Source organism: Nocardia sp. NPDC004718 (assembly GCF_053601535.1).
This window is the reverse complement of sequence record NZ_JBSGCA010000009.1, coordinates 109,637-166,631: the sequence shown is the minus strand read 5'-3', so window position 1 is coordinate 166,631 and position 56,995 is coordinate 109,637. Positions and strand designations below refer to the sequence as shown.

Annotated in this window: 52 protein-coding genes and 1 tRNA gene (2 of these 53 cut by a window edge); 31 read left to right on the top strand and 22 right to left on the bottom strand. The window is 69.4% G+C overall.

All coding sequences use genetic code 11. From position 1 onward, the window contains the following. A protein-coding gene (locus tag ACWEH3_RS10020; RefSeq protein WP_450015201.1) for an AI-2E family transporter crosses the window boundary here: on the bottom strand, positions 1-249 show its 5' end (the start). The gene continues 891 nt to the left of window position 1, outside the view; the window shows 249 of its 1,140 coding nt (coding positions 1-249); it begins with the start codon at positions 247-249; its stop codon lies off the left edge, out of view. Between the two features lie 156 nt (positions 250-405). On the opposite strand from ACWEH3_RS10020, the gene ACWEH3_RS10015 reads away from it, so the two are divergent. Next, the gene (locus ACWEH3_RS10015; RefSeq protein WP_452358298.1) at positions 406-1,857 is read left to right on the top strand and encodes an SDR family oxidoreductase; all 1,452 of its coding nucleotides are present in this window, start codon (positions 406-408) and stop codon (positions 1,855-1,857) included. 21 nt (positions 1,858-1,878) lie between these two features. Here the strand turns inward: ACWEH3_RS10015 and ACWEH3_RS10010 are convergent, their stop codons facing one another. Further along, complete coding sequence (locus ACWEH3_RS10010; RefSeq protein WP_450015199.1) at positions 1,879-2,934, bottom strand: alpha/beta hydrolase; 1,056 nt, start codon at positions 2,932-2,934, stop codon at positions 1,879-1,881. A 235-nt stretch (positions 2,935-3,169) separates the two neighbouring features. Here ACWEH3_RS10010 and ACWEH3_RS10005 point away from each other — a divergent pair, with 235 nt between their 5' ends. The 3 genes from ACWEH3_RS10005 (at position 3,170) to ACWEH3_RS09995 (ending at position 7,738) form a co-directional block, all read left to right on the top strand. After that, positions 3,170-4,591 carry a condensation domain-containing protein gene (locus ACWEH3_RS10005; RefSeq protein WP_450015198.1) on the top strand — a complete coding sequence of 474 codons (1,422 nt, stop codon included), beginning with the start codon at positions 3,170-3,172 and terminating at the stop codon, positions 4,589-4,591. Then, complete coding sequence (locus ACWEH3_RS10000; RefSeq protein ID WP_450015197.1) at positions 4,588-6,228, top strand: MFS transporter; 1,641 nt, start codon at positions 4,588-4,590, stop codon at positions 6,226-6,228. Before ACWEH3_RS10005 ends, ACWEH3_RS10000 begins: the two co-directional genes overlap by 4 nt. A 223-nt stretch (positions 6,229-6,451) precedes the next feature. After that, positions 6,452-7,738 carry a vWA domain-containing protein gene (locus ACWEH3_RS09995; RefSeq protein ID WP_450015196.1) on the top strand — a complete coding sequence of 429 codons (1,287 nt, stop codon included), beginning with the start codon at positions 6,452-6,454 and terminating at the stop codon, positions 7,736-7,738. A gap of 85 nt (positions 7,739-7,823) precedes the next feature. Here the strand turns inward: ACWEH3_RS09995 and ACWEH3_RS09990 are convergent, their stop codons facing one another. Then, positions 7,824-8,099, bottom strand: a complete 276-nt coding sequence (locus ACWEH3_RS09990) for a hypothetical protein (RefSeq protein WP_355072692.1) — start codon at positions 8,097-8,099, stop codon at positions 7,824-7,826. Positions 8,100-8,415: 316 nt separating this feature from the next. Here ACWEH3_RS09990 and ACWEH3_RS09985 point away from each other — a divergent pair, with 316 nt between their 5' ends. From ACWEH3_RS09985 to ACWEH3_RS09970, 4 genes are all read left to right on the top strand, one after another. Beyond that, complete coding sequence (locus tag ACWEH3_RS09985) at positions 8,416-8,709, top strand: hypothetical protein (RefSeq protein WP_195077704.1); 294 nt, start codon at positions 8,416-8,418, stop codon at positions 8,707-8,709. Positions 8,710-8,854: 145 nt separating this feature from the next. After that, the gene (locus ACWEH3_RS09980) at positions 8,855-10,276 is read left to right on the top strand and encodes a DUF1254 domain-containing protein (protein ID WP_450015195.1); all 1,422 of its coding nucleotides are present in this window, start codon (positions 8,855-8,857) and stop codon (positions 10,274-10,276) included. A 179-nt stretch (positions 10,277-10,455) separates the two neighbouring features. After that, a complete protein-coding gene (locus ACWEH3_RS09975; RefSeq protein ID WP_450015270.1) occupies positions 10,456-11,685 on the top strand; it encodes a cytochrome P450 in 1,230 nt (409 codons plus the stop codon). 8 nt (positions 11,686-11,693) lie between these two features. Then, entirely contained in the window at positions 11,694-12,419 is a 726-nt protein-coding gene (locus ACWEH3_RS09970; protein ID WP_355072698.1) for a TetR/AcrR family transcriptional regulator, read from the top strand. 7 nt (positions 12,420-12,426) lie between these two features. Here ACWEH3_RS09970 and ACWEH3_RS09965 read toward each other — a convergent pair whose 3' ends face one another. Further along, positions 12,427-14,439: a TerD family protein gene (locus ACWEH3_RS09965; RefSeq protein ID WP_450015194.1), complete on the bottom strand. Its 2,013-nt coding sequence runs from the start codon at positions 14,437-14,439 to the stop codon at positions 12,427-12,429. 85 nt (positions 14,440-14,524) lie between these two features. On the opposite strand from ACWEH3_RS09965, the gene ACWEH3_RS09960 reads away from it, so the two are divergent. Next, on the top strand, positions 14,525-15,022 hold the full coding sequence (locus ACWEH3_RS09960; RefSeq protein ID WP_450015193.1) for a hypothetical protein: 498 nt from the start codon (positions 14,525-14,527) through the stop codon (positions 15,020-15,022). Between the two features lie 14 nt (positions 15,023-15,036). On the opposite strand, the gene pabB is transcribed toward ACWEH3_RS09960, so the two are convergent. Further along, positions 15,037-17,256 carry an aminodeoxychorismate synthase component I gene (gene pabB / locus ACWEH3_RS09955; RefSeq protein ID WP_450015192.1) on the bottom strand — a complete coding sequence of 740 codons (2,220 nt, stop codon included), beginning with the start codon at positions 17,254-17,256 and terminating at the stop codon, positions 15,037-15,039. Between the two features lie 89 nt (positions 17,257-17,345). On the opposite strand from pabB, the gene ACWEH3_RS09950 reads away from it, so the two are divergent. The 3 genes from ACWEH3_RS09950 (at position 17,346) to ACWEH3_RS09940 (ending at position 20,279) form a co-directional block, all read left to right on the top strand. Then, positions 17,346-18,401, top strand: coding sequence for a phosphotransferase family protein (locus ACWEH3_RS09950; protein ID WP_450015191.1), 1,056 nt, complete (start codon positions 17,346-17,348; stop codon positions 18,399-18,401). A gap of 73 nt (positions 18,402-18,474) precedes the next feature. Continuing rightward, positions 18,475-19,005, top strand: a complete 531-nt coding sequence (locus ACWEH3_RS09945; RefSeq protein WP_450015190.1) for a DinB family protein — start codon at positions 18,475-18,477, stop codon at positions 19,003-19,005. 143 nt (positions 19,006-19,148) lie between these two features. Beyond that, positions 19,149-20,279: an NDMA-dependent alcohol dehydrogenase gene (locus ACWEH3_RS09940; protein WP_450015189.1), complete on the top strand. Its 1,131-nt coding sequence runs from the start codon at positions 19,149-19,151 to the stop codon at positions 20,277-20,279. 88 nt (positions 20,280-20,367) lie between these two features. Here ACWEH3_RS09940 and ACWEH3_RS09935 read toward each other — a convergent pair whose 3' ends face one another. Further along, entirely contained in the window at positions 20,368-21,561 is a 1,194-nt protein-coding gene (locus tag ACWEH3_RS09935) for a serine hydrolase domain-containing protein (protein WP_450015188.1), read from the bottom strand. A 42-nt stretch (positions 21,562-21,603) separates the two neighbouring features. Between ACWEH3_RS09935 and ACWEH3_RS09930 the strand changes: the two genes are divergently transcribed. After that, positions 21,604-22,437 carry a serine hydrolase domain-containing protein gene (locus ACWEH3_RS09930; protein ID WP_450015187.1) on the top strand — a complete coding sequence of 278 codons (834 nt, stop codon included), beginning with the start codon at positions 21,604-21,606 and terminating at the stop codon, positions 22,435-22,437. 95 nt (positions 22,438-22,532) lie between these two features. After that, positions 22,533-23,066 (top strand): DUF3145 domain-containing protein, encoded by a 534-nt coding sequence (locus ACWEH3_RS09925; protein ID WP_450015186.1) that lies wholly within the window; start codon positions 22,533-22,535, stop codon positions 23,064-23,066. A gap of 26 nt (positions 23,067-23,092) precedes the next feature. On the opposite strand, the gene ACWEH3_RS09920 is transcribed toward ACWEH3_RS09925, so the two are convergent. The 5 genes from ACWEH3_RS09920 to ACWEH3_RS09900 all read right to left on the bottom strand — a co-directional run bounded on the left by ACWEH3_RS09920 (position 23,093) and on the right by ACWEH3_RS09900 (position 30,374). Beyond that, positions 23,093-23,623 (bottom strand): VOC family protein, encoded by a 531-nt coding sequence (locus ACWEH3_RS09920; RefSeq protein ID WP_450015185.1) that lies wholly within the window; start codon positions 23,621-23,623, stop codon positions 23,093-23,095. A 68-nt stretch (positions 23,624-23,691) separates the two neighbouring features. After that, a complete protein-coding gene (locus ACWEH3_RS09915; protein ID WP_450015184.1) occupies positions 23,692-24,906 on the bottom strand; it encodes an FAD-dependent monooxygenase in 1,215 nt (404 codons plus the stop codon). A 45-nt stretch (positions 24,907-24,951) separates the two neighbouring features. Next, positions 24,952-28,050 (bottom strand): BTAD domain-containing putative transcriptional regulator, encoded by a 3,099-nt coding sequence (locus ACWEH3_RS09910; protein ID WP_450015183.1) that lies wholly within the window; start codon positions 28,048-28,050, stop codon positions 24,952-24,954. Between the two features lie 81 nt (positions 28,051-28,131). Next, a complete protein-coding gene (locus ACWEH3_RS09905; RefSeq protein ID WP_450015182.1) occupies positions 28,132-28,992 on the bottom strand; it encodes a methyltransferase domain-containing protein in 861 nt (286 codons plus the stop codon). 536 nt (positions 28,993-29,528) lie between these two features. Beyond that, complete coding sequence (locus ACWEH3_RS09900) at positions 29,529-30,374, bottom strand: methyltransferase domain-containing protein (RefSeq protein WP_450015181.1); 846 nt, start codon at positions 30,372-30,374, stop codon at positions 29,529-29,531. 327 nt (positions 30,375-30,701) lie between these two features. Between ACWEH3_RS09900 and ACWEH3_RS09895 the strand changes: the two genes are divergently transcribed. Together ACWEH3_RS09895 and ACWEH3_RS09890 are read left to right on the top strand one after the other, a co-directional pair. Then, positions 30,702-31,367: a class I SAM-dependent methyltransferase gene (locus ACWEH3_RS09895; RefSeq protein ID WP_450015180.1), complete on the top strand. Its 666-nt coding sequence runs from the start codon at positions 30,702-30,704 to the stop codon at positions 31,365-31,367. 10 nt (positions 31,368-31,377) lie between these two features. Beyond that, positions 31,378-32,193 carry a class I SAM-dependent methyltransferase gene (locus tag ACWEH3_RS09890; RefSeq protein ID WP_450015179.1) on the top strand — a complete coding sequence of 272 codons (816 nt, stop codon included), beginning with the start codon at positions 31,378-31,380 and terminating at the stop codon, positions 32,191-32,193. Positions 32,194-32,252: 59 nt separating this feature from the next. Here ACWEH3_RS09890 and ACWEH3_RS09885 read toward each other — a convergent pair whose 3' ends face one another. Further along, a complete protein-coding gene (locus ACWEH3_RS09885; protein ID WP_450015178.1) occupies positions 32,253-32,852 on the bottom strand; it encodes a TetR/AcrR family transcriptional regulator in 600 nt (199 codons plus the stop codon). A 61-nt stretch (positions 32,853-32,913) separates the two neighbouring features. Between ACWEH3_RS09885 and ACWEH3_RS09880 the strand changes: the two genes are divergently transcribed. Beyond that, positions 32,914-34,278, top strand: a complete 1,365-nt coding sequence (locus tag ACWEH3_RS09880) for a flavin monoamine oxidase family protein (RefSeq protein ID WP_450015177.1) — start codon at positions 32,914-32,916, stop codon at positions 34,276-34,278. Between the two features lie 20 nt (positions 34,279-34,298). Here ACWEH3_RS09880 and ACWEH3_RS09875 read toward each other — a convergent pair. The 4 genes from ACWEH3_RS09875 to ACWEH3_RS09860 all read right to left on the bottom strand — a co-directional run bounded on the left by ACWEH3_RS09875 (position 34,299) and on the right by ACWEH3_RS09860 (position 36,039). Beyond that, positions 34,299-34,373: transfer RNA gene (locus tag ACWEH3_RS09875), tRNA-Val, on the bottom strand. A gap of 17 nt (positions 34,374-34,390) precedes the next feature. Next, positions 34,391-34,855, bottom strand: coding sequence for a peroxiredoxin (locus tag ACWEH3_RS09870; RefSeq protein WP_355072739.1), 465 nt, complete (start codon positions 34,853-34,855; stop codon positions 34,391-34,393). 77 nt (positions 34,856-34,932) lie between these two features. Beyond that, positions 34,933-35,355: a DUF3052 domain-containing protein gene (locus ACWEH3_RS09865; protein ID WP_039796889.1), complete on the bottom strand. Its 423-nt coding sequence runs from the start codon at positions 35,353-35,355 to the stop codon at positions 34,933-34,935. Between the two features lie 126 nt (positions 35,356-35,481). After that, complete coding sequence (locus tag ACWEH3_RS09860; RefSeq protein WP_450015176.1) at positions 35,482-36,039, bottom strand: hypothetical protein; 558 nt, start codon at positions 36,037-36,039, stop codon at positions 35,482-35,484. A 214-nt stretch (positions 36,040-36,253) separates the two neighbouring features. Between ACWEH3_RS09860 and aceE the strand changes: the two genes are divergently transcribed. The 8 genes from aceE (at position 36,254) to ACWEH3_RS09820 (ending at position 47,463) form a co-directional block, all read left to right on the top strand. Beyond that, positions 36,254-39,169, top strand: coding sequence for a pyruvate dehydrogenase (acetyl-transferring), homodimeric type (gene aceE, locus ACWEH3_RS09855; protein WP_450015175.1), 2,916 nt, complete (start codon positions 36,254-36,256; stop codon positions 39,167-39,169). A gap of 11 nt (positions 39,170-39,180) precedes the next feature. Further along, positions 39,181-40,515, top strand: a complete 1,335-nt coding sequence (locus ACWEH3_RS09850; protein ID WP_450015174.1) for a PucR family transcriptional regulator — start codon at positions 39,181-39,183, stop codon at positions 40,513-40,515. A gap of 128 nt (positions 40,516-40,643) precedes the next feature. Beyond that, complete coding sequence (locus ACWEH3_RS09845; protein WP_450015173.1) at positions 40,644-41,558, top strand: ACP S-malonyltransferase; 915 nt, start codon at positions 40,644-40,646, stop codon at positions 41,556-41,558. A 122-nt stretch (positions 41,559-41,680) separates the two neighbouring features. Next, a complete protein-coding gene (acpM, locus tag ACWEH3_RS09840) occupies positions 41,681-41,983 on the top strand; it encodes a meromycolate extension acyl carrier protein AcpM (RefSeq protein ID WP_039796877.1) in 303 nt (100 codons plus the stop codon). Positions 41,984-41,993: 10 nt separating this feature from the next. Next, positions 41,994-43,244 carry a KasA/KasB family beta-ketoacyl-ACP synthase gene (locus ACWEH3_RS09835; protein WP_450015172.1) on the top strand — a complete coding sequence of 417 codons (1,251 nt, stop codon included), beginning with the start codon at positions 41,994-41,996 and terminating at the stop codon, positions 43,242-43,244. 121 nt (positions 43,245-43,365) lie between these two features. After that, positions 43,366-44,799: an acyl-CoA carboxylase subunit beta gene (locus ACWEH3_RS09830; RefSeq protein WP_450015171.1), complete on the top strand. Its 1,434-nt coding sequence runs from the start codon at positions 43,366-43,368 to the stop codon at positions 44,797-44,799. 181 nt (positions 44,800-44,980) lie between these two features. Continuing rightward, entirely contained in the window at positions 44,981-45,466 is a 486-nt protein-coding gene (locus ACWEH3_RS09825; protein WP_450015170.1) for a winged helix-turn-helix transcriptional regulator, read from the top strand. A gap of 200 nt (positions 45,467-45,666) precedes the next feature. Then, on the top strand, positions 45,667-47,463 hold the full coding sequence (locus ACWEH3_RS09820; RefSeq protein WP_450015169.1) for an Eco57I restriction-modification methylase domain-containing protein: 1,797 nt from the start codon (positions 45,667-45,669) through the stop codon (positions 47,461-47,463). 26 nt (positions 47,464-47,489) lie between these two features. On the opposite strand, the gene ACWEH3_RS09815 is transcribed toward ACWEH3_RS09820, so the two are convergent. Further along, positions 47,490-48,113, bottom strand: coding sequence for a TetR/AcrR family transcriptional regulator (locus ACWEH3_RS09815; RefSeq protein WP_355072755.1), 624 nt, complete (start codon positions 48,111-48,113; stop codon positions 47,490-47,492). Positions 48,114-48,336: 223 nt separating this feature from the next. Here ACWEH3_RS09815 and ACWEH3_RS09810 point away from each other — a divergent pair, with 223 nt between their 5' ends. Together ACWEH3_RS09810 and ACWEH3_RS09805 are read left to right on the top strand one after the other, a co-directional pair. Beyond that, complete coding sequence (locus ACWEH3_RS09810; protein ID WP_450015168.1) at positions 48,337-49,149, top strand: SDR family NAD(P)-dependent oxidoreductase; 813 nt, start codon at positions 48,337-48,339, stop codon at positions 49,147-49,149. A gap of 104 nt (positions 49,150-49,253) precedes the next feature. Continuing rightward, complete coding sequence (locus tag ACWEH3_RS09805) at positions 49,254-50,252, top strand: GAF domain-containing protein (protein WP_450015167.1); 999 nt, start codon at positions 49,254-49,256, stop codon at positions 50,250-50,252. A 24-nt stretch (positions 50,253-50,276) separates the two neighbouring features. On the opposite strand, the gene ACWEH3_RS09800 is transcribed toward ACWEH3_RS09805, so the two are convergent. The 3 genes from ACWEH3_RS09800 to ACWEH3_RS09790 all read right to left on the bottom strand — a co-directional run bounded on the left by ACWEH3_RS09800 (position 50,277) and on the right by ACWEH3_RS09790 (position 52,144). Next, positions 50,277-50,462: a hypothetical protein gene (locus ACWEH3_RS09800; protein ID WP_039803648.1), complete on the bottom strand. Its 186-nt coding sequence runs from the start codon at positions 50,460-50,462 to the stop codon at positions 50,277-50,279. Between the two features lie 167 nt (positions 50,463-50,629). Further along, positions 50,630-51,145 (bottom strand): gamma carbonic anhydrase family protein, encoded by a 516-nt coding sequence (locus ACWEH3_RS09795; RefSeq protein WP_450015166.1) that lies wholly within the window; start codon positions 51,143-51,145, stop codon positions 50,630-50,632. 51 nt (positions 51,146-51,196) lie between these two features. Next, entirely contained in the window at positions 51,197-52,144 is a 948-nt protein-coding gene (locus tag ACWEH3_RS09790; RefSeq protein ID WP_450015165.1) for a GlxA family transcriptional regulator, read from the bottom strand. Positions 52,145-52,215: 71 nt separating this feature from the next. On the opposite strand from ACWEH3_RS09790, the gene ACWEH3_RS09785 reads away from it, so the two are divergent. Both ACWEH3_RS09785 and ald read left to right on the top strand, forming a co-directional pair. Beyond that, a complete protein-coding gene (locus tag ACWEH3_RS09785; RefSeq protein ID WP_450015164.1) occupies positions 52,216-52,983 on the top strand; it encodes an MBL fold metallo-hydrolase in 768 nt (255 codons plus the stop codon). Positions 52,984-53,113: 130 nt separating this feature from the next. After that, positions 53,114-54,223 carry an alanine dehydrogenase gene (ald, locus tag ACWEH3_RS09780; RefSeq protein ID WP_450015163.1) on the top strand — a complete coding sequence of 370 codons (1,110 nt, stop codon included), beginning with the start codon at positions 53,114-53,116 and terminating at the stop codon, positions 54,221-54,223. On the opposite strand, the gene sigJ is transcribed toward ald, so the two are convergent. Next, complete coding sequence (gene sigJ / locus ACWEH3_RS09775) at positions 54,224-55,174, bottom strand: RNA polymerase sigma factor SigJ (protein WP_450015162.1); 951 nt, start codon at positions 55,172-55,174, stop codon at positions 54,224-54,226. 137 nt (positions 55,175-55,311) lie between these two features. Here sigJ and ACWEH3_RS09770 point away from each other — a divergent pair, with 137 nt between their 5' ends. Both ACWEH3_RS09770 and ACWEH3_RS09765 read left to right on the top strand, forming a co-directional pair. After that, positions 55,312-56,229 carry a cobalamin biosynthesis protein gene (locus ACWEH3_RS09770; protein WP_452358297.1) on the top strand — a complete coding sequence of 306 codons (918 nt, stop codon included), beginning with the start codon at positions 55,312-55,314 and terminating at the stop codon, positions 56,227-56,229. Between the two features lie 168 nt (positions 56,230-56,397). Beyond that, on the top strand, positions 56,398-56,796 hold the full coding sequence (locus ACWEH3_RS09765; RefSeq protein WP_450015160.1) for a VOC family protein: 399 nt from the start codon (positions 56,398-56,400) through the stop codon (positions 56,794-56,796). Positions 56,797-56,848: 52 nt separating this feature from the next. On the opposite strand, the gene ACWEH3_RS09760 is transcribed toward ACWEH3_RS09765, so the two are convergent. Then, on the bottom strand, positions 56,849-56,995 hold the final stretch of the coding sequence (locus ACWEH3_RS09760; protein WP_450015159.1) for an SURF1 family cytochrome oxidase biogenesis protein. The gene runs 756 nt beyond the window's last position; only the last 147 of its 903 coding nucleotides appear in the window; its start codon lies off the right edge, out of view; its stop codon occupies positions 56,849-56,851.

Below are 56,995 nucleotides of genomic sequence, written 5' to 3'. Positions count from 1 at the left end.
CGGCAAGCCGCGGGCGGTGAGCCAGCGCACCGGCGGCCACAGCACGGTGGCGATCACGATCGCCAGCGCCACCGGCAGGATCACCACCCACAGCCGGGCGACCACGAAGCCGAGCACCCACGCGCCCGCCGCGATCGCGACGATGCACAGCGCCCACTTGGCCAGCCACAGCAGGCCCACACCGATGACATCACCGCGATCACGCGGTGTGAGTTCGTCCGGTTTGTCGCTTTTGCTGCGTTCGCTCACCGGCCCAGTCTGGCACGCGCCACGAGATCGAGCGGGACTCGTGATCAGGCGACGCGGTCGATTCCGGGTCCTGTGCGCACTGGAGTCGCGGTTTGGCCCCGGCATCCCCGGTCATCACCTGAGCAAGTCATCGGAAGGGTGGTTGCCGTGCGGTGTGTGGTGTTCGGAGCGACCGGCTACATCGGCGGACGACTGGTGCCGGAGTTGCTGCGCGCGGGTCACTCGGTTCGCGTGCTGGCACGCACACCCGGCAAGCTCGCCGAGGCGCCCTGGCGCGACCGCGTCGAGGTGGTGGCGGGCGACGTGACCTCGGCCGCCGACGTGCGCGACGCGCTGGCGGGGCAGGAGGTGCTGTACTACCTGGTCCATTCGCTGACCCGCGCCGACTTCGACACGGTGGACCGGGAGGCCGCCACGCTGGTCGCGGCCGAGGCGGCGCACGCGGGGCTGACCAGGATCGTCTACTTGGGCGGCATCGTCCCGGGTGCGCAGCGGCTGTCGCGGCACCTGGCCTCCCGCACCGAAGTCGGCGAGATCCTGCAGGCGGGCGCGGTACCCGCCCTGGTGCTGCGGGCCGCGGTGATCATCGGTTCCGGCTCGGCCAGTTTCGAAATGCTGCGCTATCTGACCGAGCGTCTGCCGCTGATGGTCACCCCGCGCTGGGTGCGCAACCGGATCCAGCCGATCGCGGTGCGTGACGTGCTGTATTACCTGACGCAGGCGGCGACGCTGCCCGAAGGCGCGGGCGGCGCGTTCGACATCGGCGGCCCGGACGTGCTGACCTACGTGCAGATGATGCGCGCCTACGCCGAAGTGGCCCAGCTGCCGCGACGGCTGATCGTGCCGGTGCCGGTGCTGACGCCGTGGTTGTCGGCGCAGTGGGTGAATCTGGTGACCCCGGTGCCGCGCGCGATCGCCGTTCCGCTCATGGAGTCGCTGATCAACGACGTGGTCTGCCGCGACCACGCGATCGCGGGCCTCATCCCGGACCCACCGGACGGACCGACCGGTTACCGCAGAGCAGTGGCGTTGGCGCTGCAGAAGATTCGCGATCTGGACGTACCGACCAGGTGGTCGGACGCCCATCCGCCGGGCGCGCCGTCGGACCCGCTGCCCACCGACCCGGCGTGGTCGGGCGGGTCGCTGTACCGGGACGTGCGCGAACGCCACACCGATGCCGACCCCGCCACGCTGTGGCGGGTGATCGAGGCTATCGGGGGCGAGCACGGCTGGTATTCCTTCCCGCTGGCCTGGTCGCTGCGCGGTTGGATCGACCGGCTCGCCGGCGGCGTCGGTCTCGGCCGTGGCCGCCGCGATCCACACCGGCTGCACGAAGGGGAGGCGTTGGATTGGTGGCGGGTGGAGCGGATCGAACGACCTCGGACGCTGCGCCTGCGCGCCGAGATGCGGGTACCGGGACGGGCGTGGCTCGAGCTCGCGGTCGAGCCGGACGGTCCGGGCGCCACCTACCGCCAGTGCGCGGTGTTCGAACCGCACGGGCTGGCCGGGCATCTGTACTGGAAATCCATCGCGCCGTTCCACGCGGTTATCTTCGGCGGGATGGCGCGCAATATCACCGGCGCTGCGGAATCTTCCCGCGCCCGGTGACGCGGTCCGTCCGATCCCCGGCTATCCGGTGGCGGGGGACGCCACCGCCGCGGCGATCAGCGGCCACGAGTTGTGCAGGTCCTCTTGCCAGTAGCCCCAGGAGTGCGTGCCGGAGGTGCGGAAGTCGAACGTCGCGGGGATGTTCAATGCACGCAATCGGTCGCTCAGGTCGTGAGCGCACTGGTTGATGATCGCCTCCAGGAAGCCGCCGGTGACGAGCTGGCTGACCAGTTTGTCGCGATTGCCGTCGATGCCGGGCCCGTCGGGCCGGTCGAACGGTCCGGGTGCGCCGGTGCCGGTGGAGACGTAGATGGCAGTGCCGCGCAGTTGATCCGCGTGCAGGTACGGGTCGTTGGCGGCCCATCGGGCATCGGTGGGCGGGCCCCACATGTTGAGGGCGTTGCCGCGCCAGCGGGTGACGACGGCGGCGACCATGGCTTGGCCTTGCGGATCGCTGGTGCGGACGCACCCGCTGTAGGAGCCGACGGCTCGATAGAGCCCGGGGGCGTTGAGGGCGAGCTGGAATACCGAGGTGGCCGCCATGGAGATTCCGGCGACGGCGTTGGCGCCGTTGCCGGCGAAAGTGGCATCGATCAGCGGCGGCAGTTCTCTGGTGAGAAATGTCGTCCAGCGTTGCCTGCCCAGTACCGGGTCGTCCGCCCGCCAATCCGCGAAATAACTTCCCTCGCCGCCCATGGGCACGACGACATTCACTTGTTTGTCCCGGAAGAAATCCTCGATATCGGTCCGATCGGTCCAGTTGCTTCCTTCCGAGCCGCCGCTGGCTCCGTTGAGCAGATACAGCGTCGGCGCGGGTGCCGAAATATCCGGTGCGCGGATGACTTTCACCGGGATCGTGGTGCCCATCGCGGCGGAATGGATCCGCACGTCGGTCAGCCGACCGGTGCCAGGTTCGATGCCGACCACTCGGGCGTCATCCGCGGTCACCGTGTCCGGCGTCTGGGCCGTAGGTTCCGCTGTCGCCGCAGGCCAGGCCGGTGACAGCAGTGTCGCGGCGAGCGCGACGGCGATCGAGGTGATGATCGCGCCTGGCCTGCCTGTCGTTCGTGCCCGCACGCAAGACCTCCGAACCCGCTTCGTGCACCGTAGTCGTGGCGAAAGTAGGGCGCGGCCACGTTGCCCGGCAAGCGCTCGCGAGCATTCTTGGGAAACTCGACGAGCCGCCCGCGTCGCCTGCTGGTGGTGGTCACAAGATTCCGTGCCAACCATGGTCGTCGGATGATCGAAGTCGTTAACTTTCATGGGGGTTCAGCCGAGGATTTCTCCTCGCCGGTACGAATCGAGAACACCTGTGGTCAATTTCGGTTTCATCGACGAATGGCATCCCGCCGCGGGAAAGCTCACCAGCTGGCGCGCGGCGCCGGAATCGCTCGCCGCGGCGCGCCGCGCCCCGTCGCATCCGGCGCCGCCGTCGCATCAGCAGGAGGAATACCTGCGCGCCACGTACCGCAATGCCGATGCGGGCTTCCGCGTTTCGCGGGTGTGCATGCTCGCGTTCACGATTCCCGGCGCCCCGGACCATGCCGCGCTCACGCGCACGATCGACGCTTTCCTGCGCAGGCACGACACGTTCTGGAGCTGGTTCGTCCGCACCCCGGAGGACCGGGTGGAGCGCCGGGTACTCGACCCGGCGGACATCCGGATGGTGCCTATCGAACACGGCGTACACACCGAAAGCGACACCATCCGAGCGCACGTCTTCGCCGAGACGCCCGGCCCGCTGGACTGGGACTGCTTCAGTTTCGGCGTGATCGAGCACGCGGAGTCGTTCACGATGTACGCGGCGGTTGATCACCTGCACACCGACGGTGTGGCACAAGCACTGTCGTGCGTGGACCTGCTGACGCTCTACGGCAGCGAATTGTCCGGCGGCAGCCTGACTCCCGCGCCGGTGACCGGCCACATCGCGTACTGCGCGCGCGAGCGCCGCCACAGCGCCGAGCTGACCGCCGACTCACCGCAGATCTCCGTCTGGCTGGATCTGCTGCGGCGCAACGGCGGTGACGTGCCCGGTTTCCCGGTGGACCTGCGGGTCGACGGAGGCCAGCACGTCCGGGGCGCGCAGGTGACCACCGTCCTCATCGACGAACCGGGTGCGCTGCGCTTCGAGGAGGCCTGCCGGGCGCACGACGGCCGGTTCACCGGCGGACTGTTCGCCGCGGCCGCGCTCGCGGAGATCGAACTGGCGGGTGGCGACTGGTATTTCGGTCTCACGCCGGTGAACACGCGCCGCACCGACGGCGAGGCCGCCTCGGTCGGGTGGTACACGAATTTGATCCCGGTGGCCTTCTCGGTGGGCGCCGGGCAGTCGTTCGCGGAAGTGGTAGCGGCGGCGCAGCAGGCATATGACCAGGGCAAAGATCTGACCGACGTGTCCCTGCACCGGGCACTGCAACTGGCGCCGCCCGAGCTCGGTATCCGAACTCGGCCGGGTTGGAACGCACGCATGCTGTCCTACCTGGACATTCGCAAGATGGCGGGCGTCGAGATGTTCGACAAGATCGACGGCGGCATGTTCGCCAACCGCGGCAGTTCGCGCGAGGTCTACATCTGGATCAACAGGTTCACCGACGTCACCACCCTCAGCCTGCTGTTCCCCGACACCCCGCAGGCGCACGAGGCGATCGGACGCTACGTCACCGCCATGCAGGCGGTCGTGGCCGACGTCGCCGCGAAAGGCGACCGCGCGGTGCGGGTCGGCGCCCTTCCATGAGTACGCGAGCGAGCATCGCCACCGGCACGCCTTCGGTGGTCGTCGGCCCGGCGGAGTGGGCCGCGCTGGGCGCGTGCCTGCTCGCGGTGTTCATGCAGATGTTGGACATGACGATCGTCAACACCGCTCTGCCGAGCATCGCGAGGGACCTGGCGGCGCCCGGTTCGGCGCAAGTGTTCGTCGTGGCGGGCTACAGCCTGGCCTTCGCGGGCACGCTGATGACCGCCGCGCGGGTCGGGGAGTCGATCGGGCGGCGGCGCGTCTTCCTCGGCGCCATGGCGGCGTTCACCATGGCCTCGGTGTGGTGCGGCCTGGCCCACCTGCCCGGCGAGCTGATCGCGGCGCGCGCTGTCCAGGGCCTGTCCGCCGCCGCGATGTCCGCGCAGGTCATCGCCATCATCAGCGCGGTGTTCCCGAAGGGCAAGCAGCCGTTGGCCTTCGGGTTCTACGGCGCGGCCGCCGGTCTGGCGGCCATCGTGGGGCCGTTGCTCGGCGGCGCGGTCATCGCTTCCGATCCGTTCGGCCTGGGCTGGCGCGCGATCTTCCTGCTGAACGTGCCGCTGTGCGTGCTCGGCTTGCTGCTCGCGCACCGGCATCTGCACGTCGGCGGGCCCCCGACCAGGGAACGGCTGGATGTCGCCGGCGCGCTGCTGGCGAGCAGCGGACTGGTCGCCCTGCTGTATCCGCTCGCGGCCGGACGGGAACAACACTGGCCGCCGCGGCTGTTCGGGCTGCTCGGCGCCGGGCTCGGGCTGCTCGTCGTATTCGTCTGGCATCAGCGCAGGCGGCTGCGGGCCGGGGAAAGCCCGCTGCTGCGGATCGATCTCTTCGCGGACCGGGGCTTCGCGGTCGGCTCCGTGCTCACGCTGCTGTTCTTCGGGATCTTCGCCGCGTTCTTGTTCACCGTGTCGGTGATGGCGCAATCCGGGCTGGGATTCACCGCCTTGCGAACCGGAATCCTGGTTCTGCCCTTCGCGATCGGCGGCGCATGTGGCGCGCTGACCTCGCCGATCCTGGTGGCGAGGCTCGGCGGTCGCGGGCTCACCCTCGGCGTGCTGGTGTTCGCGGTCGCCATCGTGGTCATCGCGTCGACCGTCGATCCCGAGGACGCGGCGATCGATCTGGGGCGGCTCGCCGTCCCGGTGTTCGCCGCCGGAGCCGGGATGGGGCTGTTCGCCGCGCCGCTGCCCGCGGCCATGATGGCGGGCGTCGCGGAACGGGCGACCGGTTCGGCGTCCGGAACGGTGCCGACCGTGCAGCAGATCGGCAGTTCGCTGGGCGTGGCGGTACTCGGCGCGCTGTTCTTCCGCCGGGTCGACGCCGACACCGACCTCGGCGTCGGTCACGCGAAAGCCGTTCTGGCGGCATCGCTGACGAACTCCCCGGCGACGACCGCCCAGCGCGACGGTGTCGTCACGTTGTTCGCCGACTGCGCCGAATCGGCGCTGCGTTCACCCACCCCGCACCTCGACGCGCATACCTGTCCCGGCGCGGGGTCCGACCTGGCCGGACAGATCGCCGCCGCGCACACCTTCCTCGCCGCCTGCGTCACTGTGCTGTGGGTGGTCGCGGCGACCGCGCTGGTGCTCGTCGTGCTCAGTCTCGCGCTGCCGTCGCGGAACGGGGAGCCACGGTGACGGCAACCGGCGTGCTCGAGCCGGCATGCGGTGCCGGGCGGGGCGCCCCTGGCCGATCGGCCGCCGATGGCCACGCTGACCGGCACCGGTAACCGCTGACGGCGATATCGAATTCGGCGGCGGGTGAACCGGTATCGCCGCGGCGAACACACCGCATCCGGCCCGGGCCGGCCTTACCCTGATCCCGGTGGCGATTGCGGAGTGACGACGGCTGGGAGTCTCGATGGGCGCGGCATTGGTCAAAGGTCAGAACGGTGTGCTGGACCTGGCTCACGTACTGGTGTCGGTGCGCACCGAGGCGGCGGTCGATGTGTCGGCGCTCCTGGTGACCGAAGCGGGGCGCGTGCGATCCGACGCGGATTTCGTGTTCTTCAACCAGCCCAGCGCGCCCGGTGTCTCGCTGGCGGCGGGAACGCCCGGAGTGCTGTCGGTTTCGCTGGGTGATCTGCCCGCGGACGTCGCCCAGTTGCGTGCGGTGCTCACCCTCGACGATCCGGCGCAGACCTTCGGCCGGTTCGCGCCGCCGGTCGCCACGGTCGCCGACCCCGCGGGAAACGTTCTGTACGAGTACCGCATCGAAGGGTTGAGCAGCGAATCCGTGGTGATCGCGCTCGAGCTGTACCGCCGCCAGGGGGCGTGGAAGGTGCGTGCGGTCGGGCAAGGCTATGCGGGCGGGTTCGCCGCGCTGGTCACCGATCACGGGGTGAGTGTGGACGAGGAACCCGCCGGTGCGAACGTTCCTTCTCCGGATCGGGCCGTGCCGGATCTCGTCCCGGCGGCGGACGTGTTCACCGTTCCCGGCGAGGCGAAGCTGTCCTTCGAAAAGCGCGCGAAACTGGACCTGCGCAAGCGTGAGGTCGCGAAGGTCCTCATCGACAAGGACGCTTTCGGCATCCGTGCCCGCGTCGTGCTGGTCATCGACAAGACCGGCAGCATGCAACGGCAGTACCGCGATCAGGTGGTGCACCGCGTCGTGCAGCGGATGATTCCGGTGGCCACCCAGCTCGACGACGACGGCACCCTGGAGGCGTACCTGTACGCCCTCTCGTTCGCCAAGCTGCCCGACATCACCGTCGAGCACGGTGACGAGTGGGCCCGGACCTATCTGCATCTCGGCGGAACCCACGGCGACATCGATTACGACCGGCTCGGCGGCCGCAACGACGAACTACCGGTCATGCGCGACATCATCGACTCGTTGCGCCCGCGTGGCCGCCCCACGCTCGTGTTGTTCTTCACCGACGGCGGCTTCGCCAAGAAGCGCGAGATCACGGCGCTCATGCGCGAAGCCGCGCGGTTGCCTGCCTTCTGGCAGTTCGTCGGGCTCGGTCGCGCCAACTACGGTCTGCTGCGCGCTCTGGACGAATTGTCCGACCGGGCGGTCGACAACGCGGGCTTCTTCGCACTCGACGACATCGATCAGGTCGACGACGCGCAGCTCTACGCCCGTTTGCTCGGGAAGTTCCCGGACTGGCTGCGCGCAGCGCGAAACGCGGGCATTCTGCGCTGACAGCGCGAACCTGCCCTGCGCACCGCGCATCGCCCGCTTGTCATAGTGAAAAGCTATGGCGGTTCGCGATTCGGTCCGCGGCGGATCAGCCGATGACGGCGTTCATGATGGTGCCCGCGCTGGTGGCCACCACCCCGCCGATCATGGCTCCGGCCACCATCTTCGGTGACTCGAGCCCGCCGCCGGTCCACTTCTCCCAGGCGAAGCGGCCACCGGCGTAGATGATGCCGCAGATGCCCGACAGGAGCACGAACCACGTCAGGTAGCGGACCAGTTGGAGGAACTTGTCGGAGATCGGCGGTGCCTCGGGGCTGGGATTGCCGATCTGCGCCAGGGTGTCGTAAGCGGCGGCCAGGATCATTGTCGTTCGCTCATTCTGGATTCGGGACAGGGGCAAGTGATTCGCTGAGAAGATCGTATCCGTTCGCTCGCCGCGATGCAGTCAGGTCCATGTAGCGCAGGGAAGTTCGTGTTTCTCTCGCCAGCGCCCGGGTAGCCGAACTCCTGAGCCTGCTGCCCGTTCCGCCGCTGGGCGCGAAGGTTCCGCGCAGTGCGCACACCGCGGCGGCGTGTGGGCCCGTATCCTGGTTCGTGGCCGAATTCATCGGTGGTCGAACGGCTTTCGCAAAACGGCTGGTCGGCGGCAGGGTTGTATTCGAGCGTAGAGGGAGTAGACGGTGAGCATCATTCTGGCGTCGGTCGGCGATTCGTTCACGACGTTGGCGCAGATCGGCAATCCGACCCCGGAGGCGCCGCCTCTGGCGGACAAGCTCTTACAGTTCGTCCGGTACCTGACCTGGTTCGCGCTCGCGTCGGGCATCGTCAGCATCATCTACGCGGGCGGCAGATTCGCCTGGGAGAAGTGGAGCGGCGGCGGATTGCAGTCGCCGAAGATGATCGCGGGCGCGATGATCGGCGGGGTGGTGGCCACCAGTGCGGGCACCATCATGAACACCGTCCTGGAGTTCTGAGCGCGGGCGGCGCGCGGCGTTCCTACCCGCGTGGTCTCGCGGCGAACCTCCGCAAACGCCCTAGAACTGCGATTTCCGTCGCGGAGTGCGGTCGCGCTCCGGTGCGGGAATCGCGGTGCCGATAGGATCGGAGGCGGAGCGGATCATGGACGAGAGGACCGAAGGCAAGCTCACGATGTCGCGGCGCACGGCGCTCGGCATCGCGGTGTCGTCGGTGGTCGCGTTCGGATCGGCGGCATGTGGCGGATTCGGCCAGGATTCCGGGCCGCATCCCGTCCCGGGTGACGCCGCCACGATCGCCAAAGACGCCTACATATTCGGCTACCCGCTGGTGCTGCTGGACGTGACCCGGGTGGCCGCGGAGATGGTCACACCCATCAACCGTTTTCACCACGCCGCCTCGTTGCCCACTCCGGCGCAGCGAGACGTGGTCCGGCTCGACCGGGATACGCTGCGTTCTACCGCGTGGCTCGATGTGGCGAGCGAGCCGATGGTGCTGAGCGTCCCCGCGATGGGCGAGGGCCGGTTCTGGCTGGCCAAGGTGACGGACGCCTGGACGAACAATGTGCACAACCCCAGCAGCCGTCGGCCGGCGACCGAGTCGGCCGGGCCGCCGTATACCTATGCGGTGACCGGTCCCAGCTGGTCGGGTGCGCTGCCGAAAGGTCTCACGCCGTTGCCGATGCCGACGCCGACGGTGTGGCTGGTCATCCGGATCCAGGTCGACGGCGAGAACGATCTCCCGGCGGTGCGCGCCGCGCAAGAGGGATTGCGATTGGTGCCGTTGAGCGCCTGGACGGCGGGCATCGAGCCGCCTGCGCCCAACGGGACCGGGCAAGCGAACGTACAGCCGCCACCCGAGTGGGTCGCCGGGATGGACCCGCGGGTGTTCTTCGACCGGATGTGCGCGTTGCTGTCGACCAACCCGACCGCGCCCGAGGACGCGCCCGCCATGCGGCGGTTCGAGAAGATCGGGATCCGGCCGGGTGGCACAGTCGAGGGCATCTCGGATACCGAGCTCACGGCGGCGGTGGAGACCGCACGGCAGCAGATCCCGGTGTCCCTGGGTACGCGGACGGTCAACGAGAACGGCTGGCTGGTCGATCCCGACGTCGGCAGGTTCGGCACCAACTATCTGCTGCGCGCCGCCATCGCCCACGTGGCGCTCGGCGCCAGCCTGATGACCGAGAACGCCTACTATCCGACGCTGTTCGCGTCGACGGACGCCGGAGGTGGTACGGGCCGATTCCGGCTGCATTTCGCGCCCGGCCAGTTGCCGCCCGTGAACGAGTTCTGGTCGCTGACCGCCTATGCCGCCGACAACTACCTGGTGCCCAATCCGGCCGGCATCTACGCGGTCGGCCATCCGGATCCGGTGACGGTGAATCCCGATGGGTCCGCCGACATCGCGTTGCAGTACGCCGACCCGAGGGCGGGCGTCGCGGCCGGGAACTGGCTGCCCATTCCCGAATCCGGACAATTCTCGCTGACCCTGCGCCTGTACGCGCCGAAGGCGGAGGCCGTCCAGGGGCGCTGGCGTCCCCCGCCGCTGTCACCGGTGCTCTGACTCGATTCGCGTGAAGTCCCGCCGCCGCTCCGGGCGATCGGGTGACAGATACCGCGCGGAGACAAAAGTAAACGGGTTTTACTAAACGGTGTTCACGAAGCCTGGTTCTGTGGTTGCATCTACCTTGACCGTGTTCGTCAAGGTCTGCGCCCAGACCGCCGTAGGAGTTAGCCGTGACCGTGACCACGCCCTCGATCCCGACGGGGTTCGACTTCACCGACCCCGATCTGCTCGCCACCCGCCTGCCCATCGAGGAGTTCGCCGAACTGCGCCGCACCGCCCCGGTGTGGTGGTGCGCCCAGTCCGATCGGGCCAGCGGTTTCGACGACGGCGGCTACTGGGTCGTCTCCAAGCTCGCGCACATCAAGGAGATCTCGAAGAATCCCGAGGTGTTCTCCTCGCACGAGAACACCGCGATCATCCGGTTCAACGAGGAGACCACGCGCGAGCAGATCGACATGCTCGGCGACATGCTGCTGCTCAACCAAGACCCGCCCAAGCACACCAAGACCCGCCGCATCATCTCCAAGGGCTTCACCCCGCGGGCGGTGGAGAGCCTGCGCGCCGCATTGACCGAACGCGCCGCGCGGATCGTGCACGAGGCCCGAAAGTCCGGCAGCGGCGACTTCGTCGAACAGGTCGCCTGTGAACTGCCGTTGCAGGCCATCGCCGAGCTGATCGGCATCCCGCAGGAGGACCGCAAGAAGATCTTCGACTGGTCCAACCAGATGATCTCCTACGACGATCCCGAGTTCGAGGGCGATCACCACGCCGCCACCGCCGAGGTGATGGGTTACGCCTGGAACATGGCCGAACAGCGGCGCGCCTGCCCGGCCGAGGACATCGTCACCCAGCTGGTGAACGCCGATATCGACGGCGAGCACCTCGGCTCGGACGAGTTCGCGTTCTTCGTCATCCTGCTGTCGGTGGCGGGCAACGAGACCACGCGCAACTCGATCACCCACGGCATGAAAGCGTTCGTGGACCATCCCGAGCAGTGGGAGATCTACCGGCAGCAGCGTCCGCGCACCGCGCCCGACGAGATCGTCCGGTGGGCCACCCCGGTCACGGCATTCCAGCGCACCGCCACCCAGGACACCGTGCTCGGGGGCCAAGAGATCAAGAAGGGCCAACGGCTCGGACTGTTCTACAGCTCGGCCAATTTCGACGAGGAAGCGTTCGCGGATCCGTTCACCTTCGACGTGCTGCGCGATCCGAACCCGCACGTGGGCTTCGGCGGCACCGGCACGCACTACTGCGTCGGCGCGAACCTGGCCCGGTTGCAGATCGATCTGATGTTCAACGCCATCGCCGACGTGATGCCCAACCTGCGCCAGGTGTCCGAGCCGGTGCGGCTGCGGTCGGGCTGGCTGAACGGGATCAAGCGCTGGGACGTCGCATACGCTTGAATCGATCAGTGCAACAGTCCAGACCACGGGGCCGCGCGCCGGTGGTGACCGACACCGACATCCGGCGGGTGGCCAGCGCGCTGCTGGTCGAACGCGGGCCCGATGCGGTCACCCTGCGCGCCATCGCGCGCGAACTCGGAGTCACCGCGCCCGCGCTGTACCGGTACTACGACTCGCTGGAAGACCTGCTCGAGCGGCTGCGGCTGGACTTCTGCGCCGACCTGGCCGGGGAACTGACCGCGGAGATCGCCACGCTGCCCGACGACGGCGCCGCGCAGTTCTTCGCCATCTGCCGTGGCTTCCGGCGCTGGGCGCTGACGCACACCAGGGAGTTCACCCTGGTGTTCGCCTCGCCCGGCGCGGGCCAGGCCCGCGCGCTGCGCCGCTTCGACGAGCCCTTCGGCCGGGTTTTCCTGGCCGCGGCGGGCAGGCTGCTGGCGAACTACGACATCGTCACGCCATCGACGGACGTCATCCCGCCGGAGTTGCGTGAGGATCTGGTGCACTTCCAGACCGAACTGCTGGCGGCGCTGTCGGAGTCGGGCCAGAAGTTCCCCGCCGAGAAACTGGATCTGGGTGTGACGTACCTGATGATCCAGATCTGGGCGCGGCTCTACGGCCACGTCACGCTCGAGGTGTTCGGGAACTACCCGATACCGCTGGACAACCCGGAGATCCTGTTCGACGCGATGCTCGCCGATCTGGGCCGCACCGCGGGCCTGCTCGGCGAGTGAGCCGGGTTCAGATGCGGGCGCCTTTGGCTCGGTTGCACGCGCGGCACAGGATCTGGAGGTTGGCGGCGCTGGTCGCGCCGCCGCGGCTGAGCGGGATGATGTGGTCGAACTCCAGGTAGTGCCCGTCGCCGCATTCGACGCAGCGGCCGCCGTCGCGCTGCCACACCTCCGCTTTCACCTCTTGCGGGATGCTGCGGGTGTCGCGCTGGCCTGGCGTGAGAACGAGACGTTTGGCCACGCGCAGCGCGCCTTCCAGCGCGGCCGAGACGTAATCCGGATCGTCGACCGCGAAGGTCGCGCCGCCGCGCGCGGACGTGGCCGCGAGTACCACCGTTCCCTGTTCCGTGTGCACGGAAACCACTCGTGACCACGGCATTTCGATGCCGGTATCGGCGCCGACGAAACGCAGCTTCTTGTTGCTGCCGATCAGCCTGCCCTCGGTGAACTTCGGGCCGCGTGCGAGCTGACGCACGTGCGTCGCGGGCAGATCGAGGTGCACCGTCTCCTCTGGGTCCAGGTGCAGGCCGGGTGTGCGGACGATCGGCAGATCGCCCGTACGCAGCCGGTAGAGGGTGTGCCCGCGATGCATTCGCCTGCGCAGATCCTCGATCAGCGGTCCGCCGAGCGCGAGTTCGGTGACCGCCTGCTCGAACAGCTCCAGTTCCGCGTGCCGGACTTCACCGTCGGCGAAGGCGAAGGTCACCAGCCGCTCCACGTAGCTGAGCCCCGCGTCGCGCAGGACCGCGCGGCCCGCTTCGGCGTCGATGCGCTGGTAACGCAATGATGCCCACAGGTCCGCCCACTCGGGGCCGCGTGGCCCGTGGCCGGTGAGCACCCGCCACGCCCGCGTGTGCCAGTGGACGAGGTACTCCTCGATCTCCTGGGCGCATCTCTGGCACGGCGCGAACCCACCGAAGAACTTGCGGCGCAGCGCGTTTCCGCAGCGTGCGCAGTGGCGGTCGCCGGGCGGGGGTCGGAGATACCGGTCCTCGGTCCATATGGTGCCGTCCCACCAGCGCATGGTCTGCGGGTTGTCCGGATCCGGGTGCCAGTCCGCGAGTTCGGGGTGCGGGGGCGGCGGAGCGGGCGGTGCGGTGTCGCGGCTGTGCCGGTGGAGGTCGACCGTGCGGTGGGTGTGTGGGCGCGGCAGGGGAGACGTATCGCCACGGTCGAGCACTTCGGTGCGTGGCCGGGCGGGGGTGTCTACGCCCGGGCGTACTTCGGTGCCTTCGAGCCGCCCGGGCGAGTCGTCGGTGCGGATGGGTTCGCGTTGGACCGGCGCGTTTTCGGCGAGGTCCGTTCCGATTTCGGCGGGAGTTTCCCCGTTTCGCGCGGAGTGGCCGGAGGGCAACGATCCGTGGGGGAAGCGTCGTGCCGAGGTCGGGTCGTGCCGAGCGGACCGTTCGGTGGCGGGTTCCGCTCCGGCCGGAGAAAGTCGTTCTTGGGCGGACGAATTCGCCGCCGGGCGTCGCACCCGGAACGGGTTGGTGGGATGCGTGGTGCGGGCGGTCGCCGAGGGATCGTTGACCTGGACGCCGAACTCGGTGACCAACCCGGCCAGTCCGCTGGACCAGCCCTGGCCGATCGCGCGGAACCGCCACTGCCCGTCGCGGCGGTAGAACTCGCCGAACATCAGCGCCGGCACCGCCTCCGCGTCGTCGATCTCGAACGTCACGACCGCCCCGTCTACCGAGTGCACGGCGACGGTGAGCCCGTGGATGTCGCCGAAGGTGCCGTCCTCCAGCGAGCCGGAGACGACGATGCGGTCGATGTCGGCTTCCGTGCGCGGCAGTGAGACGCTCAGCCGCGCGGTGCCCGGCGCGGGCTCCTGATCGAGCGTGACCGCCTGCGAAACGTGCCGTGGCGCGTTGTAGAACACCAGGTCGCGATCCGAGCGCACCGCGCCCGACGCGTCCAGCAGCAGGGCGTGCGCGTCCACCGTGTGCTCCGATCGCCATGAAACGACCACGGCTAGAAGGGATGTCGGTACCGCTGCGTTCGCGCCCTTGCTGAGTTTCATGGTGCTCGAACTATGCCATGACCCTCCGACACGCCGAACGCGCGAGGGCCGGTCCTTCGGCGGGGCGTGCGGCACAGTGTTCCCCATGACGAACCCGAAACGCCCGGGTCGTAGGCCGCCGACCCCGAAACTGCCCGGTGGGCGTGTGCCCGGTCCCGCCGACGTGCTGGCCGCCGCCCAGGCGGCGGTCGAGGCGGCGCAGACGGCCGCGGGCCAGGCGCTGGAAGCCGCTCAGCTGACCGCGACATCGGCGTTCGACACGGCGGTGCGGCTGCCGCCCGCGTCCGCTCAGCTGGCCGCGCAACTGCCCGGCTTGATCGAGAGCCTGTCGACCGCCATCGAGCGGCTCAACTCCACCATCGATCGGCTCGACCGCACGTTGGCGCTGGCCGATCCGGCCTTCGCCGCCTACGACCGCCTGCTGCCCCGGCTGGAGGCGATGATCTCGCTCGGGGAGGACGTGCTCGGGCGGCTGGCGAAGCTGCCCGGCTTCGCCTTGCTCGCCAAGCTGACCGGCTTGAGCGCGTCGGAAACGCCCGCAGAGGAGCCCCCCCGGCGAAAGTCCGGCAAGCGGCGCAAATAGTCGAGGTCGGACGCTCAGCGGTGCGCGTGGTCGGCGGCCGCGCGCAACGTGGCGGCCGCCTTGAGCAGAACCTCGTCATACTCTTCGGCGGGATCGGAGTCGAGCACGATGGCCCCGCCCGCGCCGATCCGCCAGCGCCCGCCGTAGCGGACGGCGGTGCGGATCACGATGTTCAGGTCCGCGGTGCCGCCGAGACCGAGGAAACCGATGGTGCCCGAATAGATCCCGCGCGCTTCGGTTTCCAGCGCATCGATGATCTCCATGGTGCGCAGCTTCGGCGCACCGGTCATCGAGCCCCCGGGAAAACAGGCTCGCAGGCAATCGACCACGCCGACCTCCGGCCGCAGCCTGCCACGCACCGTCGACACCAGTTGGTGCACGGTCGCGTACTGCTCGGTGGCCATCAGTTTCGGGACGTACACACTGCCGATCTCGCAGACCCGGCCCAGGTCGTTGCGCAGCAGATCGACGATCATGAGGTTTTCCGCCCTGGTCTTCGGGCTGTCGGCCAGCTCGCGGCGCAGGCGCTCGTCCTGCTCCGGCGTCGCGCCGCGCGGTGCGGTCCCCTTGATCGGCTTGCTCTCCACGATGCGGCGGCGGTCGACCTTGAGGAAGCGCTCCGGGGACGAGCAGGCGATGTCGAGATCGTCGAAGCGCAGGTAGGCGGCATACGGGGCGGGGTTGCACCGGCGCAGGGTGCGGTAGAAGTCGAGGCCGTCGGCCGCGGTGGCGGGAATCGTGGCGCTGTCGGTCAGATTGATCTCGTAGGACTCCCCGGCATACAGCCGCTGCCGGCAGACCGCGATGTCGGCGAGATAGCGCTCCCGGCCGCGGGTGAGCAGTGGCGCGACGGCGTCACGGTCCGGCGGCAATTCGAGTGGCGGTGGATTGGTCCAGGTCGGAAGGGTGTCGAGGGTTTCGCGGGTGTCGCGCAGCCAGTCGGCGGCGGACCGGGCGGTCTCCACGTCGTCGCTCAGCGCGAGCAGATGGGTCCGCTCGCCGACGTGGTCGACCACCACCATCCGGTCGGCGAAGATCCACTGCGCGTCCGGGGTCGCCGCGCGATGCGCCGCGTTGCCGCCGCAGTCGGCTTTGACCTCGTAGCCGAGATAGCCGACGTAGCCGCCGGCGAAATCGAAGGGGAGATCGGGCAGTTCGAGCCTGCGTGCGCGCAGCTCGGCGGCCAGGAACTCGAGAATGCCGCCGGATGCGGTGCGCCGGTGCCCGTCGGACGACTCCACGGTCACCTCGCCGTCGCCCACGCGGTAGCGCAGTACCTCGGCCAGCGGACCGCTCGCGTCGCCCAGGAAGGAGAACCGGTCGGCCCCCGGTTCGACGTGCTCGCTGTCCAGCCAGAACGCGGTGGGGGAGTTGGCGTACAACTGCACGAACGCGCTCTCGGTATCGATCGGCCGTTCCAGGACGGCCCGCTGGAGCCGGAAGGTCCGCGGCACCGTGCCATCGGAACCCGTGCGCCCGGCGGGACGCGCGAGTTCGGCTGCCGCGGCGGGGAACTGCTCCGGTGCGAGCGGCATCGGCGAGGCCGCGGTGCGCGTGACGGAGAGCGGAAAGCCGGCGGCGACCGGCCCGGCGACGAACTCACCCCCGGGGTCGATCGATGCGCTCGCCGCCGGGACGGTGCGCCTGCTCCGGTGCGCCGTGGTGAGTCTCGCGAAGTTGCGCAGCAGAGCCGCGCCGAACTCACTGGCGATCGATTCCGGATGGAACTGCACGCCCCATTGCGGTCGCGTGCGGTGCCGCACACCCATCACGACGCCGTCGCCGGACAGCGCGGTGACCTCCAGATCGTCCGGCAGCGGCCGTAGCGCGCACAGCGAGTGGTAGCGCACGGCGGTGAAGCTCTGCGGAACGCCCGCGAACAGGTCCTGGCCGTCGTGCTCGATGCGATCGAGATATCCGTGCCGGGCCGCGGGCGCCTCGGCGACCACGCCGCCCGCCGCGACCACGATTCCCTGATGGCCCAGGCACACACCGAGCAGCGGCAGGTCGCTTTCGCGAATGACCGCCGTGGAGATCCCTACATCGCGGGCCACGTCCGGTCGCCCCGGCCCGGGCGAGACGACGACGTTGTCGTAGCGTCCCAGATCGAGTTCGGCGACCGTGCGCGCCTCGTCGTTGCGCACGACTGTCGGCTCGACGCCGTTCACCTCGCTGATCAGCTGGTACAGGTTGTAGGTGAACGAGTCGTAGTTGTCGATCAACAGCGTGCGCATGGTGCTCGAAACCCTACGCCGCGCCGGTGGGGGTCAACTGTTGTCATCTGCCTTCAGTTCGGGTCGGCAGGTGGTGCACAATGTGGGGCATGTCTGTTGCGCAACCGGTCGATGTGGATCCCGCGGTCGTCGACTTCGCCGTCGTCGGAAAGTGGATGGATGAGCAGGGTCTGTCCGGGGGTGAGTTCGAGGACGTGACCGCGCTGGGCGGCGGAACACAGAACATCATGCTCCGCTTCACCCGCGGCGGCCGGACCTACGTGCTGCGTCGCGGCCCGAAACATCTGCGCCCGAAGAGCAACGACGTGATCCGGCGTGAGGCCAGGCTGCTCGGCGCGCTGGGCGGCACCGAGGTCCGCGCGCCCAGGGTGATCGCGGCCTGCGCCGACGAGTCGGTGCTCGGCGCGGTCTTCTACCTGATGGAGCCGATCCGCGGTTTCAACCCGCAGAACGAACTGCCCGAACTGCATGCGGGCGATCCGGAGATCCGCAGGCGGATGGGCCTGTCCGCGGTCGAGGCCATCGCGCGCCTCGGCGCGTTGGACTACCAGGCGCTCGGCTTGTCCGACTACGGCAAGCCGGAGGGTTTCCTGGAACGTCAGGTGCCGCGCTGGCTGGGTGAGCTCGAGTCCTATTCGGCCAACGAGGGCTACCCCGGCCCGGAGATCCCCGGTGTGGCGGCGGTGGGCGAGTGGCTCGATCGAAATCGCCCCGCCCAGTGGACCCCTGGCATCCTGCACGGCGACTGCCATCTGGCGAACATGATGTTCTCCTTCGACGGCCCGCAGGTCGCGGCGATGGTCGACTGGGAGATGTCCACCATCGGCGACCCGCTGCTGGACCTCGGCTGGCAGATCGCCACCCGCCCGGAGCCGGGTACCACGGGAGCGGCGCTGGTGGGCAAGCTCGGCGCGGTCGGCGGGCTGCCGACGGCCGAGGAGATGATCGCGCACTACGGGCGGTTCTCCGACCGCGACCTGAGCGCCATGTCCTGGTACACCGTGCTGGCCTGCTTCAAGCTCGGCATCGTCCTGGAGGGTACGCATGCCCGCGCGTTCGCCGGTAAGGCTCCCAAGCAGGTCGGCGACTTCCTGCACGCGATCACGCTGGAACTCTTCGAGCGGGCGCACCGGCTGATGGAGTGAACTGTCGGGATGTGCTCGATAGTTGACCGGATATCGGTGGAAGGCGCGATCCGGCCGCGCCTAGGTTGAGCGCATGCCGATCGTTCCCGATGTCAAGGACTGGACCTGGGTGCTCGAGCGCCCTTGTTCGCAATGCGATTTCGATGCCGCCGCGACCAGCTACGAAGCCGTACCGACGCTGACCAGGGACACCGCGGTCCGCTTCGCCGCGGTGCTCGACCGTCCCGGCGTCCGCCTGCGGCCGGACGAATCGACCTGGTCCGCCTTGGAATACGGCGCACATGTGCGTGACGTCTGCCGCCTGTTCGATACTCGCCTCGGCCTGATGCTGGCCGGTGACCCCGAGGGCGAGCCGCCGCGCTTCCCGAACTGGGACCAGGACGCGACCGCGGTGGCCGATCGCTACAACGAGCAGGACCCGGCTCGGGTGGCCGCGGAGCTGGCCGAGGCCGCCGAGCGGGTGGCGCGCTCCTTCGCATCGGTGCCGCCCGAGCGCCGTGGTCTGCGCGGTGCGCGCGGCGACGGGGCGGAGTTCACGGTGGAGTCGTTCGCGCGGTACTTCGTGCACGATCTGGTGCACCACGTGCACGACGTCCAGGGCTGACGCGTCGCAGAACTGTAACGCGTTCGGCTATTGGGTCACGCTCTATCGACGATTTTTCCGAGCGGTACTAGAACGCGTTACATTTTTCTCGTACTGTGGGTGCAGTCACATATAAGCACGTGCATGCGAGAGGGTCGACAGGAATGAAGACGAAGGGCGCGATCCTGTGGGGGATCGACCAGCCGTGGTCGGTGGAGGAGATCGAGGTCGGTGACCCGGTCGCAGGCGAGGTGCAGATCCGGATGGAAACCGCGGGCATGTGCCACTCCGACCACCACATCGTGACCGGCGCGACCCCGATGCCGTCCTTCCCCGTCATGGGCGGGCACGAGGGCGCGGGCGTGATCACCAAGCTCGGCCCGAACTGCCCGGCCGATCTGCAGGTCGGCGACCACGTGATCCTGTCGTTCATCCCCGCCTGCGGCCGCTGTCCGGCTTGCGTGGCAGGACACATGGCGCTGTGCGACCTGGGCGCGGGTCTGCTGCTGGGGCAGGCGATCAGCGATGGCACCTACCGCATCCAGGCTCGCGGCGAGAACGTCATCCCGATGTGCCTGCTGGGCACCTTCGCGCCGTACATGACGGTGCACCACACCTCCGTGGTGAAGATCGATCCGAGCATCCCGTTCGAGGTGGCCTGCCTGGTCGGTTGCGGCGTCCCCACCGGTTTCGGCTCGTCCACCCACGTCGCCCAGGTCGCTCCGGGCGAGACCGTGGTGATCGCCGGCATCGGCGGCGTCGGCATGAGCGCCTTGCAGGGCGCGGTGCTGTCGGGCGCGTCGAACGTGGTGGCGATCGACCCGAATCCGTGGAAGCGCGAGCAGGCGCAGAAGTTCGGCGCCACGCACACCTACGAGAGCATGGCCGCCGCGATCATGCCGCTGTTGGAGGCCACCGAGGGCCGGATGGCCGAGAAGGTCATCCTGACCATGGGCGAGATGCACGGCGAGTACATCGAAGAGGGCCTGATCCTCACCTCGAAGGCGGGCACCCTGGTGGTCACCTCGATGGGCCGGATGGACGAGAGCGACGTCAAGCTGAACAGCTTCCTGCTGTCGATGCTGCAGAAGACGGTGAAGGGCTGCATCTTCGGCGGCGGCAACGCCCGCCAGGACGCGCCGCGCCTGCTGTCGCTGTACAAGTCCGGCCAGCTCAACCTGGACGACATGGTCACTCGCAGCTACTCCCTGGAGGAGATCAACCAGGGCTACCAGGACATGCTGGACGGCAAGAACATCCGCGGGATCATCAAGTACACCGAAGCCGACTGGTAGAGCGGCGTACCGCCGCTCGGCGAGCGCGGTGGCGATCCGTGCGATCAGCTCGTACGGCACCGCTTCGCCGAGCCGGCGATCGAGGCGCTCAGATCCGGCAGCGCAGCAGGGCTTCGCGCAGGTTGCGGCTGCGGACGTCGTCGAGGACCGCCAGACCCAGCCGGTTCATCGTGTACCCGAAACCGAGGCCCGTTGCGGGATCGGCGAATCCGAACGAGCCGCCCAGCCCCGTGGTGCCGTAGGCGCGTTTGTCGGAGCCGAAGCGGAAAGTACCGCGCGACTTGCGGAAGCCCAGGTGATAGCGGCTCTTGGTGTGCAGCACCAGATCCTCGGCGGGGACGTCGTCGGCGGTCTCGGCAGCGGCGAGCCGGTCCAGCACGGCGTCGTCGATCGGCAACGCGCCGGTGCGAGCGGCGGCCGCGCCGTAGACCTTCGCCAGCGCGCGTGCGTTGCCCACTCCGTTGGATCCCGGCAGTTCCACTTCGAGGAACTCGCGCCGGGTCGCCCGCGCGGGCGCTCCGCAGCGCGGATTGGTCAGCGCCGCGTAGGACAGGCCGCGTTTGGCATAGATCTCCGCGCCGATGCGCAGCGGAAGATCGCGTTCGTAGCGCAACACGTCCAGCCCTTGGGTGGCCGACATCGCGGCGATGCGGTCCATGCTCTGCTCTGCGGGCAGGCCGATGAAGAAATCGACGCCGAGCGGTGCGGCGATGTCCTCGGCGAAGATTCGCCCGAGCGTGCGACGGCGCGGGTCCACCCGGCGCAACAGCTCGCCCTGGTACAGGCCGAGGGTGATGGCGTGATAGCCGTGCCTGGTGCCGGGCCGCCAAGCCGGTTTCTGTGCCGCCAGAACGGTCGCGAGCCCGTCCAGGTCGGCGATCTGAGGCAGTCGCACGACCTCGCTCAGGCCGGACAACCCCGCCTGGTGGTCGATCAGCTGACGCACGGTGACCGCGTCCTTGCCGTGGGCGGCGAACTCCGGCCAGTACTTCGCCACCGGCTGCTCGTAGTCGAGCAGGCCCCCGGCCACAGCGGCGGCGACGGTGAACGCCGCCATGCCCTTGGTCGAGGAGAACACCGGCACGATCGTGTCCCGCTCCCACGGCAGCGTGCGCCTGCGATCGCGGTACCCGGCCCAAAGGTCCACCATGGGGCGCGCACCAGCGTAGACCGCGACGGCGGCGCCGATTTCGCCGTGACGCTCGAAATTGCGGCGGAAGGCGTCGGCGACCGGTCCGAAACCGGGGGCGACGTCGCCGTGAACAGTGGGCGTTTCACTCATGGTGAATCGATGGTAGCTACGCGGTTCTCGTAGGCTCGCAGGGTGCGTTCACTCGAGCAGATCCGGGAATGGCCGGTCCGCCACGCGGCGGCCGCGGTGGTCACCGCCGACGGCGGTGCCGCGAGCGAAGGCGACGTGCAGCGGGTGTTCCCGCTCGCGTCGGTGACCAAGCCCTTGGTGGCGTACGCGGTGCTGGTCGCGGTGGAGGAGGGCGCGGTCGAACTCGACCAGCCCGCGGGCCCGCCCGGCGCCACGGTGCGTCATCTGCTGGCGCACACGTCCGGCCTCGCGTTCGACACCACCGACGTCCAAGCCGCGCCGGGGACCCGGCGGATCTACTCCAGCGCGGGTTTCGAGGTGCTCGCCGAATTCGTCGCCGCCCAGACCGGGATCGCGTTCGACGAGTACCTGCGCGACGCCGTGTTCGAGCCGCTGGGCATGACCGCTTCGGTGCTCGCCGGTCCGGCCGGGCACGCGGCGCGGTCCACCGCGGCGGATCTGGCCCGCTTCGCCGCCGAATTGCTGGACCCTCAGTTGATCTCGGCGCAGACACACGCCGAGGCCACGTCGGTCCAGTTCCCCGGCATGAACGGCGTCTTGCCCGGCTACGGTTCGCAGCGCCCCAACGACTGGGGATTGGGCTTCGAGATCCGGGACGGCAAGACTCCGCACTGGACCGGTGGCACGAATTCGCCACAAACCTATGGACATTTCGGCCAATCCGGGACATTTTTATGGGTTGACCCGAGAACGGGGTTGGCGTGTCTCGCCTTGAGCGACGAGAATTTCGGCGACTGGGCGCGCGCGGCCTGGCCACCGCTGAGCGATGCTGTCATCGCGGAGGTGACGGCCACGCGCAACACGGTCACGAAGTAACACGTGTAACTTCGGGCACTCCAGTACACTCAGGCAACGCCAGTTCGACGAATCGTTGGGGAAGACGTTCCTCGTCGAAGCTGGAGGTGTTGGTGGTGCGCGCATCGAGTCAGTTCGCGGACGCGACGGCGGGTGTGGTCTACATCCACTCGTCGCCTGCCGCGCTGTGCCCGCATGTCGAGTGGGCGCTCACCTCGGCCCTCGGCGCCCCCGCGAAACTGCGCTGGACCGCCCAACCGGCCGACGGCCAACTGCGCGCCACCAGTGAGTGGATCGGCCCCGTCGGCACGGCGTCGAAGATCGCCCAATCGTTGCGCTCCTGGCCCGTTCTGCGCTTCGAGGTGACCGAGGACCCCAGTGACGGCGTGGACGGCGAGCGCTACAGCTTCGTTCCCGGCCTGGGCCTGTGGCACGGCTCGACGAGCGCCAACGGCGACGTCATGCTCGGCGAGATGCGCCTGCGCGCCATGCTCCAGGCCACCCGGGAACTCGGCAAGTACTCCGCCTACGACCTGGCCGGCGAAATCGACCGCGCCCTCGGCACCGCGTGGGACGAGGACCTCGAAATCTACCGCTACGGAACGGAATCCGGTGCGGAGGTCACCTGGCTGCGCCGGGACGTCGGGTGAGGACTCCAGCTGTCGCCACCGCCGTGTCATTCGCGGGAAGCACCCTCGCCGTGTGACCACGGATTCCGGTAGCCGTCCGGAATCATGCTGTCGAAGAGAGCGCGCGCGTCCGCGGGCAACCGCAGCAATTCGACGTACGAGCCGAGTGGTCCCCCGGCGAGGTAGACGAACTCCATGCCGATCTCCGCGACAGCGCAGCGCTGGACGATCTCGGCTCCGCCTGCGAGCGCCTCCGCCAGTGCGGCATCGAAATCGTCCGGCACCCAGGCGATATGGTGCAGGCCGGGACCGGACCGCTCGAGCGCTTCGGTGTACAGGTTCGCCCCGGAGACCGGTGCGATCAATTCCAATTGCTGCCCGCCCGCGTAGCCGAGCGAGCTGTCGATCGTGTAGTCGGCCGGCGCACCGCGATAGCTGCACGAGTCCGGGCCGAAACGCATGCGGGGCATGCGGACCCATTTGTCGACTCCGTAGCGTTCGGTGAATTCTCGTTCCGCCGCCTCGATGTCGTGGACAACCCACGCCAACTGGAAAATCGGTCCGGATGCGATGCTCATTCTGGTGCTCCTCAGGTGCTTCAGGGATGGGGTGCTTTCGCCGGGACGGCGCGAGGTGACGGTGCGGTTCAGTAGTCGGCGAGGTGGATGGCGTTGGCCGCGCGCTCGAGCGGCTTGATGATCGGGCGCAGCGCCAGGCCCTTCCACGGCATGTGCCGCAGCATGCGCAGCATGGTGGTCTGGGTCCGGATCGCGCGCTGGTCGGACGCCACCATCTGAGTGGCGTTGTTCCAGCCGAGCGTCAGGTTCCGGGTGACATAGTCCTGCATGGCGCGCTGGTAGCGGTCGAAGGCGGCGTTGTGGTCGCCTGCGGCCGCTTTCAGCTCGCCAGCGAGGACATACGCGCCGACCAGCGCCATGCTCGTGCCCTGCCCGGACAGCGGCGACGGGCAATAGGCGGCGTCGCCGACGAGTGCGACGCGGCCCACGGACCACTGGTCGAGATGGATCTGGCTGACCGAGTCGAAGTAGAAGTCAGGGGATTCGGGCATGGCGCGTACCAGATTCGGCGTCTCCCAGCCCGCGCCGGCGAAGGCGTCGGCCACCAGCTGTTGCTGCGCGGCGCGGTCGCGCCGGTCCGGCAGTTGTTCCGGGGCTTGGAAGATGAACTGCGCTTTGGCCGACGAACGGCGGGTGCTGTACACCTGCACCACGCGCCCCGGAGTCGGATGAACCAGTTCCCAATGGTCGAGATCCAAGTGGTTCGGCACCGAGATCACGCAGGCCGCCATGCCGGTGTGCCGGGCGAATCGCTCCTCTGGCCCGAACGTGAGGCGGCGCACCGTCGAATGTATGCCGTCGGCGCCGATCACCAGGTCGAAGACTCGTGGCTCTGCGTTGCGGAAGCGCACGGTCACGCCGTCGGGCTGCTGGGCCAGCCCCGTGATCGAGTCGCCGAACAGGTACTCGACCCGGCCCTTGGTGGCGTCGAACAGGATGTGCGCGAGATCGCCGCGCAACACCTCGTCGTCGCCGGGCGACCGCAGTCCGATCAGCTCGGGACCCAGGGTGGCCAGCGCCTTACCCGAGTCGTCGACCCACGCGCCGCCACGCATCGCCGTAGAGGCCTCGCGGATTTCCGGCATCAGCCCCATCCGCTCGATGACCTCCATGGCCACGCCTCGAATGTCGACCTTGTAGCCGCCCTCCCGCAGGGTGGGCGCCTGTTCGACGACGGTGACGGTGAACCCGTGGCGGGTCAGCCAGTAGGCCAGTGCCGGACCGGCGACGCTCGCGCCGGAGATGAGAACGGTTTTGTTGGTGAACTGTCGCGTCGTTGTCATGGGAACAGCGTCGGCCGCGGCGCTCACCACGCACTCACCATCGGCTCACCGCCCCGCACCGAGCAGGGCCGCCACCTCCTCGATCGAGCGCCCGACGCCGCGGTCATAGGCGGCGCGGAACTCGTGTTGGCCGAGTTCGGCACGGCACCGCGCGGCGGTCTCGGCCGCCTCACCGTCACCCGCGGCGGACATCCCGCGCAGCGAATCGGCAGCGCCGAGCAGCAGCGCGGCCCGCGCCGGATCGCCGATCACAGCGGCGGTCTCCGCCAGACCGGCCACCGCGGCCGCGGCCACCGACGGGGACCGGTCACGGGCCAGTTCGAAGGCCTCGCGGTGCGCCGCATGCCCGGCTTCGATGTCGGCTTCGGCGAGCGAGACCCAGCCCAGTCCGATGAGGCTGCGCGCCCGAGCCTCCGCCATGCCGAATGAACCGTTGTCGGGCAGGGCGACGGCCGTGCCGTAGTACTCCCTGGCGCCGATGAGGTCGCCCGCCGCCCGGCGCAGGTCGCCGAGCCCGCGTATCGCGTTGGCGTACATGTCCGTCGCGCCCGCCGCCCGGGCCGATTCGGCGGCACGCTCGTAGGCGGCGCGGGCTTCGTCCGCGTCGTGACAAGCGTCCCGGCGGGCGAGGAGGTCGCCACGCCGGTTGAGCAGGTCGGCGGCCTCGTCACCAGCGCCCAACTCGGTTTGCAGGGCAACGGCCTCGTCGATCAGGTCCAGCGCGACCGCCCGCTCACCGCGCCAGTCGGCGACGGCGGCGAGTTTGTCCAGGGTGGTGGCGATCGCCCAGCGGTCGCGGGTGGCGCGGAAACCAGCGAGGGCACAGTGGAATTCGGGTTCGGCCGCCACCGGCTCACCGGACATGAGCAGGCGGAGTCCCCCGCCCAGCCGCAGGAACGCCTGCGACCATGGGTCGGCACCGAAGAGCAGGCGCTGCCGCTGCGGCGGCAGGTCCAGCAACCCGCCGACGGTCGCCAGCAGGAACACCAGATGCGGGCGCTGAAGGGGTCTTCCGACCCTGGACAACTCCGTCACCGCGCGGGTGACCGCGACCGGCAGTCCGTTTCCCGCTCGCGCGGCGATCGCCGCGCACAGGCCGTATTCCTCGACGTCGGCCGCCGGATCGAGTGCGGGCAGCAGCTTGCCCGCGAGCTCGACGGCGCCGCCCGGATGACCGCGCAGCCACCAGCACCACGCGTGCGCGGCGATGAGCCGTTGTGCCAGAGGCGGATCGGCGGCCACCGCCCAGCGCAGCGCCACCTGCACGTTGTCGTGTTCGGCGCTCAGTCGTGCCAGCCAGTCCAGCTGGTCCGGGCCGCGCAGTCGCGGATCGGCCCGCTCGGCCAGGGCGGTGAAGAATCCCGCGTGGGCACGCTGCATCCGCTCACGCTCACCGGAGTCGGTCGAACGTGCCAGACCGTAGGCTCGGATGGTCTCCAGCATCCGGTAGCGGCCGCCGTGCACCTCCACCAGCGATTTGTCGGCCAGGCCGTCGAGCAGTTCGTCGGCATCGTCGAGTTCGCAGACCGAAGCGGCGGTCGCGGCCGTCGCTCCGCCCGCGAAGACCGCGAAGCGCCGCGCCATGAGGCGCTCGGCCGGTTCCAGCAGATCCCAGCTCCATTCGACCACCGCCTGCAAGGTCTGATGTCGGGGCTCCGCGGTCCGGTCTCCTCGTGACAGCAGCCGGAACCGGTCGGAAAGGCGTCCGTCGATGTCGTCCACTTCGAGGTTGCGCAGACGGGCGGCGGCGAGTTCCAAAGCCAGCGGCAAGCCGTCCAATCGCGCGCAGATGCGCCGCACGGCCGCGATCGTGCCCGCGTCGACGGTGAATCCGGGCCGCGCCGCGGCCGCGCGGTCGGCGAACAGGCGGACCGCCGCGCAGCCGAGCTGCTCGGACAGCGGCGCTTCGGCGGCCGCGACCGGCAGTTGCCCGATCGACAGGACGGTCTCGCCGGTGATGCGCAGGGCTTCCCTGCTGGTCGCCAGCACTCGAAGGCCCTGGCATTCGCGCAACAACCGGTGGACGAGCCGCGCGGCGTCGAGCACCAGATGCTCACAGTTGTCGAGAATGATCAGCAGAGACCGGCCTGCGAGCATCGCGTGCAGCCGGTTTTCCGCGTCTTCGTGCTCACCGGCGGTCGCGCGGCCGCCGAGCGTCGCCGCGATCTCCTGCGCCATCTGCGCGCCGTCCACCAACGGCGACAGATCCACGAAACAGACCTCGCCCTGAGCCCGGGAGCCTGCCTCCAACGCCAGCCGGGTCTTGCCGGTGCCCCCCGGACCGGTCAACGTGACCAGGCGGGCCCGCGCCAGCAGCAACGCGATCCGCGCCAACTCGTCGTCGCGGCCGACGAAACTGGTGAGCTGGGCCGGTAGGCGGCGCAACGAGGCCGCGGCGACGGTGTCCCCGCGCAGGATCGCGAGGTGGGCCCGGGTCAGCTCGGCCGAAGGATCCGCCCCCAGCTCGTCGGCGAGCAGTCGACGGCCCTGCTCGAACAGCTCCAGCGCCTCCGCTTGCCGGTCGGTCCCGGACAACCCGCGCATCAGCAGCGCTCGAGCCCGCTCCCGCAGCGGATGTGCGGCGACGAGTTCGGTCAGCATCGAGACCACCGCTCGATGGTCGCGCAGCGCCAGACCGGCCTGCGCCCGATCCTCCCGCGCCGCCAGCCACGCTTCGGTGAGGCGGGTCACCGCCGTCGCGGCGAACGGCGCGTCGCGGACGTCGGCCAGCGCCGCACCCCGCCACAGCCCGGCGGCTTCGTCCAGCAGCGCGGCCGCGGAAGCGGGATCCCCGTCACGCAACGCGATCCGGCCCTCCTCGGCGAGCCGATCGAACCGGTGCGCGTCCACCGTGCCCGGGTCGACCGCGAGCCGGTAGCCCGCGGTCGAGGACTCCACCAGTTCGTCGGCGCCCGCCGAACGCAGCGCCCGCCGCAGCCGCGACACCTGGGACTGCAGCGCGTGCCCGGCGTCACCCGGCGGATCCTCCCCGTAGAGATCGTCGATCAACCGCTCGCGGGAGACGACCCGACCGGCCTCCGACGCCAACACCGCCAGCAGCGCCCGCACCTGCGGCCCACCCACCGCGACCGGACCCCCATCGGGCTGTCGCACCTCCACCGGACCCAGGATCCCGAACCGCACGATCGCCAGTATGGCCCGGGGACCGACGGTCTGCCGCTTCGGCGGCTTCTCAGCACCGGCCTGCCGGCGGAGCCGGGTCGTTCACTTCGCTCGGTGGCCGAGTACGGCGAACATGGTGACCGACAGGTGGTAGTCGCCCCGGGCGATTCCGGCCTCCATGGCGGCGGCCAGGTCGGTGCGTTCCTGCTCGGTGATCGCGCCTGCGGCGCGGGCGCGTTCGGTCATCTGGGCGAAGAGCGGGCGGATGGTTTCCGGGTCCCAGATCACCGCCTGCGATCCCACGTCGTCGATCGCGAATCCGGCCGCGGTGAGCAGGCCGCGAAGGCTTCTGCCCGACTTCGGGTTCGGGGTGGTCGTGAGCATCGACTCGCGCAGACGGGCGATCACATCGTCGTCGCCGGGATGGGCGATGGCGGTGTGCCAGTCGCTGTCGATGAGCAGCACGCGACCGCCCGGCCGCAGGACCCGCGCGATTTCGGCGGTGGCGGCGGCCGGGTCGTCGAGATGCTGGTAGACGCGCTCGCAACGCACCGCGTCGAACGAAGCATCCGGGAAAGGCAGGTGGTAGGCGGTGCCTTCGACGAATCGCGCTGATACACCGGCGGCCTCGGCTCGCGCGTCGGCGACAGCGAGCATCGCGGGATTCGGATCGACACCGACCGCCTCGCCGTCCGGCCCGACCCGCCGGGCGAACTCGAGCACCTCGGACCCTGTCCCCGCACCGATGTCGAGTGCCCGCTCACCTGATGCGACCGCCAATACGTCGTGCCCCCATCGCCGCATCCGGCTGATACCCGGCAACGCCGCTTGCAGATCCAGGATGCCTACCAACACGGCCATCGGATCGTCGGCGGCGTCATGGGACGGTGCGGAACGATCGGCGGGGATAGCGCTCGTGTGGAACGACGGTGCGGGACGGGGCGTCGCGTGTTCGGTCGTCATGCCCCGACAGTAGCGGCCGCCTCCCGCCTGCGGTCGCGCCTTGAACTCACCGCAGCGCCCATCAGAAGGCGCTCACGTTTTCACTCGATTCCCTGTGTATGCGACTTGATCACTCCCGCGCATACGTATCCGCGTGGGTACCGGTGGCCGTCGCTACTTCCCATGGACCACCCGTTTCGGAGGTAGCCGTGACCGGGTGGTATCTGCCGGCGGTCGCTGTCGGTGCGGTTGTGCTCGCCGCATCGATCGGCGTCGCGTTATGGCTTCGGCCTGTTCGGCTGCCGGAGGGGCGCAGCGTAGAAGAGATCACCCGACGGGTGCAGCGGGAGCGGACCGACATGGACACGACTCTTTGGCCGATGGGTCTTCCGCATGACGCGCCCGATCACGCGCTGGGTGTGGGGGAGGCGCGGATGACCATGCAGCGGCACCGTGCTTGCCGCGTGGGTGAATGTCCGAGTAAGACGGCGGCGTGCCGGTGGAGGCCGATCGCATCCGGCCGGATGCCGGGCGGCAGAGGTGAGGGGCCGGGCGGTTCACTCCGCTCGGTGGGCGAGCACGGCGAACATGGTGACCGAAAGGTGGTAGTCGCCCCTGGCGACGCCCGCCTCCATGGCGGCGAGCAGGTCGCGGCCCTCCTGCTCGGAGATCGCTCCGACCTGACTCGCTGACGCGATCATCTGGATGTACAGCGGGAGGGCGGTGTCGGGATTCCAGATCACCGCCTCCGAGCCCATGTCGTCGATGGTGAAACCGGCAGCGGTGAGCAGGCCGCGCAGGCGGCGGCCCGACGCGGGGTTGGGGGTGGTCGCGAGCATCGCCTTGGACAGGCGGGCGAGCACATCGGGGTCGCCGGGATGGGCGATCACGGTGTGCCAGTCGGTGTCGATGAGCAGCACACGGCCGCCCGGTCGCAGGACGCGGGCGACCTCGCCGGTGGCGGCCGCCGGGTCGTCCAGGTGCTGGTAGACCCGCTCGCAACGCACCGCGTCGAAGTAACCGTCCGGAAACGGCAGGTTGTACGCGGTGCCTTCGACGAAGCGGGCACGGGAGTCGGCGGTCTCCGCGCGCCCACGGGCGATGGCGAGCATCGCGGGATTCGGGTCGACTCCCACCGCGTCGCCGTCGGGGCCGACCCGGTCGGACAGCTCGATCACCTCGGTGCCGGTACCGGCCCCTATGTCCAGTACCCGCTCGCCCGATTGCACGGCCAAGGCCTCGTGCCCCCACGCACGCATGCGCCGGATACCCGGCAGCGCGGCTTGCAGGTCGAGCATGCCGACCAGCGCGGCCATCGGGTCGTCGTCGGTGGTGCTGCGGGAAGCGTCCGGAATCGCGTTCACGTGGAACGACGGGATAGGCGGCGAGGGATCGCTCGACATGGTCCGACACTAACCCTGCGCCGCCGTCGACGGCAGTGCGGTCGACCCGTCGCATGCGGTGTCCACGTCGCCTTTTTCCGAACAGGAGTTCATCCCTGGGAGAGACGGTCCGGTTGCGCTGGTAAGTGATTCGGCCTGCACGCCGCGGTGGGGCGGGACTGCTGTAGCGTTCCGGTCTTCGTCCGTCGCCTCGCCGACCTTGCTCTTGGCTGATCACCGTTGGTCGCGGACCTCCCGGGCGCGGTTCGACGATCGGCTCGGTGTGGATCCTCCGGAGTTCACCGTTGGACATTGGCGATGCTGCCCGCCCGGCGTACCGTCTAGTTTGTGAGCAGTGGCGCCGTGTCGGGGGCAGCGGTGAAGGGCTCGGATCCGTGGGCCCGGGCTTTCGCTGCGCTGTACGACCCTCTGTTGTGGATGGGCGAGAGGGCGGGTATGGGCGCTCGCCGACGAGATCTGCTCAGCCGTGCGAGGGGGCGAACCGTCGAGCTGGGCAGCGGTACCGGTCTCAACATGGGGTACTACCCTGACGACCTCGAAGAACTGATCTTGACCGAACCGGAAGCCGCGATGCGGACGCGGTTGGCGCGCAAGCTGCGGCGCAGTGGACGCCGGGCACGTGTGCTCGACGCATCGGCGGAACAACTGCCGTTCGAGGACGAAACCGTGGATACGGTCGTCTCAACGCTCGTGCTGTGTACGGTCGACGACCCCGAACCGGTGTTGCGCGAGATCGAGCGTGTGTTGCGCCCCGGCGGCCAGCTGCTGTTCATCGAGCATGTACGTTCGGAGTCGCCGCGACTCGCCCAGTGGCAAGACCGCCTCGCCGCCCCGTGGCGCCGCTTCGCGGAGGGTTGCCACTGCAACCGTGCCACCCTCGAACTCATTCGGGGATCCGGGCTGAAGCTCGAAGACGTACAGGAAGCGTCGTGGCGGGGGGAGCCCCCGATTATTCGACCCCTGATCCTGGGTGCGGCCACCAAGAACACCTAGGGAGCGTCCGATGACCGAGTCCGGCTCCGCGGATCTCGAACAGCGGCATCGCGCGATGTGGGCACTGGGCGACTATCCGTCCGTCGCCACCGAGGTCATCCCTGGACTGGGCAGGCGTCTGGTCGATGCCTGCCGTATCAGCGCTGGTCAGCACGTGTTGGACATCGCGGCCGGGTCCGGCAACGCCGCGATCCCGGCGGCGGAGACCGGTGCGGAGGTCGTGGCGAGCGACCTCACGCCGGAGCTGTTCGAGGCGGGTCGGCGTCTCGCCGCGGAAAGGGGTGTCGAGCTGCGGTGGCAGCAAGCCGATGCCGAGGCATTGCCCTACGCGGATGCCGACTTCGATACCGTGATCTCCTGCGTCGGCGTCATGTTCGCGCCTTTCCACCAGGCGGCCGCGGACGAAATGGTGCGTGTGACCAAGCCGGGCGGCACGATCGGGCTGATCAACTGGACGCCCACCGGATTCATCGGGCAGATGTTCGCCACGATGAAACCGTTCGCTCCGCCACCCCCGCCCGGCGCCCAGCCGCCCCCGCTGTGGGGCGACGAGACGCACGTGCGGTCGCTGTTGGGCGATCGCGTCACCGATCTGGAGTTGCGGCGCGAAAACGCGGTCATCGACCGCTTCGCCGACGGCGCCGAGTTCCGCGACTTCTTCAAGTCCTATTACGGCCCGGCGGTCGCGGTGTACAAGGCCATCGCCGCCGAGCCCGACCGCGTCGCACAGTTGGACCGGGACCTCGCGGAACTAGCTGCCCGACATGACCTGGGCAATGGGCGCATGGAGTGGGAGTACCTCCTGGTCACCGCGCGCCGCTCCTGAGCGACGGGGAATGGAACCGGGCGTTCGTGCCACATCGCTCCCCCTCCCCGGCGGGTTCGTCAGGAAGTCGCGCCGATCGCCAACCCTGCGAGGAGATCGTGCACAAGGCTTGCCGCCTGCTCGTGAGCGCGTTGCCGATCATCGGTCTCGGCGATGGTCAGCGACAGTTCGGTCAGGGCCCCATAGAAGGCACTTGCCAGTAGTGCGGCGGGGTAGGGACGGATGAGCGCGGCATCGAGCAGATTCCGCACCGCCTCGACGACCAGGCCGCCGAGATGGCGTTGGTCGAGTTCACGCCAGCGCTGCCAGCCGAGACCGATCGGTCCCTGGCGGAGCACGATGTGCCGGTAGTCGGGTTCGGCGCAGACGTCGAGGAACTCCCGCACACCGCGGTCGACCCGGTCGAACGGGTCCGAGGCCGAGTCGATCGCGGTGCGGATGCGTTGCGCCGCCCGGGTCTCCAGATCGTCGACGATCGCCTCGAACAGCCCCTTCTTGCCGTCGAAGTGGTGATACAGCGCGCCGCGGGTGAGGCCGGTGGCGCGAACCAGCTCTTCCGCCGACAGATCCGCGTACTCGCGTTCGGCGAACAGCCGCCCCGCGGTCTCCAGCAGCGCCTGGCGCGTGTTCTCCGCGTACTTCTCGCGAAACGACTCCATGCGATATGGATATCACATACAGTATGTATGTCAGATACAGACTGTACGAGAGTGGGTCGTAATGGGCGAATCAGTGGACGTCGTCGTTGTCGGAGCCGGGATAGCGGGTCTGGTAGCCGCCCGCGACCTGGCGCGAAGTGGTGCGGAGGTGCTCGTGCTGGAGGCGCGCGACCGGGTCGGCGGGCGGCTGCTGAACGGTGAACTGCCCGGTGGTGCGCCCATCGAGGTGGGTGGTCAATGGGTCGGTCCCGGCCAGCAGCACGTGCTCGCGCTGATCGATGAACTCGGCCTGAAGACCTTCCCCACGTACACCGCGGGCCGTCATATCGCCGAACTCGGCACGGCCCGCTCGGTATACACCGGCCGGATTCCCAAGCTGAACCCGCTGGCACTGGCCGACGTCGCGCAGATCCAGTGGAGGCTCGACCGGGTGGCGCGCCGGGTCGCGGCGGCGGAGCCGTGGCTCGCGGACCGGGCTGGAGTGCTGGACGCGCAAACCTTCGCCACCTGGCTGCGGCGGACCGCCCACACCTCCGCGGGTCGGTCGTTCTTGCAGCTGATCACCGAGGCGGTGTTCTCCGCGGAGCCGGAGGATATGTCGGCACTGTGGGCCGCCTACTACGTCGGCGCCGCCGGTGGGCTGGACGCGTTGATCAATACCGCGGGCGGTGCGCAGCAGGACCGCGTTGTCGGCGGTTCGCAGATCATCGCGTTGGCGCTGGCCGAGGAACTCGGTGACCGTGTCGTCCTGGGAACCGCGGTGACCGATGTCGAGTGGGACGTCTCGGGTGTCCGGGTCGTCGCGGGCGGCACGACCGTTCGCGCTCGTCGAGCCGTGATCGCGGTTCCGCCGCCACTGGCGGCGCGTATCCGCTTCACCCCCGGCCTGCCCGGCGATCGTGACCAACTCGTGCAGCGCATGCCGATGGGCCGGGTCATCAAAGTCAATGTCGTCTACGACGAGCCCTTCTGGCGCGAAGCGGGGCTGAGCGGCCAAGCCAACAGTGACCATCGGCCCCTGGGCACCGTCTTCGACAACACCCCGCTCGACGGTTCACCTGGTGTGCTCGTCGGCTTCCTCGAAGGACGGCACGCCGACAGAGGCGCGCGCCTCGACCTCACCGATCGTCGTGCACAGGTGATCGACGATCTCGCAGGTTACTTCGGGCCACGGGCCCGCAACCCCATCGCCTACATCGAACGCGATTGGGCCGAAGAGGAATTCAGCCGCGGCTGCTACGGCGCGTTCACCACGCCCGGCGCCCTCACCCGCTTCGGTCCGGCCCTGCGCACACCCATCGGCCCGCTGCACTGGGCAGGCACCGAAACCGCTACCCGGTGGGTCGGCTACATGGACGGAGCCGCCGAATCCGGCCACCGCGCCGCCCGCGAAATCGCTCCCGCGCTCGTCCGCGGTGGGGTGTAGCGGTTGGACCACGACTGCTGTGGTGGGCGCAGAGGGGATCGAACCCCCGACCGCTGGTGTGTAAAACCAGAGCTCTACCGCTGAGCTATACGCCCGTGCCGTTACCGGCGGCTTATGAATCTAGCGCGGCGAGCGCTTTCTCCCAAGCCGCCTGGTCACGGGGTTCTCCGGGGCCGTTCATCTCGGCGAAGCGGATGTAGCCCTCGCGGTCGACGACGAAGGTGCCTCGGTTCGGGTAGCCCGATTTCTCGTTGAAGACGCCGTAGGCCTGGGCCACCGCGCCGTGCGGCCAGAAGTCCGACAGCAGGGGGAAGATGTAGCCCTGCTCGGCGGCCCAGATCTTGTGCGTGGGCGGCGGGCCGACGGAGATCGCGAGGATCTCCGCGTTGTCGTTCTGGAACTTGGGCAGCTCGTCGCGCACCTTGCACAGCTCGCCCTGGCAGATGCCGGTGAAGGCGAGCGGGTAGAACACGATCAGGACGTTCTTCTTGCCCCGGTAAGCCGACAGGGTGACTTCCTGGTTGTTCTGGTCCTTCAGCGTGAAATCCGGCGCGACAGTGCCAACCTCTAGCGGCATAGCGAATCCTCCATCGTGTCGGGTCTCCACCGGGTGGGCGTGCAACACCACCCTGGTGGAAACCATAGCGCGGTGGCTCAACGCTGCTTCGAGGGCGCCTTGGGCTGCACGAGTCTGCTTCCGGTCCACGAGCCGAGGCTGATCGCCGAGGTCTGGGTCAGACCTGCGGTCGGTGCGGATTCGGCGATTTCACTCGGCTCGACATGGCCGGGTTGTCCAGTCTTGGGGGTAAGTACCCAGACGAAACCGTCGTCGGCGAGAGGGGCGATGGCGTCCATCAGGGCGTCGACCAGATCGCCGTCCCCATCGCGCCACCACAGCAGCACGACATCGATCACCTCGTCGGAGTCCTCGTCGACGAGTTCACCGCCGATCGCGTCCTCGACATCGGCCCTCAGGTCGTCGTCGACGTCCTCGTCCCAACCCAATTCCTGGACAACCAAGCCGTGTGAAATGCCAAGCTTCTGAGCGTAGTTCTGCGCGTCCGCCGCGGCGACCACGGTGGTGTCCTCCTCAACTCCCGACAGTAGGTAGTTGCAAGCGAACATGGTTATGGGCTTCAGCGCAAGCCGATCCGGCGAAATAGCTACCGAATGTCGCGTTGCGATGGTGTGTCAAGGGCTTTCTCAGCGCTTCGGACACGAGTCGCGGACGGCGTTGCGCGCGTCGTTGACGCGCTTGCTGGCGTCGTTGAGCGCCGCGACCGGGGCGGTGTAGGTCATCTTGCGCGTCTCGGCGGCCAGTGCGCGGGCCGCGTTCACGTATTCGGTGAACAGCGGCACCAGGTCCGTGGGCAGCGCCTCCTTGGCGGAGTTCACGCCGCTTTCCACCTTGTTCGCGGCGTCCTCGAGAGTCTGCGCCGCCGAGTCGCGCTTGGCGACGTAGTCCGGTGCGTTCGCATCGTGCGCGTCGACGAAATCGTTGTATTTGCTGACGCCTGCTCCGGTGATGGTGGGGAACTGGCCGCAGTTGTCGGAAATGGCCTTGGCCTGGGCCGCGGCGCGCCGGGATGAGGTCGCCGCCGCCGACGAGGACGCTGCCTCGGTCTTGTATGCCGCCAGATCGCTCGCGTTCGGACCCGCCACGCCTTCCACCCGGTTGGCGCACCCCGCGACGACCAATCCGACGGCGACCGCGCCGGTGGCGCACACCATTCCGAACCCGCGTGGGTTCAGCAGCTTCATCGTCCTCCCGCTCCTCAGGGCTGCCACGCTCGACATGCTCACCTTGCCTGTCGAACGGTACTGGATTTCCGGCTGACATGATGATTTGGGACGCGTCATCGGCAAGGATGGATGGTGCGCCCGAACCTTTCGTGAACGGGGGGTCCGCCAACCAGCGAACCCGCCCGGGGATACCGACGCCATCAGCATGTCCACCCCTGTACGAGGAGCAGATTTGACCGACCTGATCCACTCTTCCGCACCGGCGAAATCCGCTGGTACCAGCTCCGCTCCCGCGCCCGCCGCGAGCCGCGATCCGAACGGGTCGCACGCGCCGCAGCCGGCCGGACGGGTGCGGGTGATCCGCGAAGGGGTGGCGTCCTACCTACCGGACATCGACCCGGAGGAAACCAGCGAATGGCTCGAGTCGTTCGATGAGATGCTCGACCGGGAGGGCCCCGGCCGTGCGCGTTACCTCATGCTCCGTCTGTTGGAGCGGGCCGGTGAACGTCGGGTCGCCATCCCGTCCTTGACCTCCACCGACTACGTCAACACCATTCCCACCGAGAACGAGCCGTGGTTCCCCGGCGACGAGGAGGTGGAGCGCCGCTTCCGCGCCTGGATCCGCTGGAACGCCGCGATCATGGTGCATCGCGCCCAGCGCCCCGGCATCGGCGTCGGCGGCCATATCTCGACCTACGCGTCCTCGGCGGCGCTCTACGAAGTCGGCTTCAACCACTTCTTCCGCGGCAAGGACCATCAGGGCGGCGGCGACTCGATCTTCATCCAGGGCCACGCCTCGCCGGGCATCTACGCCCGCGCGTTCCTGGAGGGAAGGCTGTCGACCGATCAGCTCGACGGGTTCCGTCAGGAGTACAGCAACGGAGGCCCCGGCCACGGGCTGCCGTCCTACCCGCACCCCCGCCTGCTGAACAACTTCTGGGAGTTCCCCACGGTGTCCATGGGCCTGGGCCCGATGAACGCCATCTACCAGGCGCGCTTCAATCACTACCTGCACGATCGCGGTATCAAGGACACCTCCGACCAGCACGTGTGGGCGTTCCTCGGCGACGGCGAGATGGACGAGCCGGAGTCGCGCGGTCTCGCGCACGTCGCTGCCATGGAGGGTCTGGACAACCTGACCTTCGTCGTCAACTGCAACCTGCAGCGCCTGGACGGCCCGGTGCGCGGCAACGGCAAGATCATCCAGGAGCTGGAGTCGTTCTTCCGCGGCGCGGGCTGGAACGTCATCAAGGTGATCTGGGGCCGGGAGTGGGACGCGCTGCTCGGCGCCGACCGCGACGGTGCGCTGGTGAACCTGATGAACAGCACACCCGACGGTGACTACCAGACCTACAAGGCCAACGACGGCGCGTACGTCCGCGACCACTTCTTCGGGCGTGACCCGCGCACCAAGGCGCTGGTGCAGGACTTGTCCGACCAGGAGATCTGGAACCTCAAGCGCGGCGGCCACGACTACCGCAAGGTGTACGCCGCCTACGCGGCGGCGATGGCGCACAAGGGCCAGCCGACGGTGATCCTGGCCAAGACCATCAAGGGCTACACCCTGGGCAAGCACTTCGAGGGCCGCAACGCCACGCACCAGATGAAGAAGCTGACCCTGCAGGATCTCAAGGACTTCCGCGACCTGCAGCGGATCCCGATCAGCGACGCCGAGCTGGAGAAGGATCCCTACCTGCCGCCGTACTACCACCCCGGTATGGAGGCCCGCGAGGTCCAGTACATGCTCGACCGGCGCAAGGCGCTGGGCGGGTTCCTGCCCGAGCGGCGCGCCGCGGCCAAGCCGCTGAAGCTGCCCGGCGACGAGGCCTACCGCTCGGTCCGCAAGGGTTCGGGTAAGCAGAACGTCGCCACCACGATGGCCCTGGTGCGGCTGATGAAGGAGCTGCTGCGGGACAAGGAGATCGGCAAGCGGATCGTCCCGATCATCCCCGACGAGGCCCGCACCTTCGGTATGGACTCGTGGTTCCCTTCGTTGAAGATCTACAACCGCAATGGGCAGTTGTACACATCCGTCGACGCGGAATTGATGCTTGCCTACAAAGAGAGCGCCGTCGGGCAGATCCTGCACGAGGGCATCAACGAGGCGGGGTCGACGGCGTCGTTCACCGCGGCGGGCACCTCGTACGCCACGCACGGCGAGCCGATGATCCCGCTGTACATCTTCTACTCGATGTTCGGCTTCCAGCGCACCGGCGACGGACTGTGGGCGGCGGCCGACCAGCTCGCCCGCGGGTTCGTGCTCGGCGCGACCGCCGGACGCACCACGCTGACCGGTGAGGGCCTCCAGCACAACGACGGGCACTCGCTGCTGCTGGCCTCGACCAACCCGGCCGTGGTGACCTACGACCCGGCGTTCGCGTTCGAGATCGCCCACATCGTGCGCGACGGCCTGCGCCGCATGTACGGCGGCGGCACCCCGCCGCAGGGCTACGCGCCGCTGCCCGGCACCCATCCGCACGGCGGCCCCACCGAGTTCGGCGGTGAGGACGTCTTCTACTACATCACCCTCTACAACGAGCCGTACCCGCAGCCGGCCGAGCCGGAGGACCTCGACGTCGCGGGGCTGCTCAAGGGCATCTACCTGTACAAGCGCGGGGGTGAGGGCGCGGTCCGCGCCCAGATCCTGGTCTCCGGCGTCACCGTGCCGGACGGCCTGCGCGCGCAGGCGCTGCTCGCGCAGGAGTGGGGCGTGCAGGCGGACGTGTGGTCGGTGCCCTCGTGGGGCGAACTCCGCAAGGAGGCGCTCGACAAGGAGATCGCCGCGCTGCGCGACCCGGGCGCCGAGCCCGGGGTTCCGTACGTCACCGAGGCGCTGTCGCGGGTCGACGGCCCGTACGTGGCCGCGACCGACTGGATGCGCGCGGTGCCCGACCAGGTCCGCAAGTGGGTGCCCGGCGACTTCACCACGCTCGGCACGGACGGTTTCGGCTTCTCCGACACCCGCCCGGCCGCGCGGCGGGTGTTCAACGTCGACGCGCAGTCCATCGTGGTCGCCGCGCTGGCCGGCCTCGGCCGCACCGGCAAGATCGACCCGGCGAAGGCCGCGGAGGCGGCGGCGAAATACGGCATCGCCGACGTGGACGCCGCGCCGAAGGCGGCGGTGAGTTCGGACGAAGACCTCGCATAGCGGAATATTGGATGGTGGACCGTAAACCGCCGCGGCCGCGACGGATCTCCGAGGGCTCTTCCGAGCACGAGGTGTATCTGCCGACGGGCGCGCTCTCCCCGAACCGGCAGACCCGCGACCCCCTTCCGGACACGCTGCTCAAACGCGTGAAGCAGTTCTCCGGCCGCCTCTCCACCGAGGCGGTGGGGTCGATGCAGGATCGGTTGCCGTTCTTCGCCGATCTGGACGCCGCGCAACGGGCGGGCGTGCAGATGCTGGTGCAGACCGCGGTGGTGAACTTCCTGGAGTGGCTGCAGGACCCGGACAGCGACATCCGGTTCAGCCTGGACGCCTTCCAGGTGATCCCGCAGGATCTCGCGCGGCGGTTGACGCTGCGCCAGACCGTGGACATGGTGCGCGTCGCCATGGAGTTCTTCGAGCAGTGGCTGCCCGCGCTCGCGCGCAACGACCGGCAGCTGGTGGCACTGACCGAGGCGGTGCTGCGTTACGGGCGTGAGCTCGGCTTCGCCGCCGCCTCGGTGTACGCCAGCGCCGCCGAGTCGCGCGGCGCGTGGGACACCCGGTTGGAGGCGCTCGTCGTCGACGCCGTGGTGCGCGGCGACACCGGCCCGGACATGCTCTCCCGGGCCGCGACGCTGAACTGGGACGCCACCGCACCGGCGACGGTGCTGGTTGGCACGCCACCCGGGGAGCAGGGTGTCTCCTCGGTGGGGGCGGTGCATTCCATCGCGGCGCGGCACGGGCGGGCCGCGCTCGCGGTGGTGCAGGGCACCAGGCTGGTGATGGTGGTCTCCGGGCATCTGGGGGAGACCGCTCAGATCTCACCGTTCCTGGCCGACCTGCTCGCGGACGTGTTCTCCGATGGTCCGGTGGTGATCGGCCCGACCACCCGCACGCTGGGCGCGGCCCACGCCAGCGCGGTGGAAGCGCTGGCCGGGATGGAGGCCGTGGTGGGTTGGCGGGGGGCGCCGCGACCGGTGCACGCGGCGGAATTGCTGCCGGAACGCGCTTTGTTGGGTGATCGAGCTGCGATCGACGCGCTGAACGAGTACCTTGTCCTACCGTTGGCTGCGGCGGGGTCGTCGCTGGCGGACACTCTCGATGCCTACCTGGATTGCGGTGGAGCGGTCGAGACGTGTGCGCGTCAGCTGTACGTCCATCCAAATACGGTTCGGTATCGCCTCAAGCGAATCGCCGAGATCACCGGCCGGGATCCGATGAACCCGCGGGACGCGTACGTCCTCCGGATCGCCGCAACAGTGGGTCGTTTGACACGAACCCGTAACGAATCGTCAACTCCTGTCCCAGAAGTCACTTCGATCGCGTTGGGCCCCGAGGGCTTGTAACGCATCGGCGGAATCGGTCGATTCGGACAGCCCACGTGGTCTTTTGTGGAACTCCCACAAAACCGCTTCCGAAGCTTCATCCGCGTCGACATCTCGTGCGGCCCGCCTCACAGTGTTTTCTTAGAGGCGTGATCGCGTTGTTCGCCCCTGGACAGGGCTCTCAGACACCCGGCATGCTCGCGCCTTGGCTCGACCTTCCCGGCGCGAACGAGCGCCTCACGCTGTGGTCCAAGGCTTCCGGCCTGGACCTGGTCCGTCTCGGCACCACCGCGACGGCCGAGGAGATCACCGACACCGCCGTCACCCAGCCGTTGGTGGTCGCCGCCGCGCTACTCGCGTTCGCGGAGATCTCCCAGGACGAGCTGCCCGCCGCTACCATCGTCGCCGGGCATTCGGTCGGTGAACTCGCCGCCGCCGCGGTCGCCGGAGTCATCTCCGCCGACGACGCGGTCCGGTTGGCCGCGATCCGCGGAGCGGAGATGGCCAAGGCGTGCGCACTGGAACCGACCGGCATGTCCGCGGTGCTCGGCGGCGACGAGGCCGCCGTGCTCGAACGGCTCACCGAACTCGACCTCGTCCCGGCCAACCGCAATGCGGTGGGCCAGATCGTGGCCGCGGGTCGGTTGGACGCTCTCGCCGAGCTCGCCGCGAACCCTCCGGAGAAGGCCAGGGTTCGGGCGCTGCCCGTCGCGGGCGCGTTCCACACGGCGTTCATGGCGCCCGCGCAGGATGCTGTGACCGACGCCATAACGAAGATCACGCCGAACGAGCCGACCCGAACCTTGCTCTCGAACTTCGACGGCAAGCCGGTCGCGTCCGGACAGGACGCGATCGAGAAGCTCGCCGCGCAGGTCACCCGGCCCGTTCGCTGGGATCTGTGCACCGAGACCGTCCGGCAGGCCGCCGTTTCGGCGGTGGCGGAACTGCCGCCGGCGGGCACCCTCGTCGGCATTGCCAAGAGGGAGCTGAAGGGCACGCCCACGCTGGCCCTGAAGACCCCGCAAGACCTCCCCGCGTTGGCTGAGCTGACCGTGTCCGGCTAGCTTTCCTCCGCGACCATGCATCACATGATGCGAGGTCGTGATCGAGAGGCGGTAACTATTACCGCGCTCGATCCGAAAAAAACCAGTAGAGCCCTACAAAGTATCAAGAAGGGAGCCACGACGTGGCCGCTCTGACCCAGGAACAAATCGTCGAGGAACTCGGCAAGATCATCGAAGAGGTGACCGGCATCGAGCCCTCCGAAGTGACGATCGAGAAGTCCTTCGTCGATGACCTGGACATCGACTCGCTGTCCATGGTCGAGATCGCGGTTCAGACCGAGGACAAGTACGGCGTGAAGATCCCCGACGAGGATCTGGCCAGCCTGAAGACCGTTGGCGACGCCGTCAACTACATCCAGAAGCTCGAGGCCGAGAACGCTGAGGCGGCGGCCGAGCTCAAGGCCAAGTTCGACAACGCCGAGTAGGGCCGAAACTGTGACCACTCCTTCCACCTTGAACGGGAACTTCCCCAACGTCGTCGTAACCAGCCTTGCGGCGACCACGTCGATCGCGGGTGACGTCGATGCGACGTGGAAGGGACTCCTCAACGGCGAGAGCGGCATCGACGTTCTCGAGGATTCCTTCGTCGAGGAATACGACCTTCCGGTCCGCATCGGCGGTCACCTGAAGGTCCGGCCGGATACCCTGCTGTCCCGGGTCGAATGTCGGCGCATGGCCTACGTCGAGCAGCTCGCGACCGTGCTCGGTCGCGAGGTCTGGCGGAACGCGGGCAGCCCGGAAGTCGACCCGGAGCGGCTGGGTGTGGCCATCGGCACCGGATTGGGAGGCGGCGACGCCCTCATCGATTCCGTGGACAAGCTGAAGAACGGCGGCTATCGCAAGATTTCGCCGTTGGCTGTGCAGATGGTCATGCCGAACGGCCCCTCGGCCGTTGTCGGCCTCGAATTGAAGGCCAGGGCAGGAGTGGTCACTCCGGTCTCGGCGTGCTCGTCCGGCTCCGAGGCCATCGCCAACGCCTGGCGGATGATCGTCATGGGTGACGCGGACATGGTCGTCACCGGTGGCGTCGAGGGCTTCATCGACGCGGTGCCCATCGCGGCGTTCACCATGATGCGCGCCATGAGCACCCGCAACGAGGACCCGAAGGGCGCCTCGCGTCCCTTCGACAAGGATCGCGACGGCTTCGTCTTCGGCGAGGCGGGCGCGCTGATGGTCATCGAGACCGAGGAGCACGCGAAGGCTCGGGGCGCGACCATCCACGCCCGCCTGCTCGGCGCGGGCATCACCTCCGACGGCTTCCACCTCGTCGCCCCCGACCCGACGGGTGACGGCGCCGCGCGGGCGATGACCAGGGCGATGCAGTCCGCTGGTCTGACCAAGACGGACATCACGCACATCAACGCGCACGCGACCGCGACGCCGATCGGTGACACCGCCGAGGCGAACGCGATCAACAAGGCCGTGGGCAGCCACGCCTCGGTGTACGCGCCCAAGTCGGCACTCGGCCACTCGATCGGCGCCGTCGGCGCCCTGGAGTCCGTGCTGACCGTGCTCTCCATCCGCGACGGCATCGTTCCGCCCACGCTGAACCTGGAGAACCAGGACCCGGAGATCGACCTCGACGTGGTGAAGGGCGAAGCCCGCCGCCAGGAGATCGAGTACGCGATCAACAATTCCTTCGGATTCGGTGGGCACAACGTGGCGCTCGCCTTCGGTCGGGCATAGCCGCGCGATCGACTGCACAACGATTCCGGCGGGGCCGGCCATCTGACGTGGTCGGCCCCGCCGCGTTTCGCCATACGCAGCCGCGGCAGCGGCGCACTTATCGAGGTCAGGAGACAACGCGATGACAATCATCGCTCCCGCGTTGCATCAGGAGACGACGACCGACCCGCGCGATCCGCTCGGCCGGCTCCAGCGTTTCTTCGATCCCGGCACCATTCTTCCGCTACACCCGCGTGACAAGTCCGGCGTGCTCGCCGCCATCGGCGAGGTGGACGGCGTCCGCACCGTGGCCTACTGCTCCGACGCCACCGTCATGGGCGGCGCGATGGGCGTGGAGGGCTGCAAGCACATCGTCGACGCCATCGACACCGCCATCGACTCCGGTGTTCCCGTGGTCGGCCTGTGGCACTCCGGCGGCGCTCGCCTGGCCGAGGGCGTCGAGGCGCTGCACGCGGTCGGTCAGGTCTTCGAGGCCATGGTCCGCGCGTCCGGCCTGGTCCCGCAGATCTCCGTGGTGCTCGGCTTCGCGGCCGGTGGCGCCGCCTACGGCCCGGCGCTGACCGACATCGTGATCATGGCTCCGGAAGGCCGCGTCTTCGTGACCGGCCCGGACGTGGTGCGCAGCGTGACCGGCGAGCAGGTCGACATGGCCACCCTCGGCGGGCCGGAGACGCACGGTAAGAAGTCCGGCGTCACCCACATCGTGGCCGCCGACGAGTCCGACGCGCTGCACCGCGCTCGCCGCTTGGTGTCGATGTTCGCCGAGCAGGGTGAATTCGACTTGGTCGCGGCCGAGCACGGCGACGTCGACCTGAAGGCGATGCTGCCGGAGTCGGCCAAGCGCGCCTACGACGTGAAGCCGATCATCAACGAGCTGCTCGACAACGTCGACGGCGAGTCGTCGTTCGAGGAATTGCAGGGCGGGTACGCCCGCAGCATCGTCACCGGTCTGGGCCGTCTCGGTGGGCGCACCGTCGGTGTGCTGGCGAACAACCCGATCCGTCTCGGCGGCTGCCTGAACTCCGAGAGCGCGGAGAAAGCGGCGCGTTTCGTGCGGCTGTGCGACGCGTTCGGCATTCCGCTGATCGTGGTCACCGACGTGCCGGGTTACCTGCCCGGCGTCGGCCAGGAGTGGGAAGGCGTCGTGCGGCGCGGCGCGAAGCTGCTGCACGCGTTCGCCGAAGCGCGCGTTCCGCGGGTCACGCTGGTCACCCGGAAAATCTACGGCGGCGCCTACATCGCGATGAACGCCCGCTCGCTCGGCGCGACGGCGGTCTACGCGTGGCCGGGCTCGGAGGTGGCCGTCATGGGCGCCAAGGCCGCGGTCGGCATCCTGCACAAGAAGGCCCTCGCGGCCGCGCCGGAGGAGGAGCGCGAGGCGCTGCACGAGCGGCTCACCGCCGAACACGAGCGCATCGCGGGCGGTGTGGAGCGCGCTATCGCCATCGGTGTCGTCGACCAGGTCATCGACCCGGCGAAGACCCGCAGCATTATCGCGGCGGCGCTCGCCGCGGCCCCGGCCCGCGCCAGCCACCACAAGAACATTCCGCTCTGATCTACGCACCGAAGCGGGCTCCGGTATTCCCGGGGCCCGCTTCGCGTTTTCCGGGCTTCGCACCGACGGGCTCGTGGGGCGCTGTGGACTCGGTGGTTTGGTGTGTCGCACGCAGTTGGAGGGGGTGAGGTCGTGAAGTCTCACGGGGCGGGAGCGGCACGGTGGTCGGTAGCATCGGGAGGTGCGCTACGAAGAACTGGCCGACGTGCCGTGCTCGATCACGCGCCCGCTCGTGATCTTCGGTGATCGCTGGACGCTGCTGATCCTCAAGTCCTGCTTCTCCGGGATCCGGCGATTCAACGCCTTCCAGAGCGCACTGGGCATATCGCGCAGCAGGTTGCAGGATCGGCTGGACCGGCTGATCGAGCACGGCATCCTCGTCAAGCAGAAGGCCGCCGTGGGCGCGCACGAGGAGTACCGCCTCACTGCCAAGGGGCACGACATCTACCCGATTCTGCTGGCCATCCGTGATTGGGGCGATGCCTATATGGCGCCGCAAGGGCCTCCGGTGCGTTACGCCCATCACGAGTGCGCGGGCGAGGCCCACGTCCGGCTCGAATGCGATTCGTGCGGAGCCGAACTCACCGCGCGCGATGTCACCCCGAAGCCGGGACCGGGCTTGCTGGGCGTCACCGGCGCCGAGGCGACCGCGGGTAGCGCGCGCTGACGCCCTCTGGTGTCAGTCGGCGAACCAGGTGGCGACTTCGTCGGCGTAGGCCTGGGTGGTGCGGAAGCCGTAGCATCCGCTCCGGCGCGAAAGCCGGGCGCCACGCCGTCGCCGGGCGAGTCGGCCGCGACGCGCGCGGGGCGCAAAAGTGCTGCCCGCGTTGCGGCAACGGGCGCGGTCGCGCCAGGCAGAATCCCGATATGGCGTCCGAAGCTCCCGCCGCGCGGGACCGCAAACGGCACGGCAGGCATTACACGCCGCCCGTGCTGGCGCGGTTCCTGGCGCAACGGCTGCTGCGCCATGCCGAGCCCTCGGACGCGGGCGTCCTGCGTGTGCTCGATCCAGCCTGTGGCGACGGCGAATTGCTGTTCGCCGTGCACGAGGAGGTCGCGGCCCGGTTTCCCGGTGTCCGTCTGGTGTTGACCGGTTACGACCTGGACGCCCGCGCGCTCGCGGTCGCCCGTGAGCGCGCCCGCTCGGCGGGGATCGACGCGCACTGGCGCAAGGCGGACTTCCTCGCGGTCGAGGCGCGGCTCGCGGACGGCTCGTTCGACGCGGTGATCACCAACCCGCCGTATGTGCGCACCCAGCAGTTGGGTGGATCGACCGCGCAGTTGCTGAGCAAGCGGTTCGGTCTGCGCGGGCGGATCGACCTGACCCATCCGTTCGTGGCGACGCTGCCCCGGCTGCTGGCCGCGGGAGGTGTGCTCGGCCTCTTGTGCGCCAACCGATTCCTGACCACCAAGGCCGGCGCGAACATCCGGCGGCTGTTGCTGACCGATCTGGCTCCGGTCGAGCTGTACGACCTGGGAGACACCAAACTGTTCACCGCCGCTGTGCTGCCCGCGATCACCATCGCGCGCCGCGCGAACCACGGCGACGGTTGCCGCTACGTCTCCGCCTACGAGGCCATCGGCGAAACACCAGGTGCGAAGACGCTGTTCGAGGCGCTGCTCGACCCGGGCGGCTCGATCGTCGAGTACAACGGCCGGACCTTCGCCGTCGAGGTCGGCACGTTGGCAACGGGGTGCGGGCCGCCCGGAGCCCGTCGGGGTGGCGATGAGAGTTCGACCCGTGACGCCGCGCCGGAGGTCACGGCGGAACGAAGGACTCTCCGCGGCGCGGCGCGGGAGCCGGAGGCCGCGTGGCGGATGTCGCACGACGCGATCGATTCCTGGCTGGCGCGGATAGCGGCGGCGACTTGGCGCAGTTTCGGCGAGGTGGCGCGCATCCGGGTCGGCATCAAGACGACCGCCGACCATGTGTTCATCTCCGACCGCTGGGCACAGGCCGACCTGTGTCCCGAGCCCGAACTGTTGCTGGAGCTGATCACCCATCACGATCTGGCGCCGTGGCGGGCCACACGCGCACGCGACGTTCGCGTGCTGTATCCCTACGACCTGGCCTGTGCCCGCCGCACGCCGATCGATCTCGGCGAATACCCTGCGGCCGCCGCGTATCTGCGGTCGCATCGTCGCACACTTGCCGGGCGACGCTATGTCGTCGAGAGCGGCCGCGCCTGGTACGAGATCTGGGTGCCGCAGCGCCCGCACCTGTGGCGGCAGCCGAAGCTGGTATTCCCGGACATCAGCGACCGTCCGCGTTTCGCGCTGGACAGCTCGGGCGCGGTGGTCAACGGCGACTGCTACTGGATCTCGCTGCCCGATCTGGCGGCCGCGCCCACGGAGGCGACGCGCTTGGCATACCTGCTGATGGGGGTGGCCAATTCGGCGCTCGGATTGCGGTTCTACGACGCGGTCTGCGGCAATCGGCTGTACTCGGGCAGGCGGCGGTGGATCACCCAATATGTGTCACGGCTGCCGGTGCCCGACCCGGCGGCGGCCCGGTCGGCGGGAGTCATCGATCTGGTGCGCGAGTTCGTGGAGGGCCGGGTGCCTGATGCGGCGGCGCGGGCCGAGCTGGACGAGCGGGTGGCCGCCGCGTTCGGCGTCGGATTACGCGTACCTCCGCCTTCGCTCCGGCCATGCGCGGGCTGAAGACGGACTGCGTCCGACAGCGCCCATCAGGCGCTGACCCGGACGCCGACCATCGGCAGCAGCGTGCGGCGGGCGAATTCGCGCGCCGCGTTCTGATCGCTGACCGGGATCAGGCCGTCGGGAGTGAGGGCGAGCGACAGCGCCAGCCGGGCCATGATCTCGGCGACCAGATCGGCGTCGAAGTCGTGCGTGCCACCGGCATTCCGCAGCTCGCGCAGCTTCTCGGCCAGGTAGTCGCGGCCGACGGCGAGGATCGGCCCCGCCTCGGTGGTCAGCCGGGGCAGGATCAGGTCGGGCTCGGTGCGCAGCAGTCGGCGCAGCAGTTCGTTGCCCGCGATGGCGCTGATGAACGCGACGAAGATCTCGACGAGCTGATCGTCGTTGCCCGAGACGGTGCGCACCTGCTTCTCGATCGCGGCGACGAAGCGCTGTGCCTCCCGGACGCTGACCGCTTCGACGAGGTCGTTCTTGGATTCATAGCGCCGGTACAGCGTGGCCGGGCTGATCCCGGCGCGGCGGGCGATCTCGCCCATGCTGGTCCGCTTGATACCGAAGTCCAGGAATGCCGAGAGTGCGCTTTCCAGGAGCTTTTCGCCGTCGGCGACCGGCTTCTCGAGGATGCGCTGCAACATGGGTGAGAGGGTTGGCATCGGATCTCCAGTAGGTTCGGCGCGGTCGCCGGGCCGTGGCCGGTGGGCGCGGCGTCGCGACGGGTGCGGACGGGAATGTCCATTATTTCATTGGGTGGACGCCGCGTGACCCGGCATTGCCCGAGGAGCGGCCGGATGGAGTGGGTCGCGCGTCCAGATTCGGCTCACTAGCCTGTGGTCGTGTCCGGCCGTGACTCCGGCCGGTCCGGAAAGGGGTTGAGCCATGGGGTATTTCGCGAATCGTGTGGTGGCGGTCACCGGCGCGGGTTCGGGCATCGGCCGGGCGCTGGCGGTGGCACTGGCGGGCGCGGGGGCATCGCTGGCGCTGTCGGACAAGTCGGCGGATGCCGTGGCCGAGACGGGGGTGTTGTGCGCGGCCGTGGGCCCGGAGCCGTCGATGAGCACGGTGGACGTCACCGATCGGGCGGCGGTGTTCGCGTACGCGGAGCGGACCGTGGCGCGGTTCGGGCGGGTCGAAGCGCTGTTCAACAACGCGGGCATCCTGCACGTCGGCGGCGTGCTGGAGTCGCCATTCAGCGACTTCGAACGAGTGATGGCCGTCGACTTCTGGGGTGTGGTCAACGGGACCAAGGCGTTCCTGCCCCACCTGCTGGCCGCCGATCGCGCGCATGTCGTCAATATGTCCTCGGCCTTCGGGCTGGTGGCCGTCGCGCGGCACGCGCCGTACAACGCGGCGAAGTTCGCCGTACGCGGTTTCACCGACTCGCTGCGCCAGGACATGCGTGCGGCGGGCGGCTCGGTGCGGGTCACCGGGGTGTATCCCGGCGGCGTGCTCACCGGGATCGCCCGGTCGGCGAGCGTCGCGCCGGGCGTCGACGCGGAAGCGGTGGTGCGCCGATTCGAGGAACATGTGGCGCGGACCAGCCCGGCAGCCGCTGCGCGGACCATTCTGCGCGGCGCTGCGCGCGGCGAGGCGAAGGTCCTGGTCGGAATCGATGCCATCGCTGTGGACCTGGTCACACGAATGGCGGGGTCGTACCACGAGAAGGTGCTGGACATGGTATTCCGGTCCTGACCGCACGCGGGATGCGCGGTCAGGGACGGGGAGGGCGAAATGACAACCGGCCGAGCATATTACGAGTTACGGCGGGCCGCCGATGCGGGCGTGCGGGGGCGCGGATGGTGACGAAATGGTTGCTGCTGGAGTGCTTTTCGGGCCAGCCGGGGCGAGTGATCGCCGTGGGTTCCGCGCCGAAGTCGTTCGTACCGCTGAGCAACATCGTGCGTAATCCGCTGGCGCGGGCCGACGCGGAGTCGGCGCTGCGGCGGGCGTGCGCCACCGGTGTGCCGGTCGCGTGCGTCTCCGGCGACGGGCGGCGCACGGTGCGGGCCGAGCCGCTGCTCATCGCGCCGGGACGGGCGCATGCCGTACGACTGTGGGTGGGCCCGCGGCAAGAGCCGGTCGCGGCGGCCGACCCGATGGGGGCGTGGTACTTCGATCTCACGACCAACCGCTCGGTGCGCAGTGTCGACCTGCTGGACCTGTACGGCGTCGCGCCGGAGAACCGGGCCGGCGAGCTGGCCATCGCGGGCGCGTTCACCCGGTTGGTCGCCAACCGCGACGAGAGCGAGGCGCTGGCCAAGATCGTCAACTCGGCGCCGGGCACCGAGCATCAGGCGGTCTGGACCATCCGGCGCGACGACGACGCCCTGCGCGCCGGGCATTTCGCCTGCCGGATCGTCGCCGAGCCGGACGACGCGGGCGAGCCTCATGTGCTGCTGCGCGGGGTGACCCAGGACATCGGCGCGGCCACCGCCGTCTCCGCCGCTCCACCGCCGACGATCCTGGAGTACGCGGTGCTGGAGGCCGCCACCGAACCCGGCGAGTACCGCGCGATCGTCAATCTCCGCTCGTTGCGGCTGATCCGGTGGATCGGCCCGCCCATGCCGGACGTCGCCTGGGCGGATCTCCCCGGGCAACCGAGGCCGCAGATTCATCCGGATGATCTGGCGACCGCGCGAACCATGTCGCGAGATCTGGCGCGGCATCGCACCGAGGGGACGGTGCGCCTGCGCCGGGTCGACGGCGGCTGGCAAACGGTACGAATTCGGGCCGCGTTGATGGCGCTGGATCAGCACACCACGGCCGGACTCGCCACGCTCACCGCGGCATCGTGATCCGCGGTGAGCGTGGCGTCGAAGTCATTGGCGCGGCAGATCCAGCTCGGCCATTTCCTTCTCGATCGCGTTCGCGGCGAAATCCACACCGCGAGAACGTAATTCATGAACCCGGCGCTGGAGTGCCTCGACTCCCCCCGGTTGGGCCGCGATGTCGGCGACGCTGATCCGGCCCTTGGGCCCGTGCACACCCGACTGCACGTACGACACCGTGATACCTCCTGCCTGCACGCTCGCCCACCCATCGACCCGGGTGGGTTCACCACTGCGCTACAAGTCGCACGACAACCGTGTCGACAGGAGAGCCCGGGTCGCCGGGCACGCTGGCTGAATGCTATCAGCGATCTCTCATGGACACTTGATCAGTGTGTCCTGTTTCACACCTCATTCGCCGTGCGATGTTGGGCTGTATTTGCTAGGTAGACAGTCGCATTCAGGCGAATGCGATCTTGCTCCTCGGCGCCGAGTTCCCGGCGCACCTTGCCGGGCACGCCCGCCACGAGCGAACCGGGCGGAATCCGCGCGCCCTCCGGGATCAGCGCGTTGGCCGCGATCAGGCTGCCCGGTCCGACCACCGCGCCGTTGAGGATGGTGGCGCCCATGCCGACGAGCACGTCGTCGCCGATCGTGCACCCGTGCAGGATCGCGTTGTGCCCTACCGAGACCCCCGTGCCGACGGTCAGCGGGAAGCCCGGGTCGGCGTGCAGCACGCAGCCGTCCTGGATATTGCTGCGCGCGCCGACGTCGATGGTCTCCAGGTCACCGCGCAGCACCGCGCTGTACCAGACGCTGACCTCGGCGCCGAGCCGCACGCGGCCGATCACGGTGGCGTTGGGCGCGATCCACGCGCTCTCTTCGATCTCCGGCGCATGCTCGCCCAGCTGAATCCGCATGGCCACGAACTTAGCGGGCCCGGTTGTGCTGCCACCCACGGCCCGTCCCGGTCAGTTCTGCCCTTGGAAGCTGGTGCGGTGGGCGGCGGGACTGGTCCCGAGGATGCGGTGGAAGTGGTGGCGCAGGCTCACCGCCGTCCCGAATCCGGTGTCGACCGCGATGCGTTCCACGGTGTCGGTGGTGGATTCGAGCAGTAGCCGCGCGCGATCGGTGCGCTGGAGCAGCAGCCACTGCTGGGGGCTGGTGCCGGTGCGGTCGCGGAAGCGGCGGGTGAAGGTGCGCCGCGACATGAGCGCGACGCGGGCCCAGCCGTCCAGGTCGACCGGGTCGCCGAGATGGGTGCGCGCCCAGACCATGGCGCGCTCGATCGGATCGTCGTCGGCGGCGTCGGGCACCGCGACGGGGATGTACTGCGCCTGGGAGCCGCTGCGATGCGGGGCGGTGACCAGCGACCTGGCCAGCTCGGTGGCGGCTTTGCTGCCGAGATCACCGCGGACCAGATGCAGGCAGCAGTCCAGCGCCGCGGCCACCCCGGCGGAGGTCACGACGTCGCCCAGATCCGACCACAGCGTGTCGGCGCGGACCCGGACCGCGGGGAACGCGCGGGCGAGCTCGGCGGCGGAGGCCCAATGCGTGGTGATCTCGCGGCCGTCGGCCAGTCCGCTGGCGGCCACCGCCCAGGAACCCAGGCACAGCCCGACGATCCTTGCGCCGCCGGCGTGCGCGGTGCGCAGGGCGTCGCGCACGTCGGCGGACAGCGGTGCGCCGAGTCGCCAGCTCGGGATCACGACGGTGCCGGCCCGCGTCAGCGTCTCGAGTCCGTGCTGGACGTGGATGTCGAATCCGGCGGGGGTGCGCACTGTTCCGGGCCGCTCGGCGCACACGTCCACCTGATACGGCGCGGGCCCTTCGACGCCGACCCGGCCGAAAACGAGGCTGGGCACCGACAGATGGAAGGGACTGACTCCGTCGAACGCCAGGACGGCTACCGTGCGCATGGCCCGATCTTAACGGTAAGCGGCTCGCGGGCCACTGTCTTGTGGCGGGCAGGCGGGACAAGATCAACGGCATGAGCGAGACGATCGAACGCACCGGCCTGGAACTCCTGCACATCGGCGGTCCCACGGTGCGGTTCCGCTACGCGGGCCGCACCTGGCTGACCGACCCCACCTTCGACGAGCCGGGGGATTACCCGGGGCCCGTCACATTGCACAAACTCGTCGGGCCCGCCGTGCCGCAGGCGGAAGTCGGCCCCGTGGACGTCGTACTGCTCTCGCACGACGAACACGCCGACAACCTCGACGACTCCGGCCGGAAGTTGCTGACCACGGTGCCGACCGTGCTGTCCACGCCCGGTGCGGCGACCCGGATCGAAGGAGTGCGCGGGCTGGCGAACTGGGAGACGGTGACGGTGCACGGCGTGCAGGTGACCGGCGTGCCGGCCCTGCACGGTCCCGAGGGCTGCGAGCCGTTCAGCGGCATCGTCACCGGGTTCGTGCTGCGCGCCGAAGGCGAACCGACGGTGTACGTCTCGGGTGACAACGCCTCCGTCGAGCTGGTACGGCAGATCGTCGAGCGGATCGGCCGCGTCGACATCGCCGTGCTCAACGTGGGCGCCGCGAACGTCGGCCGTTTCGGCGACACCGACGTCACCATGAACGCGCGCACCGCGCTGGAGGCGGTCGAAGCGCTCGGTGACGCGGTGATCGTGCCCGTCCACGCCGAAGGCTGGGCGCACTTCAGCGAGACGCTCGACTACCTGGGCCACGTCTTCCGCTACGGCGGCCGCATCGAGCAGTTGCGGATACCGACGCTGGGACGCACCACCACCGTATGAGACGGGTCGTCCGAACTCAGCTGGGCAACGTGCCGAGAAACTCACCCGGCGCGCGCGGCTCGGGTGGTCGCCGTGCGCGTTCGGCGCGTCGGTCGTGGCGTCGGCCCCGCGCCGGGGCCACGATGGCGGTATGAGGATCGGAGTTCCGCAGGAGGTCAAGGATCAAGAGTTCCGGGTAGCCCTGACTCCGGCGGGCGCCGGGGAACTGACCGGGCACGGACACGACGTGCTGGTGCAGGCGGGCGCGGGCGTCGGATCGGGATTTCCCGATGCCGACTACGCCGCGGTGGGGGCCCGCCTGGTCCCCGACGCCGACCAGGTGTGGCGGGAAGCCGACCTGGTGTTGAAGGTGAAGGAGCCGATCGCGCAGGAGTATCCGCGGATGCGCCGTGGGCAGGTGTTGTTCACCTTCCTGCACTTGGCGGCGTCGCGCGAATGCACCGACGCCGTGTTGCGCTCGGGCATCACCGCCATCGCCTACGAGATGGTGCGCACCGCCGACGGGTCGCTGCCCCTGCTGGCTCCGATGAGCGAGATCGCGGGCAAACTCGGCGCCCAGGTCGGCGCGTATCACCTGATGGCGCCGCTCGGAGGCGCCGGACTGCTGCCCGGCGGCGTCCCCGGCGTGCGCCCGGCGGAAGTGGTGGTGCTCGGCGGCGGCGTGGCGGGGTCGAACGCGGCCGCGGTCGCCGTCGGCATGGGGGCGCGCGTCAGCGTGCTGGACACCAACCTGCATCGGTTGCGCGAACTCGACGCTCGCTTCGACGGGCGGATCGCCACCGTCGCGTCGAACGCCACGGAGGTCCGGCGCGCGGTGTTGTCGGCGGATCTGGTGATCGGCGCGGTGCTGGTTCCCGGTGCGCGTGCGCCGGAGCTGGTCTCCGATGAGCTCGTCGGCGACATGCGCCCCGGCGCTGTGCTGGTGGACATCTCCATCGACCAGGGCGGCTGCTTCGCCTCGGCCCACCCGACGACGCACGCGAATCCGACCTTCCGGGTGGCGGATTCGCTGTTCTACTGCGTCGCCAACATGCCGGGCGCGGTGCCGCACACCTCGACCATCGCGCTCACCAACGCGACCCTGCCCTACGTGCGGGCGATCGCCGAACTCGGCTGGCAGGAGGCATGCGCCCGGCACCCCGATCTCGCGCACGGGCTCACCGCGGACGCCGGGCGGCTGCTGTCGGCCGAAGTCGCGGCCGCGCACGGGTACTCGCGGCCGCTCGGCGTCGCGGGCTGACTACTCCCGCTCGGTGCGGCTTCCGCCCAGGTGCCAGTCGGGCTCACCGGTGGTGGGCAGGTCGCGCAACTTGTCGGGGTTGCGGACCACGTCGATCGCGACGATGCGACCGTCGTCGACGGTGAAGGAGAAGACGCCGGTGTGGGTGCCGTCGAAGACCACCAGGCCGGGCTGGCCGTTGACCAGCACCGCGCGGCCCCAGCCGCCCGCCACTTGGTACCAGCCGAGCAGCAACTTGGCCACGAGTTCGGCGCCGTGCACGGGCTGCCGGATCGCGGGCACCTTGCCGCCGCCGTCGGCGGTCAGGCTGACGTTCGTGTCCAGAACGCCGAGCAGGGCCCCGAGGTCGCCGGAACGCCACGCCAGCGCGAAGGCCGACACCACCTTCTTCTGCTCGTCGGGGGAGGCGGGAAAGCGCGGAGTGCCCTGCTCGACGTGTTTGCGTGCGCGGGAAGCCAGCTGGCGGACGGCGGCCGGGGTGCGGCCGACCACTTCGGCGACTTCGGGGCCGCTCATGCCGAAGACGTCCTGGAGTACGAACGCGGTGCGCTCGGCGGGCGACAGCGACTCGAGCACGACCAGCAGCGCGGTGGTGACCCGCTCGTCCTGGGTGATCCGGTCGGCGGGGTCGTCCCAGCTGGTCACCTCCGGCTCCGGCAGCCATTCGCCCACGTACTGTTCGCGGCGCACGCGGGCGGAGCCGAGGTGGTCGAGAGCGAGCCTGCCGGTGACGGTGGACAGCCAGGCCCGCAAGTTGTCGATCTCTCCGGCGGTGCCCGTCTCGTACTGGCGCTGCAACCGCAGCCAGGCCTCCTGCACGACGTCGTCGGCGTCACTGAGACTGCCCAGTGTGCTGTAGGCGAGCCTGCGCAGATACGGGCGGTGCTCCTCGAACCGCCGAGCCAGCTCGGCCTGGTCGAGGTGCTCGGGGGAAGACTGTTCGGAAGTCACGTCTGTTCGCCGTTCGTCGTTCGGGCCCCGCCGGGGCGAGTCTATGGATACGTCACCAGGTCGACGACGCAGGGGCGCGGAGTGTGACACGGCCGGGTCGTGCGGGACGGTCGCCGCCCGCCCGATAGTGTCGCCGAGTGCAGAAGGGGACCGCCACCGCGCTCGGGTTGCTGCTCGGATTCGCGCTCGATCGAGCGTTCGGTGATCCGCGGCGGTGGCACCCGGTGGCCGGATTCGGTTCGGCGGTGGCGGCTTTGGAGTCGGTGACCTATGCCGACCGGCGCGCAGCGGGGCTGGTGCACGAGGCGCTGGCCGTCGGCGCGGTGGTCGGACTCGGCGTGGCCGTGCGCCGCGGCGGCGTGGTCGCGACCGCCGCCGCGACCTGGACCGTGCTGGGGGGCCGGAGTCTGGCCCGAACCGGTCGCCGGATGGCCGATCGCCTGGCGGGGGGCGATCTCGACGGCGCACGCGCGCTGTTGCCCTCGCTGTGCGGCCGCGACCCGCAGGCGCTCGACGCGGACGGTCTCGCCCGCGCGGCCTTGGAGTCCATCGCCGAGAACACCTCCGACGCGGCCGTCGCCCCGGTGGTGTGGGGAGCGGTGGCGGGCGTTCCGGGTTTGCTCGGATATCGCGCGGTCAACACGCTGGACGCGATGATCGGCTACCGCAACGAGCGCTACCGGCATTTCGGCTGGGCCGCCGCGCGCGTCGACGACGCGGCCAACCTGATTCCGGCGCGCCTCACCGGTTTGCTCACCGCCGTGCTCGCACCCTCGATCGGTGGAAGGCCCGCTGCCGCCCTGGCCGCGTGGCGCCGGGACGCCGCCGGGCATCCCAGCCCCAACGCGGGCGTGGTCGAAGCGTCGATGGCCGGGGCGCTCGGCGTCCGGTTGGGTGGCCGCACCGAGTACCCGCACGGTGTGGAGATGCGCCCGGTCCTCGGTGACGGCCCGGCTCCGACCGTGCACGACTTGCGCCGCGCCGTACGCCTTTCCGAGGCCGTGCAACTCACCGCCACACTGATCGCCGCCGCCGTCGTCGTGACGAGGCGCTGAGTGGTCCGCTGACCCGGGCCGCCGCTGCGGGCGGCCTGCGCACCGGCGGCCATAGCCGCTCGCGATCGCCCGGTGGCGGTCACCTGCATGCACCGTGCGCACCTGGTCGGCGGGCGACAGTGCCGCCGACTGCCCGCGCCCGCGTTCCGGCTCGGATAGGGTCGGCGGGTGCGAATCGGGCTCATGACCATCGTGGTGGCGGAGTACGACGCCGCGATCGACTTCTTCGTCGACTCGCTGGGATTCGAACTGATCGAGGACTCGGCGGCTCGCACGAATGACGGCCGCCCGAAACGGTGGGTGGTCGTGCGACCGCCCGGCGCCGAAACCGGCATATTGCTGGCCCGCGCCGACGGTGCGCGGCAAGCCGCGGTGATCGGACAGCAGGTCGCGGACCGCGTCGGGTTCTTCTTGCAGGTCGAGGACTTTCGGTCGGCGTACGACCGAATGGTCTCGCGCGGTGTCGAGTTCGTCGGCGCGCCACGGAGCGAGCCATACGGGCAGGTGGCGGTCTTCCTGGACATCGCTGGGAACCGGTGGGATCTGCTCGGCCCGGCTCAGCCGTAGTGCGCATCGTCCGGCGTCGCGTCGAGCATGTCCGGCCGCGACCATGCCGGGATCAACCGCGGCCGCGGCCGTAGCGGTCGGCGAGGCGCGCTTCCGTGGTCGGTGCGGCGGGCACGCTGGGAGCCGTCGACGGAGCCTGCTCGGACCCGGCCGGTTCGGTGCCCGACGTGGCCTCGGGCGATTCCGCGGCGGAGCTCTT

Coding starts and splice junctions, on each gene's coding strand:
- ACWEH3_RS10000 (WP_450015197.1), top strand. CDS start 4,588: ATGAGTACGCGAGCGAGCATCGCCACCGGCACGCCTTCGGTGGTCGTC.
- ACWEH3_RS09995 (WP_450015196.1), top strand. CDS start 6,452: ATGGGCGCGGCATTGGTCAAAGGTCAGAACGGTGTGCTGGACCTGGCT.
- ACWEH3_RS09990 (WP_355072692.1), bottom strand. CDS start 8,099: ATGATCCTGGCCGCCGCTTACGACACCCTGGCGCAGATCGGCAATCCC.
- ACWEH3_RS09980 (WP_450015195.1), top strand. CDS start 8,855: ATGGACGAGAGGACCGAAGGCAAGCTCACGATGTCGCGGCGCACGGCG.
- ACWEH3_RS09965 (WP_450015194.1), bottom strand. CDS start 14,439: ATGAAACTCAGCAAGGGCGCGAACGCAGCGGTACCGACATCCCTTCTA.
- ACWEH3_RS09960 (WP_450015193.1), top strand. CDS start 14,525: ATGACGAACCCGAAACGCCCGGGTCGTAGGCCGCCGACCCCGAAACTG.
- pabB (WP_450015192.1), bottom strand. CDS start 17,256: ATGCGCACGCTGTTGATCGACAACTACGACTCGTTCACCTACAACCTG.
- ACWEH3_RS09950 (WP_450015191.1), top strand. CDS start 17,346: ATGTCTGTTGCGCAACCGGTCGATGTGGATCCCGCGGTCGTCGACTTC.
- ACWEH3_RS09945 (WP_450015190.1), top strand. CDS start 18,475: ATGCCGATCGTTCCCGATGTCAAGGACTGGACCTGGGTGCTCGAGCGC.
- ACWEH3_RS09940 (WP_450015189.1), top strand. CDS start 19,149: ATGAAGACGAAGGGCGCGATCCTGTGGGGGATCGACCAGCCGTGGTCG.
- ACWEH3_RS09935 (WP_450015188.1), bottom strand. CDS start 21,561: ATGAGTGAAACGCCCACTGTTCACGGCGACGTCGCCCCCGGTTTCGGA.
- ACWEH3_RS09920 (WP_450015185.1), bottom strand. CDS start 23,623: ATGAGCATCGCATCCGGACCGATTTTCCAGTTGGCGTGGGTTGTCCAC.
- ACWEH3_RS09915 (WP_450015184.1), bottom strand. CDS start 24,906: ATGACAACGACGCGACAGTTCACCAACAAAACCGTTCTCATCTCCGGC.
- ACWEH3_RS09905 (WP_450015182.1), bottom strand. CDS start 28,992: ATGACGACCGAACACGCGACGCCCCGTCCCGCACCGTCGTTCCACACG.
- ACWEH3_RS09900 (WP_450015181.1), bottom strand. CDS start 30,374: ATGTCGAGCGATCCCTCGCCGCCTATCCCGTCGTTCCACGTGAACGCG.
- ACWEH3_RS09890 (WP_450015179.1), top strand. CDS start 31,378: ATGACCGAGTCCGGCTCCGCGGATCTCGAACAGCGGCATCGCGCGATG.
- ACWEH3_RS09885 (WP_450015178.1), bottom strand. CDS start 32,852: ATGGAGTCGTTTCGCGAGAAGTACGCGGAGAACACGCGCCAGGCGCTG.
- ACWEH3_RS09880 (WP_450015177.1), top strand. CDS start 32,914: ATGGGCGAATCAGTGGACGTCGTCGTTGTCGGAGCCGGGATAGCGGGT.
- ACWEH3_RS09870 (WP_355072739.1), bottom strand. CDS start 34,855: ATGCCGCTAGAGGTTGGCACTGTCGCGCCGGATTTCACGCTGAAGGAC.
- ACWEH3_RS09860 (WP_450015176.1), bottom strand. CDS start 36,039: ATGAAGCTGCTGAACCCACGCGGGTTCGGAATGGTGTGCGCCACCGGC.
- ACWEH3_RS09850 (WP_450015174.1), top strand. CDS start 39,181: ATGGTGGACCGTAAACCGCCGCGGCCGCGACGGATCTCCGAGGGCTCT.
- ACWEH3_RS09830 (WP_450015171.1), top strand. CDS start 43,366: ATGACAATCATCGCTCCCGCGTTGCATCAGGAGACGACGACCGACCCG.
- ACWEH3_RS09820 (WP_450015169.1), top strand. CDS start 45,667: ATGGCGTCCGAAGCTCCCGCCGCGCGGGACCGCAAACGGCACGGCAGG.
- ACWEH3_RS09815 (WP_355072755.1), bottom strand. CDS start 48,113: ATGCCAACCCTCTCACCCATGTTGCAGCGCATCCTCGAGAAGCCGGTC.
- ACWEH3_RS09810 (WP_450015168.1), top strand. CDS start 48,337: ATGGGGTATTTCGCGAATCGTGTGGTGGCGGTCACCGGCGCGGGTTCG.
- ACWEH3_RS09805 (WP_450015167.1), top strand. CDS start 49,254: ATGGTGACGAAATGGTTGCTGCTGGAGTGCTTTTCGGGCCAGCCGGGG.
- ACWEH3_RS09795 (WP_450015166.1), bottom strand. CDS start 51,145: ATGCGGATTCAGCTGGGCGAGCATGCGCCGGAGATCGAAGAGAGCGCG.
- ACWEH3_RS09790 (WP_450015165.1), bottom strand. CDS start 52,144: ATGCGCACGGTAGCCGTCCTGGCGTTCGACGGAGTCAGTCCCTTCCAT.
- ACWEH3_RS09785 (WP_450015164.1), top strand. CDS start 52,216: ATGAGCGAGACGATCGAACGCACCGGCCTGGAACTCCTGCACATCGGC.
- ald (WP_450015163.1), top strand. CDS start 53,114: ATGAGGATCGGAGTTCCGCAGGAGGTCAAGGATCAAGAGTTCCGGGTA.